At 36.7% G+C, this 57,671-nt stretch carries 58 protein-coding genes, 1 pseudogene and 1 riboswitch (2 of these 60 cut by a window edge); of the genes and pseudogenes, 2 read left to right on the forward strand and 57 right to left on the reverse strand.

Features of this window, described 5'->3' with window-relative positions; genetic code table 11:
• The 25 genes and pseudogenes from OL234_RS06985 to hrcA form a co-directional block, all read right to left on the reverse strand.
• Positions 1-6: the start of a cobyric acid synthase gene (locus OL234_RS06985; RefSeq protein WP_275468530.1), read on the reverse strand. The gene continues 1,491 nt to the left of window position 1, outside the view; the window shows 6 of its 1,497 coding nt (coding positions 1-6); its start codon is at positions 4-6; the stop codon falls past the left edge of the window.
• Between the two features lie 15 nt (positions 7-21).
• Entirely contained in the window at positions 22-825 is an 804-nt protein-coding gene (locus OL234_RS06990; RefSeq protein WP_275468531.1) for an energy-coupling factor ABC transporter ATP-binding protein, read from the reverse strand.
• 6 nt (positions 826-831) lie between these two features.
• A complete protein-coding gene (gene cbiQ / locus OL234_RS06995; RefSeq protein WP_275468532.1) occupies positions 832-1,515 on the reverse strand; it encodes a cobalt ECF transporter T component CbiQ in 684 nt (227 codons plus the stop codon).
• Positions 1,502-1,786, reverse strand: coding sequence for an energy-coupling factor ABC transporter substrate-binding protein (locus OL234_RS07000; RefSeq protein ID WP_275468533.1), 285 nt, complete (start codon positions 1,784-1,786; stop codon positions 1,502-1,504). Before OL234_RS07000 ends, cbiQ begins: the two co-directional genes overlap by 14 nt.
• Positions 1,786-2,532: an energy-coupling factor ABC transporter permease gene (locus tag OL234_RS07005; RefSeq protein ID WP_437184419.1), complete on the reverse strand. Its 747-nt coding sequence runs from the start codon at positions 2,530-2,532 to the stop codon at positions 1,786-1,788. Before OL234_RS07005 ends, OL234_RS07000 begins: the two co-directional genes overlap by 1 nt.
• Before the next feature lie 35 nt (positions 2,533-2,567).
• Positions 2,568-3,272 carry a cobalt-factor II C(20)-methyltransferase gene (locus OL234_RS07010; protein ID WP_275468534.1) on the reverse strand — a complete coding sequence of 235 codons (705 nt, stop codon included), beginning with the start codon at positions 3,270-3,272 and terminating at the stop codon, positions 2,568-2,570.
• A 4-nt stretch (positions 3,273-3,276) separates the two neighbouring features.
• Entirely contained in the window at positions 3,277-4,053 is a 777-nt protein-coding gene (locus OL234_RS07015) for a sirohydrochlorin cobaltochelatase (protein ID WP_275468535.1), read from the reverse strand.
• Positions 4,050-5,447 carry a uroporphyrinogen-III C-methyltransferase gene (gene cobA / locus OL234_RS07020; protein WP_275468536.1) on the reverse strand — a complete coding sequence of 466 codons (1,398 nt, stop codon included), beginning with the start codon at positions 5,445-5,447 and terminating at the stop codon, positions 4,050-4,052. The genes OL234_RS07015 and cobA overlap by 4 nt, the downstream gene beginning before the upstream one ends.
• Entirely contained in the window at positions 5,444-6,199 is a 756-nt protein-coding gene (gene cobK / locus OL234_RS07025; protein ID WP_275468537.1) for a precorrin-6A reductase, read from the reverse strand. Before cobK ends, cobA begins: the two co-directional genes overlap by 4 nt.
• A complete protein-coding gene (cobJ, locus tag OL234_RS07030; RefSeq protein ID WP_275468538.1) occupies positions 6,196-6,921 on the reverse strand; it encodes a precorrin-3B C(17)-methyltransferase in 726 nt (241 codons plus the stop codon). The genes cobK and cobJ overlap by 4 nt, the downstream gene beginning before the upstream one ends.
• Before the next feature lies 1 nt (position 6,922).
• Positions 6,923-8,014 (reverse strand): cobalt-precorrin 5A hydrolase, encoded by a 1,092-nt coding sequence (locus tag OL234_RS07035; protein WP_275468539.1) that lies wholly within the window; start codon positions 8,012-8,014, stop codon positions 6,923-6,925.
• A gap of 4 nt (positions 8,015-8,018) precedes the next feature.
• A complete protein-coding gene (locus OL234_RS07040; protein ID WP_275468540.1) occupies positions 8,019-8,771 on the reverse strand; it encodes a cobalt-precorrin-4 methyltransferase in 753 nt (250 codons plus the stop codon).
• A gap of 10 nt (positions 8,772-8,781) precedes the next feature.
• A complete protein-coding gene (locus OL234_RS07045) occupies positions 8,782-9,333 on the reverse strand; it encodes a decarboxylating cobalt-precorrin-6B (C(15))-methyltransferase (protein ID WP_275468541.1) in 552 nt (183 codons plus the stop codon).
• Positions 9,326-9,931, reverse strand: coding sequence for a cobalt-precorrin-7 (C(5))-methyltransferase (locus tag OL234_RS07050; RefSeq protein ID WP_275468542.1), 606 nt, complete (start codon positions 9,929-9,931; stop codon positions 9,326-9,328). Before OL234_RS07050 ends, OL234_RS07045 begins: the two co-directional genes overlap by 8 nt.
• The gene (gene cbiD / locus OL234_RS07055; protein WP_275470125.1) at positions 9,928-11,052 is read right to left on the reverse strand and encodes a cobalt-precorrin-5B (C(1))-methyltransferase CbiD; all 1,125 of its coding nucleotides are present in this window, start codon (positions 11,050-11,052) and stop codon (positions 9,928-9,930) included. Before cbiD ends, OL234_RS07050 begins: the two co-directional genes overlap by 4 nt.
• A complete protein-coding gene (locus OL234_RS07060; RefSeq protein WP_275468543.1) occupies positions 11,052-11,705 on the reverse strand; it encodes a cobalt-precorrin-8 methylmutase in 654 nt (217 codons plus the stop codon). Before OL234_RS07060 ends, cbiD begins: the two co-directional genes overlap by 1 nt.
• Before the next feature lie 26 nt (positions 11,706-11,731).
• Positions 11,732-12,694, reverse strand: a complete 963-nt coding sequence (gene cbiB / locus OL234_RS07065; protein ID WP_275468544.1) for an adenosylcobinamide-phosphate synthase CbiB — start codon at positions 12,692-12,694, stop codon at positions 11,732-11,734.
• Positions 12,691-14,070, reverse strand: coding sequence for a cobyrinic acid a,c-diamide synthase CobB (locus OL234_RS07070; RefSeq protein ID WP_275468545.1), 1,380 nt, complete (start codon positions 14,068-14,070; stop codon positions 12,691-12,693). Before OL234_RS07070 ends, cbiB begins: the two co-directional genes overlap by 4 nt.
• A gap of 112 nt (positions 14,071-14,182) precedes the next feature.
• Positions 14,183-14,396: riboswitch (cobalamin riboswitch) on the reverse strand.
• A 477-nt stretch (positions 14,397-14,873) separates the two neighbouring features.
• Positions 14,874-15,236 (reverse strand): annotated as a pseudogene (locus OL234_RS11005) (GHMP family kinase ATP-binding protein); the annotation flags it as partial.
• The gene (gene cobD / locus OL234_RS07075) at positions 15,229-16,314 is read right to left on the reverse strand and encodes a threonine-phosphate decarboxylase CobD (RefSeq protein WP_275468546.1); all 1,086 of its coding nucleotides are present in this window, start codon (positions 16,312-16,314) and stop codon (positions 15,229-15,231) included. The pseudogene OL234_RS11005 and the gene cobD, both read right to left, overlap by 8 nt.
• A gap of 24 nt (positions 16,315-16,338) precedes the next feature.
• Complete coding sequence (locus tag OL234_RS07080; protein ID WP_275468547.1) at positions 16,339-16,836, reverse strand: ECF transporter S component; 498 nt, start codon at positions 16,834-16,836, stop codon at positions 16,339-16,341.
• 531 nt (positions 16,837-17,367) lie between these two features.
• Positions 17,368-18,510 carry a molecular chaperone DnaJ gene (dnaJ, locus tag OL234_RS07085; protein WP_275468548.1) on the reverse strand — a complete coding sequence of 381 codons (1,143 nt, stop codon included), beginning with the start codon at positions 18,508-18,510 and terminating at the stop codon, positions 17,368-17,370.
• A 160-nt stretch (positions 18,511-18,670) separates the two neighbouring features.
• Complete coding sequence (gene dnaK, locus OL234_RS07090) at positions 18,671-20,503, reverse strand: molecular chaperone DnaK (RefSeq protein ID WP_275468549.1); 1,833 nt, start codon at positions 20,501-20,503, stop codon at positions 18,671-18,673.
• A gap of 57 nt (positions 20,504-20,560) precedes the next feature.
• The gene (grpE, locus tag OL234_RS07095; protein WP_275468550.1) at positions 20,561-21,142 is read right to left on the reverse strand and encodes a nucleotide exchange factor GrpE; all 582 of its coding nucleotides are present in this window, start codon (positions 21,140-21,142) and stop codon (positions 20,561-20,563) included.
• 22 nt (positions 21,143-21,164) lie between these two features.
• Positions 21,165-22,211: a heat-inducible transcriptional repressor HrcA gene (gene hrcA, locus OL234_RS07100; protein ID WP_275468551.1), complete on the reverse strand. Its 1,047-nt coding sequence runs from the start codon at positions 22,209-22,211 to the stop codon at positions 21,165-21,167.
• Positions 22,212-22,462: 251 nt separating this feature from the next.
• Here hrcA and OL234_RS07105 point away from each other — a divergent pair, with 251 nt between their 5' ends.
• Positions 22,463-23,992: a YfcC family protein gene (locus tag OL234_RS07105; protein WP_275468552.1), complete on the forward strand. Its 1,530-nt coding sequence runs from the start codon at positions 22,463-22,465 to the stop codon at positions 23,990-23,992.
• A 36-nt stretch (positions 23,993-24,028) separates the two neighbouring features.
• Here the strand turns inward: OL234_RS07105 and hemW are convergent, their stop codons facing one another.
• From hemW to rimP, 9 genes are all read right to left on the reverse strand, one after another.
• Positions 24,029-25,192: a radical SAM family heme chaperone HemW gene (hemW, locus tag OL234_RS07110; RefSeq protein ID WP_275468553.1), complete on the reverse strand. Its 1,164-nt coding sequence runs from the start codon at positions 25,190-25,192 to the stop codon at positions 24,029-24,031.
• A gap of 135 nt (positions 25,193-25,327) precedes the next feature.
• Entirely contained in the window at positions 25,328-26,278 is a 951-nt protein-coding gene (ribF, locus tag OL234_RS07115; protein ID WP_275468554.1) for a riboflavin biosynthesis protein RibF, read from the reverse strand.
• Between the two features lie 30 nt (positions 26,279-26,308).
• Positions 26,309-27,223, reverse strand: a complete 915-nt coding sequence (truB, locus tag OL234_RS07120; RefSeq protein WP_275468555.1) for a tRNA pseudouridine(55) synthase TruB — start codon at positions 27,221-27,223, stop codon at positions 26,309-26,311.
• A gap of 152 nt (positions 27,224-27,375) precedes the next feature.
• On the reverse strand, positions 27,376-27,726 hold the full coding sequence (gene rbfA / locus OL234_RS07125; protein WP_275468556.1) for a 30S ribosome-binding factor RbfA: 351 nt from the start codon (positions 27,724-27,726) through the stop codon (positions 27,376-27,378).
• A 27-nt stretch (positions 27,727-27,753) separates the two neighbouring features.
• A complete protein-coding gene (gene infB / locus OL234_RS07130; RefSeq protein WP_275468557.1) occupies positions 27,754-30,321 on the reverse strand; it encodes a translation initiation factor IF-2 in 2,568 nt (855 codons plus the stop codon).
• Between the two features lie 12 nt (positions 30,322-30,333).
• Positions 30,334-30,639 (reverse strand): YlxQ-related RNA-binding protein, encoded by a 306-nt coding sequence (locus OL234_RS07135; RefSeq protein ID WP_275468558.1) that lies wholly within the window; start codon positions 30,637-30,639, stop codon positions 30,334-30,336.
• Positions 30,629-30,928, reverse strand: a complete 300-nt coding sequence (rnpM, locus tag OL234_RS07140) for an RNase P modulator RnpM (protein WP_275468559.1) — start codon at positions 30,926-30,928, stop codon at positions 30,629-30,631. Before rnpM ends, OL234_RS07135 begins: the two co-directional genes overlap by 11 nt.
• Before the next feature lie 19 nt (positions 30,929-30,947).
• Complete coding sequence (gene nusA, locus OL234_RS07145; RefSeq protein WP_275468560.1) at positions 30,948-32,138, reverse strand: transcription termination factor NusA; 1,191 nt, start codon at positions 32,136-32,138, stop codon at positions 30,948-30,950.
• Between the two features lie 26 nt (positions 32,139-32,164).
• The gene (gene rimP, locus OL234_RS07150; RefSeq protein WP_275468561.1) at positions 32,165-32,638 is read right to left on the reverse strand and encodes a ribosome maturation factor RimP; all 474 of its coding nucleotides are present in this window, start codon (positions 32,636-32,638) and stop codon (positions 32,165-32,167) included.
• A gap of 316 nt (positions 32,639-32,954) precedes the next feature.
• Between rimP and OL234_RS07155 the strand changes: the two genes are divergently transcribed.
• Positions 32,955-33,791: a metallophosphoesterase gene (locus tag OL234_RS07155; RefSeq protein WP_275468562.1), complete on the forward strand. Its 837-nt coding sequence runs from the start codon at positions 32,955-32,957 to the stop codon at positions 33,789-33,791.
• A 13-nt stretch (positions 33,792-33,804) separates the two neighbouring features.
• On the opposite strand, the gene OL234_RS07160 is transcribed toward OL234_RS07155, so the two are convergent.
• The 23 genes from OL234_RS07160 to eutA form a co-directional block, all read right to left on the reverse strand.
• Positions 33,805-38,142: a PolC-type DNA polymerase III gene (locus OL234_RS07160; RefSeq protein ID WP_275468563.1), complete on the reverse strand. Its 4,338-nt coding sequence runs from the start codon at positions 38,140-38,142 to the stop codon at positions 33,805-33,807.
• Positions 38,143-38,282: 140 nt separating this feature from the next.
• Entirely contained in the window at positions 38,283-39,998 is a 1,716-nt protein-coding gene (locus OL234_RS07165; protein ID WP_275468564.1) for a proline--tRNA ligase, read from the reverse strand.
• A 41-nt stretch (positions 39,999-40,039) separates the two neighbouring features.
• Positions 40,040-41,326 (reverse strand): RIP metalloprotease RseP, encoded by a 1,287-nt coding sequence (gene rseP / locus OL234_RS07170; protein WP_275468565.1) that lies wholly within the window; start codon positions 41,324-41,326, stop codon positions 40,040-40,042.
• Between the two features lie 279 nt (positions 41,327-41,605).
• The gene (locus tag OL234_RS07175; protein WP_275468566.1) at positions 41,606-42,412 is read right to left on the reverse strand and encodes a phosphatidate cytidylyltransferase; all 807 of its coding nucleotides are present in this window, start codon (positions 42,410-42,412) and stop codon (positions 41,606-41,608) included.
• Between the two features lie 3 nt (positions 42,413-42,415).
• A complete protein-coding gene (uppS, locus tag OL234_RS07180) occupies positions 42,416-43,243 on the reverse strand; it encodes an undecaprenyl pyrophosphate synthase (protein ID WP_275468567.1) in 828 nt (275 codons plus the stop codon).
• A gap of 187 nt (positions 43,244-43,430) precedes the next feature.
• Positions 43,431-43,988 carry a ribosome recycling factor gene (gene frr / locus OL234_RS07185; RefSeq protein WP_275468568.1) on the reverse strand — a complete coding sequence of 186 codons (558 nt, stop codon included), beginning with the start codon at positions 43,986-43,988 and terminating at the stop codon, positions 43,431-43,433.
• 1 nt (position 43,989) lies between these two features.
• Complete coding sequence (gene pyrH / locus OL234_RS07190) at positions 43,990-44,712, reverse strand: UMP kinase (protein WP_275468569.1); 723 nt, start codon at positions 44,710-44,712, stop codon at positions 43,990-43,992.
• Between the two features lie 132 nt (positions 44,713-44,844).
• Positions 44,845-45,723, reverse strand: coding sequence for a translation elongation factor Ts (tsf, locus tag OL234_RS07195; protein WP_275468570.1), 879 nt, complete (start codon positions 45,721-45,723; stop codon positions 44,845-44,847).
• A gap of 148 nt (positions 45,724-45,871) precedes the next feature.
• The gene (gene rpsB, locus OL234_RS07200; protein WP_275468571.1) at positions 45,872-46,654 is read right to left on the reverse strand and encodes a 30S ribosomal protein S2; all 783 of its coding nucleotides are present in this window, start codon (positions 46,652-46,654) and stop codon (positions 45,872-45,874) included.
• 271 nt (positions 46,655-46,925) lie between these two features.
• Positions 46,926-47,771, reverse strand: a complete 846-nt coding sequence (gene eutJ, locus OL234_RS07205) for an ethanolamine utilization protein EutJ (protein ID WP_275468572.1) — start codon at positions 47,769-47,771, stop codon at positions 46,926-46,928.
• A 24-nt stretch (positions 47,772-47,795) separates the two neighbouring features.
• Positions 47,796-48,248: a cupin domain-containing protein gene (locus OL234_RS07210; RefSeq protein ID WP_275468573.1), complete on the reverse strand. Its 453-nt coding sequence runs from the start codon at positions 48,246-48,248 to the stop codon at positions 47,796-47,798.
• A complete protein-coding gene (gene eutH, locus OL234_RS07215; protein WP_275468574.1) occupies positions 48,248-49,348 on the reverse strand; it encodes an ethanolamine utilization protein EutH in 1,101 nt (366 codons plus the stop codon). Before eutH ends, OL234_RS07210 begins: the two co-directional genes overlap by 1 nt.
• A gap of 48 nt (positions 49,349-49,396) precedes the next feature.
• On the reverse strand, positions 49,397-49,666 hold the full coding sequence (locus tag OL234_RS07220) for a EutN/CcmL family microcompartment protein (protein ID WP_275468575.1): 270 nt from the start codon (positions 49,664-49,666) through the stop codon (positions 49,397-49,399).
• A gap of 2 nt (positions 49,667-49,668) precedes the next feature.
• Positions 49,669-50,274, reverse strand: a complete 606-nt coding sequence (locus tag OL234_RS07225) for a hypothetical protein (RefSeq protein ID WP_275468576.1) — start codon at positions 50,272-50,274, stop codon at positions 49,669-49,671.
• Between the two features lie 3 nt (positions 50,275-50,277).
• Positions 50,278-50,916 (reverse strand): ethanolamine utilization phosphate acetyltransferase EutD, encoded by a 639-nt coding sequence (gene eutD, locus OL234_RS07230; RefSeq protein ID WP_275468577.1) that lies wholly within the window; start codon positions 50,914-50,916, stop codon positions 50,278-50,280.
• Between the two features lie 20 nt (positions 50,917-50,936).
• Positions 50,937-51,605, reverse strand: coding sequence for a hypothetical protein (locus OL234_RS07235; protein WP_275468578.1), 669 nt, complete (start codon positions 51,603-51,605; stop codon positions 50,937-50,939).
• A 94-nt stretch (positions 51,606-51,699) separates the two neighbouring features.
• On the reverse strand, positions 51,700-51,981 hold the full coding sequence (locus OL234_RS07240) for a BMC domain-containing protein (protein ID WP_275468579.1): 282 nt from the start codon (positions 51,979-51,981) through the stop codon (positions 51,700-51,702).
• A gap of 59 nt (positions 51,982-52,040) precedes the next feature.
• Complete coding sequence (locus OL234_RS07245; RefSeq protein ID WP_275468580.1) at positions 52,041-53,525, reverse strand: acetaldehyde dehydrogenase (acetylating); 1,485 nt, start codon at positions 53,523-53,525, stop codon at positions 52,041-52,043.
• A 14-nt stretch (positions 53,526-53,539) separates the two neighbouring features.
• Positions 53,540-54,064 carry a BMC domain-containing protein gene (locus tag OL234_RS07250; RefSeq protein WP_275468581.1) on the reverse strand — a complete coding sequence of 175 codons (525 nt, stop codon included), beginning with the start codon at positions 54,062-54,064 and terminating at the stop codon, positions 53,540-53,542.
• 20 nt (positions 54,065-54,084) lie between these two features.
• Positions 54,085-54,741 (reverse strand): ethanolamine utilization microcompartment protein EutL, encoded by a 657-nt coding sequence (gene eutL / locus OL234_RS07255; protein WP_275468582.1) that lies wholly within the window; start codon positions 54,739-54,741, stop codon positions 54,085-54,087.
• A gap of 17 nt (positions 54,742-54,758) precedes the next feature.
• Entirely contained in the window at positions 54,759-55,571 is an 813-nt protein-coding gene (eutC, locus tag OL234_RS07260) for an ethanolamine ammonia-lyase subunit EutC (protein WP_437184439.1), read from the reverse strand.
• 156 nt (positions 55,572-55,727) lie between these two features.
• Complete coding sequence (locus OL234_RS07265; protein ID WP_275468584.1) at positions 55,728-57,092, reverse strand: ethanolamine ammonia-lyase subunit EutB; 1,365 nt, start codon at positions 57,090-57,092, stop codon at positions 55,728-55,730.
• 27 nt (positions 57,093-57,119) lie between these two features.
• Positions 57,120-57,671, reverse strand: partial view of an ethanolamine ammonia-lyase reactivating factor EutA gene (gene eutA, locus OL234_RS07270; protein ID WP_275468585.1) — the 3' portion only. The gene runs 882 nt beyond the window's last position; the window shows 552 of its 1,434 coding nt (coding positions 883-1,434); the start codon falls outside the window, past its right edge; its stop codon occupies positions 57,120-57,122.

Consider the following 57,671-nt stretch of genomic DNA (forward strand, 5'->3'; position numbering starts at 1 on the left):
GTTCATTACTACCTCACCCTCTCATTCTTTTTTGTTTTGTTGTGAAAAAAATGATTGTTCATTTTCAAATAATGGCAAGTTGAACTGCTGATGAATTTTAACAAGCCATGGTTGCTCTAAATTTGCTTGTAGTAATAGTTCACGATCAATAAAGGCTGTCTCCTTAGTTCCTTGAGTTAGTAATTTCCCATCGGCTAATAAATAAAAATAATCACAACAATCATAAACCAGATCCATGTCATGACTAGAAATGATAATGTTTTTTCCTTGCTTAGCCAAGCGATTAATAACTGACATCATCAAACGTCTACCTTCAGGATCTAAACCGGCAGTTGGCTCATCTAATAACAACCATTTGCTCTCCAAAGCTAAGGCGCCTGCAATGGCTACTCTTTTTTTTTGTCCATAACTGAGATATTGAACCGGTTTTTCTTTAAGGTGGCTAATCCCTAATTCTAATAAAACTTTATCAACTCGATGTGTTATCTCCGCTTCTTCATACCCTAAATTTCTTAAAGCAAAAGCCACATCATCTTTGACAATTGAATAAAAAATCTGTTGATCTGGATTTTGAAATACTAGAGAAACTTCTTGTCGATAAATATACAAATCCTTTTTTTTATAAGAGAGAGGTTTACCTTGATAAGCAATCATTCCTTTTTGTGGCTTTAATAATCCCATTAATGATAGAAATAAGGTCGATTTACCTGAACCATTGGCACCTAATAAACCATAAACATGACCTTCCTTAAACTCTAACGTTAAATCTTTTAAAATTGTTTGACCTTCTTGATAAGAATAGGCTACTTTTTTTACCTCTAACATCTCAGCTTACCTCCCTATTGGAAATTCTCCATCATAAAATTTAATTTCTAAGGCAACCGACATTTGCTGAAACTGTTCTAACATTTGAATCACTAACAAACGACCTAATTGTGCCATACTTAAATAACTGGTTTTTAAATTATGGTAACCAAAACGTAGTTGCTGACTTTTATAAATCATATGTGTTACCTCTAAAAAGATAAAAATAAACCGATACATTAACATTGTAATTTCAATAAAAAAATCTGGTAAATGTAGCTTACTCATCACTTGAATAATCTGTTGAAAAGGAACTGTGAAAATAAAAAAATAAGTGCAAACTAAACAACTAAGAGAACGAATACACAGTTGATAAGCCATTGCTAGACTAGCTGGTGTCACACCTATATAATAATGACCTACAAGAATAGCATGACTAAAACTAACCGGATTTTTAGATCCGGTTAGCATGATTGTCACTAAGCTAATTAATAAAAAAGGAAGTGGGACAAGGAACCATTTAAAGTAACGCTTAAAAGATAAACGTGCCACATACATTGTTAAACTACCTACAAATAACATCATTCCCAATTGAATCGCAGGAAAACTGAGTAAACAAATTAACAACAAAATTAAATAAAAAAATGATTTCTTACACGGACTTACTTTTAACAATCTATTTTGATAAGCAATTTGATCAATGATCAACATTTTTTTCTTTCCCTTTACCTTTGTAATACCCAATTGCATAGGCAATAATTCCTACTCCAATGCTACCTTGCAAGGTGAATAATAGACTCTCAATCTCACCACTTTTAGGTTCATAGATTGGCTCAAACCAAGGTTCATAATCAGGACGTAGCTCAGTAATTAATGTTTCAGCCGCATCATCTGATCCACCATACTCTCCAGTTGAATTAAAAACAAAGGCACTAATCATTAAAATAACAACAATTGCAATCAACGTTAAATTCTTTTTCATTAGTTAGTTCCCCCTTTTAATTGAGCATGTGGCATATATTCAGCGATTAAATTATACATAACAACAGTCAATAGGCCTTCTGCTATAGCAATCGGGATTTGAGTCAAACAAAAAATCCCCATAAATTTAACGATCGTTCCAAAAACACCTAAGCCCGCATCTGGAAAAACAACACCTAATTGAATAGAAGTTGTTAGATAGGTAGCTAAATCTGCTAAAGCTGCACATAAAAAGATTGAAACAGATTGACTTAAATTAACTTTACGCGCTAATTTATAAATACCATATCCGACAAAAGGTCCAACAACTGCCATTGAAAATGCATTTGCTCCTAATGTTGATAAACCACCATGTGCTAACAATAAAGCTTGGAATAATAGACAAATAGTACCAAGTACACTAATAACAGATGGACCAAAGAATAAGGTACCAATCCCAACACCCGTTGGGTGAGAAGTTGATCCTGTCACTGATGGTAATTTTAAAGCGGATAAAATAAAAATAAAGGCACCTGATAGAGCTAATAACATTTTACTTTCAGGGTTCTTTTGAACAATTTTACGCATATTAAGTAAACCGTAAATAAAGAAAGGAATAAAGACTGCAAACCAAAAGGCACACCAAGCAGGAGGTAAAAATCCTTCCATAATATGCATAGCATTTGCTTGTTCTGGTTCACCAACTGTTAAGAAATATAAGAGTAAACCTGCGGTTCCTGTTACTTTCAATTTAGTACTTTTCGTCATTTTGAATCACTCCTTATTTAATTTAGTTAACAACTTTAAAACTGGCGATTTTTATAAACAATCATCGTTGAAAAATAAGATAATTTATCAGTCTCTTTAAGATTCTTAATCGTCATTTGACGGACTTCTTTAGCTTGTGAAGCATGACTAATTAGAATAGTCTGCTCTAACAAATTAGCTTCTCTTAAAATAGGTAAGACTTTTGGTAGATGGTTGGCAACTTTCATTAGAACGACTGTATCATTTTGCAAAATGCCATTTTTAATTTCTTCAGCAGATACTGTGGCTGGAATTACCGCAAATTTTTCTTCATCAATACATAATGGTAATTGAACTTGCGAGGCCATACTAATAAAGGAAGCGATGCCTGGAACGGTCTCGGTTTCAATATCATCATCTAAAAGATCTAGTAAGTAACTATAAGTGCTATAAACCATTGGATCCCCTAAGGTAATAAAAGCCACATCTTGCCCACTGCGAACATCAGCTGAAATTTCCTTAGCAATGGTTTGCCAACTGATCATTTTTTCTTCCCAATCATTCGTCATAGGAAAATGACGTTGCTTAATTTCTAACTCTGGATTCAAAAATGGTTCAACAATCGATAAAGCTAAGCTCTTACTAGCTTTTTTTGCTTCGGGTGTATATAAAACAGACATTTTTTTTAGTAAATTTGCCCCCTTGACTGTCATTAAATCACTGTCTCCTGGACCGGTACCAATCCCATAAAATTTTGCCATTTTTTTAGGCCTCTTTCGTCATGATTTCTTGAAGATGAGATAAATAAATATCTTGAATTTTTGGGCTTTCACCTAACCCCACTAAATGTGGTTCTACTACAAATCCTGCTCTAATTAATTGAGATTTCCATGAATCTTCCTCGTCAGATGCCATGTCTTTAGTGGCATGATCACCTGCTACTAACATAAAGGGATACAGATGTAAGTGCGTTTTACCTTGCGCTTTTAATTCAGCAATTGTCCCCTCTAAATGAGGATAACTTTCAACACAACAAATTTGGACAGGTTCTTCTTTCATCATATGATCTAGACAAGCATACGTTGCAAATGATGGGTGTTCTGAACCATGAGCCATTAAAACCATTGCTTCATGTTCTTTTAAAGGGGCTGTCAACTCTTTTAATGCTACGATTACTTTTTCATAATCACGGTGATACGTTAATAATGGACGGCTAATTTCAAATTTTTCAAAATCATTTTTAAAAGCACTAGCCTGTTTTAAAATTTTATGATATTCACTACCAGTAATCACATGTAAAGGTTGAACAATCACTTCTTCATAGCCTTCACTTTTTAGTTTTTTCAAGGCTTGTGTAGTCGTATTAATGCTAAGTCCTTCTTGTTTTTTAATCCGACCAATTACCATGTTAGACGTAAAAGCACGATGCATATCATACTCTGGATAAACCTGCGCAATGCGTGTTTCACATGCCTCAATTGTTTTTTTTCGTGTTTCCGGATAAGTTGTGCCAAAACTGACAACTAAAATTGCTTTCTTCATAATAATACCTCCTGAATTTTATTAATAATAGCATCAAAACTAGGCTCACTAGTTTGATACACCATTAGTCCCTGTTCTTTTAAAACACTAGCTGTTTGTTCGCCCATTGTAATGATAGGTAAGTTTTCTAACTCACTTAATTGATAGTAATGTAGTAAATCTTCCGCCGCTTGAGAATGAGGCAAACAAATAGCTGATACTTCTGTTAGTTCAGCTTTAATTCGCTGATCATATACGCGTATATGCGTTTTTATAAGAGGTATATTAGCCTGTTCACTTATTTTTTCTTCACGATCTGAACCAAAAATAATCATCTCATTAGTTAGCCTTAACTCTGATAAACTCAACCCACTTTGTTTTAATTGAATGCCTGATTGTGCCAAAGCTTGACACGTATGGTGTCCGACACCACTAATCCCTTGAGGTAGATTTCTAATATCATTCCCTTTGTCGTACCACTTTTTAATAAAGGCCGACCAACTTTTAGCATCTGTAAATACTAATTCTTTATCGGAAATCTTTGGTAATTCCCACTGAGTCTCTACTCTTTGAGCACTAGGATAAGTCACAACTGATGCACCCTCATCTGTCAAACGATGGGCCAAACGTTGGTGAGCGGTCATTGGCATCAATAGTTGTTTTCCAAATAAAGAACGGGATTCAAATACATTTAATGTATCACGTAACGTAATGACCTCACCTACAACAATTAAACTAGGAGAAGTAATCTTAGCTTCCGCTACTTTTTGACAAATATTGGTCAAATCGCCTACGACTGTTTGTTGCTTGCTTCTTGTTGCCCAGTGGACTAAAGCAATTGGTGTTGACTCGGCTTTACCATTAGCCTGAAGTTCTTGAGAGATGGTTGCTAGTTCTGAAACTCCCATTAGAAAAACTAAGGTCCCTGAAAGTTTGGCAATGACAGGCCAATCAATATCTAGTCCTTCTTTCCCTCGATGAGCGGTAATAACATGGAATGAACCTGCTACATAACGATGAGTAATCGGGATACCTGCATAGGCAAGTCCACCAATAGCTGAAGTAATACCAGGTACCACTTCAAATGAAATACCTTGCTCTAATAAGGCAGCTCCTTCTTCACCACCACGTCCAAAGACATAGGGGTCACCCCCTTTTAACCGAACAATTTTTTGATTTTTCTGAGCCTTTTCAATTAAAATATCTGCAATTTGATCTTGAGGAACGGGATGATACTGAGGCTCTTTTCCGACATAGATTAATTCACAATTTGGATTAACTAAACTCAACAATTCACGATTAACTAATCTGTCGTATACTACAACATCCGCTTCTTTCAAACGTCTTTGACCTTTTACAGTCAATAACTCACAATCTCCTGGCCCTGCTCCTACTAACGAAATCATTCCTGTCATTTATGCCACTCCTTTACTAACCAATCTGACACGTCTTCTGGGTCGTGAATAACGTGTGGATAATCTACTTTTGGTCGTTGAATCATGATACAAGGAATACCTAGTTGCCTACAGGCTTCACTTTTTTCTAAAATACCACCGGTTGTACCACTTTCTTTTGTTATTAAGACACTTGCTTCTGCATTTTTCAATAAGGCAACATTCAACTCCGTTGAAAACGGACCTCTTAGTGCTTCGATATGATCGGAATTAAGCCCTAAAGCTGACAATTCTTTAATGACACTCACCACAGGTAAGACACGGGTCTTAATTCGCTCCAAAGGCAGTTGAGCAACATACTCTGCCATTGTTTTACTTCCAACCGTAAGATAGATTTTACCCGTTGTCTTTAAAGCCAATTCGCACGCTTCTTGGCTAGTTGCCACATGCGTAACGCCAGACATTTCTTGACATGTATCTCGTTCATATCTCAAATAAGGAATACTTGAGATAGCACTAGCTGCAATAGCATTTTCTGAAACCAAATTGGCAAATGGGTGAGTACCATCAATAATTAACGTTATCTTACGTTCTTTGATAAACTTAATCATCTGTTCTTGATCCATCCGACCTTGATAAACACTATCAGTATATTTTTTTGTCACACTCACACCATAGTCAGTTGCAACAGAAACAATAAATGGTTTTTCTAACTTAGTTAATTGGTGAGCAATTTTTTCAGCATCTGATGTCCCACCTAATAACAAAATCATAAACTATAACCTCGTGGTGTTATCATCTTACCTTTAGCTAAATAGGTTTCTTTATTACCAACAATCACAATCGTTGTCATATCAACTAATTCTTCGTCTAATTCATTAATGGTTGTTACAATAGCTTGTTCTTTCTTACGCCCTACATCTTTAGCAATTCCAACCAAAGTCTCTGTCGATTTATATTCAGAAATAATGCTTAAGGCTTTAGCAAGATTATCGGGTCTTCCTTTACTACGAGGATTATACAAACAAATAACGAAATCAGAACTAGCTGCTGCATGTAGACGTTTTTCAATTACTTCCCAGGGTGTTAACAAATCACTTAGACTAATATGACAGAAGTCGTGCATGATTGGCGCACCTAATAAAGCAGCTCCCCCAATACTAGCCGTCACACCTGGAATCACTTTAACTTCTAAATCTTTTTCATGGTTACCAACTAACTCTAAAATTAAACCAGCCATACCATAAATTCCTGCATCACCACTTGAAATAACGCCTACTGTTTTCCCTGTTAAAGCTATTTCGATCGCTTTTTCACAACGATCAATTTCACGTTTCATTCCAGTTGAGACTACTTCTTGATCTGTTAACATTTCTTTAATAATACGAACATATGTCGTATAACCCACGATAACATCACATTTTTCAATCGCTTCTACTGCCTCGTAAGACATCATCTCTTTAGAACCTGGTCCTAATCCAATTACATATAACATATTAGTCAATTCCTCCATTATTATCTTTTTTAGCTAATACAATCGTGACACCTTGGTAACTATAGCGCTCCGTCAGTACTTGCCCATTACTAGCATAATGAGCACTAGAACTGGCGACATTTCCTATTCCAACTTGTTTTTTTACGAAATCAGAACTTGGATAATACGTGGAGGCTTCTTTTAAAACATCTTTTGAATAAGTTTCAAACGGACAAGCTAATTGGTCTGCTAAAGCAATTAGCCCCTTTTCATTCTTTTTAACGTCAATACTCACAATCTTAGAAATACTTAAAGGAGATAAATCGTATAACTCACAAAAATTAGCAAATGCTTGTGCCACTATTTCTTTAGCAATATCTTTACGACTACCCATTCCTAATAAATAGTGTTTAGGTACAACTTGAACAGTTGGAATAGTCAGTGTTTTAAAACAACTCGGTTCTTTGTTAGTTGAAACAACAATTAAACCATCTAATTTTTCTGGAATCTCTACTAAGCTATCCAAGACAGTCAATCCTCTAAGGTCCTTGATATAGGGATTTTCTTGATAAAAACCTACTGTCCCATGAGCAGCTAATAAAGAATTAAAAATCAGTGTTTTTTCTCTGAAGTTTTCGTAACTAGCTTTACTAGATTTGGCAATCAAATCTAAAGCAGTCACATTTTGAGTATCTGTCGCGGTTGTGATAACTGGGATTGCCCCAAGCGCCTCAGCTAACTCCCGTGTTAAATCATTTCCGCCACCAATATGACCCGACAATAAGCTGATGACACATTGTGCTTTTTCATCTAGAACCAAGACAGCGGGGTCATAACGCTTATCCTCAACAACTGCCGCTAAACTACGAACCACGATGCCTGTTGCCATAATACAGATCAAGTAATCGTAATCAACAAATAGTTGTTGAAGCGATTCTTTGAAACTCGCCTTAGGTAAAAGTTTTTCTGACACACGTTTCTTTCTTTTAGCTGTGACATAGCTGTCAGCTCCTTGAAACAATGTCTCGATACACTCAGCTTGCTGACGCCCAGCTTCTGTCAGTGAAACAATTGCTACTGATTCGTAAACAAGTTGTTTATCCTTTTGAACCATGAGCTTATTTACGGAACTCATGTTTAAATTTTTGATGGTAAAGTTTTGAATAATAAAACTCTTCCCCTAAGAAATCTCCTACCATAATCAAGGCTGTTTTAGTAATCCCTGCTTCAATTACTTTATCTTTAATATCTGCTAAGGTACCATGAACTTTTTTCTCATCATCCCAAGTTGCTTTATAGATAACACAGACCGGTGTTTCTTCAGGATAACCACCTGCAATTAATTCAGAGACCACTTTACCCACCCCTTGGACCGACAAGAAAATCACCATTGACGTTCTATGTTGGGCAAAAGAACGTAATGATTCACGATCTGGTACTGGTGTTCTGCCAGCCATTCTGGTAATAATGACACTTTGAGAAACTTCTGGGACTGTGTATTCAGCCCCAATACTTGATGCAGCACCTAAGAATGAACTAACTCCTGGAATGCAATCGAACTCAATATTTTTTTTCTTCATCTCTTCTGTCTGCTCACGAATTGATCCGTATATTGAGAAATCACCTGTTTGTAAACGAACAACATCCTTACCAGCTTTCACTGACTCGTCCATGACATCAATGATTTGCATCAAATGCATTGAAGCACTGTCATGTAATTCACAGCCTTCTTTACAGTAATTTAATAACTCTTTATTAATTAATGATCCTGCATAGATGACAACATCTGCTTGAGATAACAATTTATACCCTTTTAATGTAATTAAATCTACGGCGCCAGGTCCAGCACCAACAAAATGTACTTTACTCATCATAATCCTCCTATTTTTCACACGAAATAATTAATGTTTGATTTTGTGGTTTAAAATAATGTCCCTTACCTAGTTTCGTCCAATCGCCCACTCCGACTTGAACCATCTCAACTTCTTTAAAATCTGACTCTTCCAATACATTCATTGCTTCTAGTGCATTTTCGAATAAAATAAAATTCAGTACTAAAATACCCTTCTCAGGTAAATGATCATAACTCCATTGAATAATTTCGGCTAAGTTACCACCGCTACCTCCTATAAAAATCCGATCATATTGTTGAGATAACTCAACCGGAGCCTTTCCTAGGGCTACCTCATAGTTAGTCAAACCAAATTGCTCTTTATTTTCATTAATTAATGCGACTGCAATCTCTTTTTGTTCAATACCAAAAACTGTCAAATTAGGATATTCAACAGCGGCTTGTAACCCTACGCTACCCGTTCCGGCTCCTACATCTAACAAACTTGCTGCTGTTCCTAAGTTTAATTTACTTAAGCTAATTGCTCGTACTTCTTCTTTGGTCATTGGGACTTTTCCTCTAATAAATTCTGAATCACGCATCAATTATCACCACCACATTCAATTCATATTTTCTATCTGGGACTTCACTTGCTTCATACCACATTATTCGCTCATTTGGATAACTTAAATTTTCGCCTATTAAAAAACGTTTAGATTTACCACTAACTAATGAAGCTTGAGCCAATTGATAAGGCCCACAACTATCATCTGTTACCATAGCTACTTTAGGTAAACTAAAAATCAACTCTAAATCAGGAACTTTACCGTGACTACTTGTTAAATAACAATCATTTTGTGAGAGTTTCATTTTGGCAAATAAATATTGGATAGCGCTGATTCCTGAAATGATCACTACCTCATCTTCTTCAAATTGAGCACTTAACCAATTACCAATACCATAAAGCATTGGATTTCCTGATGCTAAAACAACACATTTTTTTGTTTTATTTTCTAATAAGATATCTTTTAGTGCTAACAATTTTTTTGGTAATTCACATTTGTTTTCTTCTGATACTTGCGGAAAACTAGCAAGTTGACGAGTACTTCCGATAATTAAATCGGCTGCTTCTATCGCTTGTAAGCCCGCATTTAAAATCAATTCCGGACGCCCCGGACCTATTCCTACAATTGTAATCATCGATACGTCTCCCCTAACTCGTCTAGTGGTTTCGTGCTAGCCAATAGACCACGTTGTGATGAAAACATGATTGCTTCAATCGCCACCGCACGTTTTTTATAACGTAATAGTAGTTCACTACGTTTTTTAATTTTATCAACAATTATTTGATAAACTTCTTCATAACCGTACTCTTCAATAATATCTCCAGCTGCTTCAGTCGTCGTACAGCTATAGACTTTTTTTAACATTGCTGTAGGAGCTCCTAGCAAGGCTAAATTAGCTACTAGGATTTCATTACGAGCATCCGCATCTTTACTATGCGTTGAGAAAATACCAGCTGCAACTTTAATAAACTTGCCAATATGACCCACCATGAGAATCTCATCAAAGCCAATTCTTTGAACTTCATTGAGAACATATCCTACAAAATTACTCATATTAACGACCTTGTCACTTGGAATATTCATGGCATTGTGAACAAATTCTTCACCGTAATTACCTGGAGTTAACACAATCCGGCGTAACCCTTGTTGGTACTTCATTTCTAATTCCAAGGTAATAGAGGCTTTCCACCCCTCTTCTGACATGGGAGTTACAACCCCTGTTGTGCCTAGAATGCTGATACCTCCCATAATACCTAAACGACTATTAAATGTTTGCCGACTTCTTTCCAGCCCTTCTGGGGCATAAATTAAGACATCCGCACCACACTTTTCTGGTAGATAAGGTAGCAAACTTTCTTTAATCATCTTACGAGGAACTGGGTTAATCGCAGCTTGTCCCACTTCAATTGGTAAGCCGGCTTTTGTCACTCTTCCAATTCCTTCTCCCCCATCAATTGTGATACTTCCTGTTTGATTGAGAGAGACTTTAGCATAAATCCACATCCCATGAGTAGCGTCAGCATCATCTCCCCCATCTTTTTCAATTGCTGCAATCCCATAATCTGCATGAATTTCAGCTGAGACTAACGGTAAAGTTAAGGCGACACCCGAAGCTGTTTTGATTGAAATAGCTTCTAATTCTTCACGAGACAGTAACATTTTTAAAGCTGCTAAAGCAGCAGCACTAGCGCAAGTCCCAGTTGTGTAACCTTTTCTTAATTTTTTCCCATTATAGTAGACGTACTCTTCCACGATTAATCACGCTCCGGCATGTTGTACAAAATAGCATTAACAATAGCTGCTGCTAAATTACTTCCACCTTTTCTACCTAATGCAGCAATTGCTGGAATATCACTTGTTGCTAGCTCCGCTTTAGACTCTTCAGCACCTACAAAACCTACTGGAACACCGACAACAGCTGCAACATCTAACTCTCCTGTTTCATGCATCTCTAAGATTTTATAGACAGCTGTTGGCGCATTCCCTAAGACGAAACATTTCAGTCCTGGAACAGTCGCCGCAACTTCAATCGCTGCCATCGAACGAGTGATTCCTTTTTCTTTGGCTACTTCAGCTACTTTAGGTTCACCGACATAACAGAAATAGTCACAACCGTAATCCGTTAATTTTTTCTTATTAATTCCACTAAGTGCCATATTTGTATCAGTAAAAATAGTACCACCGTTTAAAATAACTTCTTGAATACGTTTAATTACATCGTGAGTAAAAGATAAGCTATGCATATAATCAAAATCAGCTGTTGTGTGAATAGCACGTTTTATAATTGCTTCATGAACAGGTGTTTCAAAAGTGTAGTCCGGTTCTAACTCATCAATAATTGATTGAATAATAATAAAACTTTCTTTTTCAATTAAGTGCGGGTTTTGTTGATAGTCTCTTGTTTTCATTATAAGTCTCCTTGTTTGGCTGAGGCTTAATTCCCCATAACCATAAATTTAATCGTACTAAATATTAATAATGCGACGAAACTCGTCTCATATAATAACTGATTTGTTTTTACAATATCTTCGTAATCAACTGCTTTTAAGTTCTCACCAATCGTGGGTTTATAAACTTCTACACCGTGATATAAATGAGTGCCACCTAATTGAATACCTAAGGCTCCTGCAACTACAGCTTCTGGAAAAGCACTGTTAGGACTCTTATGATTATAACGATCACGCCATCCTATTTTGACAGCATTACGCCCGTCAAATGGTAAGATAAAACTCAAAAGCATCATCAACAACCATGTAATACGGGCGGGAATAAAGCTGAAGACGTCATCGAGAATGGCTGAAACTGCCCCTACTTCTAAATGTTTCTTATTTTTATACCCCACCATCGAATCCAACGTATTAACTGCCTTATACATCATACCTAAGACGGGACCACCAATTACTAAGTAAAATAAAGGAGCAATCATACCATCATTAGTATTTTCAGCAATCGTCTCGATTGTGGCTTGGCAAATTTCTTTTTTATTTAACTCAGACGTGTCTCGTCCAACAATCATGCCTACTTGCTTCCGTGCCTCTTCTAAACTACCCTCTTTTAATACCTTAATCATTTTTTTCCCTTCAAAAGCTAAGCTTTTCATAGCTAATGTTGTATAACTCAGGTAGAGACTAACTAGTAAACCGATAACTGGATGGATTGAGGTTGCCACTTTTAATAACGTTATCGTGACAAGTCCCGTCCCTAAAACAATAATTAGCCACAGAAAAAGACCGGCTACATATTTCACCTGTTTATTTTTAATGTTTTTTTGAATAAAATTATCTAAAAAAGCGATACTATTTCCAATTAATTTTACTGGATGTGGCCATGTATAGGGATCTCCTAACAGACTATCCAAAAGAAAGGCACCAACAACCACCAGACTATTCTCTATCATCTTTCAACACGACTCCTTGATAAAAACCAATCTAATAACTCTGGATGTTGAAAGAAATGGACATGTAAGTAACTAGCATACGTATTATTTTTTAAATAACCACCTTGCCAAGTTTTAATCATTTCCCCATCTCGCCATTTCTCTAACGTCATAATAGGAGTTTCAGTCGTCTCGAAAATAGAATGATGAAATTCATGCCCGTAAATTACAGTTTTAGCCGGAGCCAGTGTCGTTGCTGTAGTTGCTTGAGCTTGGCAATAGCCAAAGCGTTTTAAGCCAGAAGTCATGCGACTAATCCCTTTAAAAACACCTACCATTTCATAGCTTTTTTCATTCACCTCAAGGGACTCACCTAAATACATTAACCCACCACATTCAGCATAGATTGGAACACCTGCCTTAGATTTTGCTAATAGGCCTGATTTTATTCCCTGATTGGCTGCCAACTCTTCCGCAAATTCTTCCGGATAGCCACCACCAATATAATAAAGATCCGCCTCTGGTAAAACGTCATCATTCATTGGACTAAAGGGAATTAATGTCACTCCTTTTTCTGCCATTAATTCTAAATTATCCTGATAGTAAAAATGAAAAGCCTCATCAAGAGCATAAGCAACCGTTGTCGATTGCTTGACTGGCTTATAATAAGCTTGCAGTTTAGATCGACGTTGATCCGCACCTTGATAGGTATCATCAGTTGCTAATTCAATTAACTTATCTAGATCAATCGTTTGAGTTAGTGTCTGACCTAAATCCGTAATCATAGCACTTAGATTGTCTATCTCTCCTTCTGGCACCAAACCTAATTGGCGAGAAGGCAAACTTACCATCGCATTTTTTCCTAGATAACCTAAAACTGGGATATCGGTATAACGTTCTATACTAGCTTTAACTAAGCCATAGTGATTGTCACTAGCGATTCGATTTAAAATCACGCCAGCTAAATTTAAATCTGGATCAAATTCAACAAAACCTTTTACAATAGCTGCAACTGATGTCGAAGTAGCTTTACCATCAATCACTAAAATAACAGGAGCATCGATTTTTTTTGCAACCGATGCCGTAGAACAGTTATCTTTGTCAATACCTAAGCCATCATATAGACCCATCACACCTTCAATTATTGAGATATCAGCCTTTTCAGCTTCTTTTTCAAATAAATAGTTTAATACGTCATCGTTCTGAATTAAAAACGAATCTAAGTTACGACTCGCTCTGCCTGTTACTTTTGTTTGGTAAGCCGTGTCTATATAGTCCGGTCCCACTTTAAAAGGCTGCACACTTAAACCTTTTTGCTGTAATGCCGCCATAATCCCTAAGGTGATCGTCGTTTTACCAACACCACTACCAGTTCCGGCTATCACAATTTTTTTCATGACTATCCCCTCCTTAAAATTAATTCCTAAAACAAAAAACACCCTCAAATTTAGTAACTGAGGGTGTTTTTTGGTACAACAAAGACAACTAAGAAATAAGCACCCTCAGAAATTTCTTAGTCACCAAAAGGCAGGTATCCTGACTTAATATCATCCTACTATCAATCCTTCCCGGAACTAACGTCCAGTGGTATCCATTGAGTTCGTCAATCTTACAGTAGCTAGGGGCTGCAAAGGATTTACACCTTTTTCCCTGACTCTTTTGGCTAATCTATTTAATTGTCATTAGTTAGAATCGTAACACCACCTCTTGTGGTCTCCACTTCATAACTATACGAGTAGTCACCTTGAAACTCTCTTTTTTTAAATTCATCATATAATTCTATCGGTATAACTTGATCTAAGGAAAACATCAAGGCGATAGCTGTCCCACTATGGGCAACCATAATACCGAGAGCACTATAACGATTGGCCAAGAGCTCAATCTGTTTAAATAAAGGCTTTGCTAATAATTCTTGATTCAATTGACTACTGGCGGTAGCTATCTTAGCTACCATTGTTTCTGATTTTTTTTCCAAAGCTGTTTGATAATTCTGAAAAATTTGGCGATAAGCTATTTCTTGTGATTTTGCTAATCGTTCATTACGTAACTTATGAAATTTTTCAGTATCTAAGGTGGCGTTACCTTCTAATATAATTAGTCGATAACGGGGAATCCAAGAGGATTGGTGATAAATATGACCATCGCTTGGTGACATAACTGTTAACTCCTGATAAATCAGACTGTCTGTTTTTTCGATATTACAACAGATTTTCATTGCGATAGCTTCTGTTATGTTCTGTTTGAGATAAGCCGCTGTCCCATAAATCATTGACATAATATCAGCCGTACTGCTAGCCATCCCTTTACCAATACTCAGGTCTGATTGCCTTGTGACCTTGACTAACGGATAGTTAGTTGGACCGTATCCAAAATACTGACAAGTTAAATAAAATGCTTGCTTAGCCTTGTCGCCCACAGCCAGAGATAGTTCCTTCGACTCACTGATAGTCATCTGACTATAACGTTTAATTGGTAAGGTTACGAGGTACTCCTTCTCACCTAAGTAACCTTGGAATAACTCGCCACAAGTTCCTGGACAACTCACTTTCACCCATCTAGTCATTAGCCATACATACCTTTAATAACTCTTGGATGAGATAACTGTTTTGCTCATGATTTTTAACAGCAATTCGATAATAAGTCCCATCCAGTCCACGATAATTACTACAAGATCTTATCAACAATCCGGCTTTTAATAGTTGCTCTTTCACCGTTTTAGGCTCTGTAATTTTTAATAAGATATAATTGACTGAGGAGGGAAAGACTGTTACCGCCGCTATTTTTTTTAATTCAGTTTCTAAATATACTTTTTCTTTCTCAACCAAATCCAACGTTGCCTTTTGATAAGCTGGGTCATTAAAAACAACTTGTCCAGCATAATCTGCTAAGGTATTGATACTCCATGGTACTTGATACTCTTTCATACTTTCAATTATGTCTTGGTTATCAGTTACAATGTAACCTAATCGCAAACCTGGTAAGGCATAAAATTTAGTTAAAGAACGTAAGATAAATAAATTTTTACTTTTATTAATAGCCTTTATCAATGTATAATTCTCACTATTTGGAATAAAATCCATAAAAGCTTCGTCTAATATTAATGAAATGTTTTTTTCGTCGCAGTAAGCTAATAGTGTTAATAACCATTCTTTAGTTAATAACTGACCCGTGGGGTTATTAGGTTGACATAAACAGATGCAATCTATTTCAGGGGTTTCTTTGAGTACTTGTCTAAAACGTGAGTCATTTAATTTAAATAATTCTTCTTCTAACAAATCAAAATAAGTAAACTTACTTTTAACTAAACTGAATGCCTCTTCGTACTCAGAAAATGTGGGGGCTAACAATAACACATGCTGTGGCCTCATTGCCTGCGCAAGTAAATAAATAATTTCAGCTTCACCATTACCTGGTAAAATCTGGTTGCTTGCTAGTTGATGATGTATTGATAGGACTTGTTTTAATTTACGATATTCACTATCCGGATAGTGAATTAATTCTGGAATTTTTTCTCTCAATTCTCTTACTAATTGTTTTGATAAACCTAAGGGATTAATATTAGCACTAAAGTCAATGAGACTTTCACTACTAATCCCCATTAATTCTGCTACTTCCTCGCGATTTCCTCCGTGCTTACTCATTACAATCCTCCACTATACTTAATGTTAAACAACTTTACTTTGACCAAAGTTTTTTATTTTACTTGGCAAAACAGCATAGACTAATTCTGATATGAGTAAATTTGCCAACGTTGCAATTGTTAGCGGAACAAATAATACGAAGACAACCTCGTGTAGAACAGGATACAAAATTAATAAATTCAATGGAACACTGACAATATAGGCTATTAACCAACTCACAGCTTTAACCATAATACCATCACCCATTGCTTTTTTTCGAACTAGACCAAAAATAAACATACAAATTCCCATTAAAAAACCAATTATGATATGAATCGGTAACGTTTGTGGAAAGCCAGCTAATAGAGCTGAAACAAAATGGCCAGCAATTCCTAAAAAAGCACCATAAACTGGACCTAAAATCATCGCCCCTAAAAAGGCTGGAAATGAGTCTAACGCAATTGAGCCTAATAATTTAAAATTAGCCCCTAATACACACATTGCTAGTAGCATGCTTACCCAAGTCAATTTCTTAGTTGTCATTGCCTCTCCTCCTTACAAAAATAACTATTAATTTAGCCCTATCAAAAAAGATACGACAAAAAAGACACTCTGATCTCCCACAGAATGTCTTGTAATTAAGCAAACAATCAACAGTGACTTTCACAAATTACAAGACAAAATCCCAATAGCTTTGTCTGTTTGATAATGTCGGCGCAAGTAATCTGGCTTTACGTCACTTTACTCTTTTCACTTCCACTTAAAATGGCCAAGTCAAAATTTCATCAGTATTACAGTAGAAAGGGTCTGCTGAGGCATTTAACCTCATTTCCTTACGTCCATCATTAAACTCGATATTCAAAGTATACAGAAAGCGCTCTTACTAATCAAGACTTTTTAAACATTTTTTCACAATCTTGCTATTATTTATTTATAACTAACTATTAATGACCCGAAATCCCTTATTTTTAAAGGCCTAATTAGTTTGCTTATTGTGATAGTATTCTTTTTACATTATGACAACATGACAAAAAAAAAGAGCTAAGAATCCCTTAAGGTTTCTTAGCTCTTTTTTTAACGTTTAAAAGCGTCTTTCATTTTATCAAAAAAACCTTCTTCTTGCTCTGCAACTTTATCGCCACCAGCTTCAGCAAATGCACGTAAAGCATCTTTTTGAGCTTCGTTTAAGTTTTTAGGTGTTAAGATACGAACAGTCACTTGTTGATCACCTGTTCCAGTACCACGCAGTTTAGGTGCTCCTTTACCACGCAAACGGAATGTTGTTCCTGTTTGCGTCCCTGCAGGTATTTTCAACTTCACTTTACCATGCACAGTTGGTACTTCCAATTCATCACCTAATGCTGCTTGAGAGAAGCTCAACGGTAATTCGTAATAAATTTCTGAACCATCACGATCGAATAAATCACTATCTTCTACGCGGAAAACAACAAATAAATCACCATGAGGACCACCATTGATACCGGCTTCTCCTTGTCCTGATAAGCGCATTTGTTGTCCATCTTCAACTCCAGCAGGGACATTCACTTTAACAGAATGTTTTTTCTTAATACGACCAGTCCCATGACAATCTGTACATGGCGTGTCAATCGTTTGCCCTTGTCCTTGACATTCGTCACAAGTTTGGCGTGTCATTACACGACCTAAAGGTGTTTGACGTTCAACATTAATCGTTCCTTGTCCATGACACTTGCCACATGTCTTAGGGCTTGTGCCGGCTTTAGCACCAGACCCATCACAAGTTGTACAAGTATCTTCACGATTATATTGAATTGTTTTTTCAATCCCAAAAATAGCATCTTCAAATTTCAGATCAAATGAATATTGTAAATCTGATCCTTGACGAGGCGCATTTGGATTAGCAGAACGACCGCCGCCGCCACCAAAAAATGATTCAAAAATATCTTCAAAGCCACCAAAACCAGCAGCACCACCGCCGAAGCCACCAAAGCCACCAGCACCGCCACCATAATTAGGGTCTGTTCCAGCATGCCCATATTGATCGTATGCTGCCTTACGTTGGGGGTCGCTTAAAATCTCATAGGCTTCTGAAATTTCTTTAAATTTATCTTCTGCATCTGCCTCTTTGTTAATATCTGGATGATACTGTTTTGAAAGTTTACGATACGCTTTTTTTATTTCCGCATCAGTTGAACTTTTGGTCACACCCAGAACTTCATAATAGTCTCTTTTGGCCATGGGTTCCCCTCCACATCTCTAATTTCCTTTGTTTTCAAAGCTTAATAATCATACCATAAAATAAAGATTTTCCAAATAGGTTCTAGCATAATTTTATGCTAATAAGTAGGAAAAGCCAAAGACTGATAGCTTTGGCTTTTCCGGATTATGTGTTAGCGACTTATTTATCGTCAACCTCTTCAAAGTCAGCATCTACAACATCATCAGCACTTCCTTGAGGGGCATTAGGATCCATTCCTTCAGCTCCACCTTGAGCGGCTGCTGCTTGTTCGTATAATTTAACTGTTAAAGCTTGCACGATTTCATTTAATTCGTCACGTTTAGCTTTCATTTGTTCTAAATCATTGGCTTCAACAGCTGCTTTTAATTCATCGCGAGCTACTTCTGCTTTTTTAACTTCTTCTTCTTCAACTTTACCTTCTAATTCACTTAAAGTTTTATCAACAGTGAATAATAATGAGTCGACTTCATTGCGTAAATCAACTTCTTCTTTACGCGCTTTATCCGCTTCGGCATTAGCTTCAGCATCTTTCACCATTTTTTCAATTTCTTCATCTGATAAACCTGAAGAAGATTTGATTGTAATAGTTTGTTCTTTTTGTGTTCCTAAGTCTTTGGCAGAAACATTTACGATACCATTTTTATCAATATCAAATGTTACTTCGATTTGTGGGACACCACGCGGTGCAGCTGGGATATCTGTCAATTGGAAACGACCTAATGTTTTGTTATCTGTCGCCATTGGACGTTCACCTTGTAAAACATGAATATCTACTGCTGGCTGATTGTCTGCTGCTGTTGAGAAGACTTGTGATTTACTTGTTGGAATTGTTGTATTACGGTCGATTAATTTAGTGAAAACTGACCCCATTGTTTCAATTCCTAATGATAAAGGTGTAACATCTAATAAGACCACATCTTTAACATCACCAGTAATCACACCACCTTGGATAGCAGCACCCATTGCTACTACTTCATCTGGGTTTACTGATTTATTAGCATCTTTACCAGTTTCACGTTGAACCGCTTCAACAACTGCTGGAATACGTGTTGAACCACCAACTAAAATCACTTCATCAATATCTGATTGTGATAATCCGGCATCTTTAAGTGCTTGACGAACTGGAATTTTAGTTCTTTCGACTAAGTCTGATGTTAATTCATCAAATTTAGCACGAGTTAAGTTTAATTCTAAGTGAAGAGGACCTGCTTCTCCCGCTGTAATAAATGGTAAGCTAATTTGTGTGCTTGAAACACCTGATAAATCTTTTTTAGCTTTTTCAGCAGCATCTTTCAAGCGTTGTACGGCCATTTTATCTTGTGACAAATCAATGCCATTTTCTTTTTTGAACTCAGCAACTAAGTAGTCCATAATTTTATCATCAAAGTCATCTCCACCTAAGTGGTTATCTCCAGCTGTTGATAATACATCAAAGACACCATCGCCTAATTCTAAGATAGATACGTCAAATGTACCGCCACCTAAGTCAAATACTAAGACTTTTTCTTCTTTATCTGTTTTGTCTAAACCATAAGCAAGCGCTGCTGCAGTTGGTTCGTTAACAATACGTTCTACTTCTAAACCAGCAATTTTACCCGCATCTTTTGTTGCTTGACGTTGTGCATCATTAAAGTAAGCCGGAACTGTTACAACTGCTTTTGTAACGGGCTCGCCTAAATAATCTTCTGCAAAACCTTTTAAGTATTGTAAAACCATCGCTGAAATTTCTTGTGGTGTATATGATTTACCTTCAACTTCAACGTTGTAACCAGCTTCACCCATGTAACGTTTGATTGAAGCAATTGTATTAGGGTTTGTTACAGCTTGACGTTTTGCGACTTCCCCTACTTGAATTTCCCCATTTTTAAATGAAACTACTGATGGTGTTGTACGGTTACCTTCTGGGTTTGGGATAATTTTAGCTTCTCCACCTTCTAAAACTGCAACTGCTGAGTTAGTTGTTCCTAAGTCAATTCCGATAATTTTAGTCATAATTAATTTCTCCTTTAGTAATTGATTTTTTTTATTAGTTATATGATACAGCTATTCTTATTGAGCAACAATCACCATGCTCGGTCTTAAAACTCGATCATGTAAGATATAGCCTTTTTGTAAGACATTAATAATCTCATCTGATTTTTGATTTCCTTCGACAGGAGCCGTTTGAACTGCTTGATGTAAATTAGGATCAAAAATCTCACCCATTGCTGAGATTTCTTCAATTCCAGCTGATTTCATGGCATGTAACACACTTTCCATAACCATCTCAATCCCTTTTTTCAAACTTTCTCCTTGCTCATCCGTTACTTCAATTGCAAGAGCTCGTTCTAAGTTATCAATAGCTGGTAATAATTCTTTTCCTAAATCTTGTGAACGGTATTTAGCTGCCGCTTCACGATCTTTAATATTACGATTACGCATATTAGCAATTTCTGCTTGTGCACGTAAAAATTTATCTTCCATTTCTGAAAGTTGTTCTTGTAACAATTCTTCTTTAGTTTTTTCAGGCACTTCTTCTGATGATAAATCTGCCTCTGTTTCACCTAAAATTTCATCAATCTTAGCTTTTGTCTCTTCATCAACCTCTTCAGTTGTCTCTTGCTTGTTTAATTCTTCTTTGTTTTCTGTCACTTTTGATACTTCCTTTCTGATCCTACATTATTGATGATGAATCTAACGAGCGATAGTAATCTGTCAACTCATGGGAGAGCTCATTTCTAAAAGCATCAACTAAACCAAACATCTTAGAATACGACATACTAGTTGGTCCTAATAAAGCAATTGTCCCTTTACCATGCCCCGGTACTTCATAAGAAGCCGTGATTAAACTCATTTTTTCTAATAACTCATTTTCTAATTCATTACCAATTCGAATCGCGATTTGATCTGTCGGTGGAACAATTAGACTCGCTACTTGTTCTTGATTATTCATCAATGAATACATTGATTTAAATTCTGAAACATCTGTTAAAATGTCAAAATCCAATAAATTCATTTTACCGCCTACAAACACTCGCTCTTCAAAAGCTTGTCCCAAAATATTATCAAACAAGGACATCATCCCTGTTGGTGTTTGGAAATATTTTTGTAAAATCATTGGGATTTCTGTTCTTAATTTATGATAGACCGTCAACAGCGGTTCACCAACTAATTTGTCATTGATAATTTTAATCATTTTTTCAATATCTTCACTGGAAACACCTTGAGGAATGGTAAATACCTGGCTTTCAACATTGCCTTTATCGGTGACAATAATTGCCATTAATTGTTGATTGTTCAACGGTACCATGCGAAAACCTGTCAAGCGTCGCTCTTTGACCTCTGGACCTAATGAAAATGCCGTATAACTCGTCAGTTCAGATAAAATCTTAGCTGACTGTTCTATGATGTCATCAATAGCTTGAAACTCTTGGCCAAAGGACTGTTTGATCACTGATAATTCACCCTGACTAACGGTTGACGGCTTTAGTAAATAATCAACATAAAAACGATAGCCTTTGACTGATGGGACACGGCCTGATGATGAATGATTTTTCTCAATTAAGCCAAACTCCTCTAATACACTCATATCATTTCTGATAGTAGCTGAGCTAGCTTTAATACCTTCTTTCATCAGTGTTTTAGAACCGACCGGCACACCAGTTGATGTGTAGGTCTGAATAATCAGATACAAAATATTTAATTGTCTCTCTGTCAGCATCCTACTCACCTCTTTTTTTAGCACTCAATCATTCTAAGTGCTAATCACATTATTAATATACCAAGAGCCATCTTTTTTGTCAATAGATAACCTCTATTTTTTTAGCACTCGGCCATCAAGAGTGCTAAAAGCTTAAAAAAACGCCTTTTTCAATTTTTTATTTATCGTAGTTTCTTAACTGAAGCCATTGTCCTATTACAAAAAACTTACTATAATAAACATGATACAAAAAAACTAAAGGAGTTGTTAACATGGTAAAAGAAAAAAAGAAATTTAGTTTCCCCTCAGCCTATACGGTTATCTTAATCGTCTTACTACTTGTAATGGCCCTGACTTATTTTATCCCTGCCGGTAAGTTTGAAACCATTCAGTATCAGTCTGAGTCAAAAGCATTCATTATTACTGATGTAAACGGTAAAGAACAAGCCCCCATCAAGGCTAACCAATCAATTTTAGATGAGCATGATATTAAAATTGATTTGGCAAAATTTGAAGACGGTTCGATTTCAAAACCCGTCGCTATCCCAGGTAGTTATCAAGAATTAGACGAAAAACGTCCTGGATTATTTGGAGCCATCAAAAATTTTCTACACGCACCGATTCAAGGTTTAGCTGATTCCATTGGCATTGTTACATTTATTTTAATTTTAGGCGGAATCATTGGTGTGATTAATAAGACAGGAGCCTTTACTGCAGGAATGAATGCCCTATCTAAAAAATTAGATGGTAAAGAAAAATGGTTAATTATTATTATCTCTACTTTAATTGCCATTGGTGGTACAACTTTTGGTTTAGCAGAAGAAACCGTCGCTTTCTATCCTATTTTAGTTCCCATTTTTATGGCAGCAGGATATGATGCCTTAGTTGCGATTGCTACAATTTATCTTGGAAGTTCAATTGGTTCAATGGCCTCAACAGTCAATCCTTTTTCAGTAGTTATCGCTTCAAATACTGCTGGAATTAACTTTACAGATGGTATGGGACTTCGCTTGGTCATGCTAGTGGTCGGAACTATTATGTGTATCGTTTACACAATACGTTATGCCGAAAAAGTGAGAAAAGATGCTAGTCAATCACTTATCTTTGATCAAAAATCAGAATTAGAAGCTCAATTCTTAACACAAGATCCTGATGCTGAGGCTCCTACTTTTGATAGTCGTAAAAAAATTCTACTTTCAATTTTTGCTGGTTCATTTATTATCATGGTCTTTGGCGTAAAAGATTATGGTTGGTCATTTGATGAAATTTCTGCCTTATTCTTAGGTGTTACCTTTGTCATGGCCTTCATTAGCGGATTAGGTGAAAAAACGTTCGTATCTGAATTTATTGCCGGAGCAGCTGATTTACTTGGGGTTGCTTTAGTCTGTGCCTTGGCACGTGGCGTAACGATTATCATGGAAGATGCTAAAATTAGCGATACGTTGATGCAATGGTTAAGTACAGGTGTGTCACATATGAGTGGGGTTGTCTTTACAACTGTAATGTTCTTTGTCTTTATCTTACTAGGTTTCTTCATCCCATCATCATCAGGTTTAGCCGTATTATCAATGCCAGTTATGGCACCGCTTGCCGATGTCGTTGGTTTAGATCGCTCATTGATTGTGGATGCTTACAACTGGGGACAAGGTATCATTTCATTTATCACCCCAACTGGTTTAGTTTTAGCTTCACTTGCGATGGTCAATATTTCATTTGATAAGTGGCTAAAATTTGTTACACCATTAATGATTGCCATTGGTCTATTAGCCATTGTTTTACTTGGCGTTGGTGTTTATATTTAACTAAAATAAAAAAGTCTGACAGTTGTCAGACTTTTTTTAATCTATAAATTGTTGAAACACTTCATTTCCTAATATCAAACCACGGTCGGTCAATTTAATATAGCCATCTAACTCTTTAAGCAAGTCTGACTCAACTAGTCTTCCGATAACCTCGCCATAAATATCTTCCAAGTCACAACCATATTTTTCAGTGAATTTCCGATAAGATACTCCCTCAACTTTTCGTAAGCCCAAAAACATCTCTTCTTCCATTTTTTGTTTGAGCGTTAATTCTTCTACTTCAATAACGGGTAATTTATTTTCCTTTAACGGTTGTAAATAATGTTGAATAGGTCCATGATTCCGATACCTTATATTTCCAACGTAACCACTAGCCCCAGCTCCAAATCCATAGTAATGTTTATTATCCCAATAGATTAAATTATGTTGACTTTCGTGACCTGGAAGTGAAAAATTACTAATTTCATATTTCATTCGGCCCGCTCTTTCCATATAGACGGCTGCTAAATCAAACATATCCCCTTCAACATCTTCTGTTGGCAGATTTAATCGACCTTGACGCGCCCAATTATTAAACATTGTTTTATTTTCTAAAATTAACGAGTATAAAGAATAGTGGGGTAAATCTAAAGCCAAAGCTTTTTGTAACGTATCTTCAAAATTTTCAATTGTTTGACCTGGTAGTGCATAAATCAAATCAATACTAACATTATCAAAACCTGCTTGATCAATAACTTTCATAGTGTCAAAAACATCTTGAGCTGAATGTTTTCGACCAATTTTTTTTAATAAACGGTCATCAAAAGATTGAACCCCCATCGATAAACGATTGACCCCGTAATTTTTTAAAACAGCTAATTTTTCAGCCGTTAAATCACCTGGATTAGCTTCTACAGTAAACTCATTACGATCATCGAAAGGCAGCTCTTGTCTAATTCCTGCTAATAGTACATCTAATTGTTTAGCTGATAAGGAAGTCGGTGTCCCTCCTCCAATATAAATTGTTTCAGCTTCATCCGAAGGGTACTTAACTTTTTTCAAACGAATTTCTTTGATTAAGGCTTGAATATATTCATCCACCGGCTGCCCTTCTAAAAAAACTTTATTAAAATCACAATAGTAACAAATATGTTCACAAAATGGGATATGGATATATGCAGATGTTCGTATGATCTCTTGATTTTTCTCGCTTAATGTCATCTTTTTCTGACCTCCATACTTTTCTTAAACTATGCAAAATAGTCTTTCGTTTAATTATTATTCATAAAATAAAACTATCATAAGCTACACAAATTTAGCTAGTGATAGTTTTACTAAGTTTTTTATTTACTAATATCAGTTATTTGACCAATTAGAAAAATAATTTTCAGTCTCAACTTGGTCTTGTTTAAGTTGTGAAATTAACCCTTCAACGCCACTAAATTTCACTTCATCACGTAAATAATGATGCCAAGCAACCCGGACTTGTTCTCCATAAATATCTTGGTTAAAATCTAAAATATTAACTTCAACTGTAATATCACGTCCAGGTTCAAAAGTTATATTACGACCGATTTGCGCCATCCCACAATACCATTTTCCTGCCACTTGAATAGTAACCGCATAAACCCCTTTACGAGGCAAACGCGACATTGAAGATACTTTAATATTAGCTGTAGGAAATCCCAAAGTACGTCCCCTAGCATCACCATGGACAACTGTCCCTTCTATTTCATAAGGATAGCCTAAGAAGCGTGTAACTTGCTCCATATTACCAACTTGCATTTGTTCACGAATAGCAGTCGAACTGATTTTCTGCTCAGAGTCAACTTGTTTCGGAACTGTTACAATCTCCAAACGTCCTTTAACGTAATTAGGTAAATTATTCATTGTAGCGATATCTCTTGGCCCATAAGTATAATCAAAACCTGCTACAACAACACGTGCATGCAACCCTATCATATACTGATTAACAAAAGTTTGAGGCGATAAGCCTGCAAAAGCTGAGGTGAATTCGACCACATATAAATAATCTACACCTAAACGTTTCATATGCTCTGCTTTTTGTTCGATAGTTGTTAAATATTTCATTGTAGCAGGATTTATTTTTTGAAAAACAATTGAAGGGTGTTGATTAAAAGTCATCACTGCTAATTTTAGACCTTTGGCTTTAGCTTCTTCTTGTCCTTGTCTGATTACTTCTTGATGCCCACAATGAACACCATCAAAAAAACCTAAGACAAGTACGACTTCTTCTTCTGGAATTTGTTGTTCATTATACGGATGATGTATCTCAATAACTTCCATTTGCTAACTTCCTTTACTTATCATTTCTGACTAATTATTACGTAAGACTTTAATTGGTTTGAAAAATTCTAGTTTAGTTGGATGTTGTCCGTAGATACTTACTAATAACTGGTTATGATAAACGGCAATTAATTCTGAAGGATTTAATGTGCAGTAATCATTTACCTTTAAAAATCCGCCATCTTTAACTGATTGGTACTCTAAATCTGTTAAATCCAAACGTTGAAATAGCGACATAGCTTGCTCGATTGGCTGCAAGAAATCAAACTCTTCACCTGCCATTTTTTCAGACACTTGGGTTAGAGTTAAACACTGTCCCGCTGAAAATCCACCACTAGAGACACGTGTCAGGTCCGACATATGAGCTGCGTACCCCAATTTAGCACCTGTATCAACAGCTAGTGTTCTAACATAAGTACCTTTACCACATCCAACTTCAAATCGCCATGATAACGTTTGTTTTTCAACATTGTACACTGGCTCTGATGTCCGTTTAAAATAATCAATCACTGCTTTTCTTTCCGGTCTTTCAACTTCCAATCCTTCTCGAGCATACTCGTACAATCGTTTACCATTGACTTTAACCGCTGAATACATTGGAGGAATTTGAGTAATTGTTCCAACCATTTGATTCATGGTTTCATCAATTAACGTTGTTTCTAACATTTCTAAAACTGGCGTCTTCTCAACAATATCACCACTAACATCTTCCGTTGTCGTCGTGTAACCCAATGTAATTTCTCCAACATATATCTTGCCACTATCTTGTAAATATTCGATCACTTTAGTTCCTTTACCGATACAAATCGGTAAAACACCATCTACATCAGGGTCTAAGGTTCCACCATGACCCACTTTTTTTGTTTTTAATATTTTTCTTAGTTTAAAGACACAATCATGACTTGTCATGCCGCGCTCTTTCCATAAAGGTAAAATTCCGTCCATTTTTCGACCTCGCCTTTTTATCTAATAACCTGTTTATTATAGCATATAGCACTCTTTTTTACCGACAATCTGCTATAAATTTTTATAATAATTAATCAAAAAATCACTCCCTTAAAGTTAATTCTAAGGGAGTGATTTTTAGTTAAATGACTTTAGTCATTTTTATTTAAATTTCTAATCAATTCATCAATTCTGCTTCCGTAAGCAACTGATTCATCACGCTCAAACATCAATTCTGGCGTTTTATAAATTCTTAGGCGTTCACCTAATTCTTTACGAATCAATCCTGAGGCTTTTTCTAGCCCAGTTTGTGCTTTTTTCATATCAGATGCTTTATCTGATAAGATACTATAGAAAATCGTAGCTTGCTGTAAATCAGCAGTCACACGAACATCTGTAATAGTTACGCCTTCAACACGAGGGTCACGGACGCGTCTTTGAAGAATATCATTTACTTCACGTTGAACTTCTTGCCCTACTCGGCGATCACGATATTTTACCATGAATATTCCTCATTTCTATTTTAAGATTTATTTTCTTTTGATTTCAACCATTTCAAAGCCTTCAATAACATCATCAACTTTTACATCGTTGTAATCTTCTATCATGGCACCACATTCAAATCCCATTTTCACTTCTTTGGCATCATCTTTAAAGCGTTTTAAGCTTGCTAATTTTCCTTCGAAAATAACAATATTATCACGAATTAAGCGGACACCACTATCGCGTTTAACAGAACCATCAGTGACATAACAACCAGCAATTGTTCCGACTTTAGAAACATTATACGTTTCACGAACTAACATTTGACCTGTAATTTGTTCTTCAAATTCTGGGTCCAACATCCCTTTCATTGCTGTTTCAATCTCATCAATAACGTTATAGATAATACGGTGTAGACGGATATCTACTTCATCAGCATCAGCTTGTTCCTTAGCTTGAATCGTAGGACGAACATTAAATCCGACAACAATCGCGCCACTGGCAGCAGCTAAAGTAACATCACTTTCATTAATAGCACCTACAGCTGAATGAACAATCTTAACACGGACGCCTTCAACCTCAATTTTTTTCAAACTAGCAGCCAAAGCTTCAGCTGTCCCTTGTACATCAGCTTTAATAATAACATTAACGTCTTTGATTTCGCCGTCTTTCAAGCTATCAAATAAATTATCTAACGTAATGGCTGTTGTTGTTGAACGTTGTTGTAATAAAGCACGACTAGCACGCTCTTCACCTGCTGCACGGGCTGTTTTTTCATCTTCAAAGACAACGAAACGATCCCCTGCTTGAGGTACATCATTTAAACCAGTAATTTCTACCGGTGTAGCCGGTCCCGCTTCTTTGTCACGACGACCTAAGTCATTTGTCATAACACGAACACGACCAAAGGTATTTCCTACTACAATCGGATCTCCGACACGTAGCGTTCCTTGTTGCACTAATAACGTTGCAACTGGCCCTTTACCTTTATCAAGACGAGCTTCAATTACACTACCAATAGCACGTTGTGTTGGATCAGCTTGTAATTCTTGAACTTCAGAAACTAAGACAATAGTTTCTAATAATTCATCAATATTATCACCGAATTTGGCAGAGATTGGTACGAAAATCGTATCGCCCCCCCAAGCTTCTGGAATTAATTCATATTCACTTAATTGTTGCATCACGTGGTCTGGGTTAGCACCTGGTTTATCAATCTTATTAACAGCGACAATAATTGGTACTTCTGCCGCTTTGGCATGATTAATCGCTTCAATTGTTTGTGGCATCACACCATCATCAGCTGCTACAACAAGAATTGTAACATCTGTGATACTTGCTCCACGAGCACGCATACTTGTAAAGGCAGCATGTCCTGGTGTATCTAAGAAAGTGATTGTTTTTCCGTCAACGTCAACTTGGTAAGCTCCGATATGCTGTGTAATACCACCAGCCTCACCTAAAGTAACTTTTGTATTTCTTAAAGTATCTAGTAACGTCGTTTTACCATGATCGACGTGTCCCATAATAGTGACAACAGGTGGACGAGTTACTAAGTTTTCTTCAACGATGGCTTCTTCTTCGAAGAATTTATCAATATCAGCTACGTCAACTTGAACTTTTTCTTCTGCCTCGATACCATAATCAGCAGCTAATAACTCAATTGTATCTTTATCTAAAGCTTGATTTTGGTTAACCATTACGCCCATCATGAATAGTTTTTTGATAATTTCAGCTGGCTCACGGTAGATTTTTTTAGAAATGTCCGCAACATTCATACCCTCAGTGTAAACTAAAACTTCAGGTAATTCTTTAAATTTACGAGCTGGTACAGCTGGTTTATTTGATGCAGGATATTGTTTTTTACGTCCTTTTTTAAAGCGATTACGGTTATTATAATTACCGCCTTGACCACCACGGTAGTTACTGTTACCACGATTTTGTCCACCTTGACCACCTTGTTGCGGACGGTTAGTTGTATTTGCTTGTCCTTGTGGACGGTTTTGACCACCTTGTTGTGGGCGGTTAGTTGTATTTGCTTGTCCTTGTGGACGATTTTGACCACCTTGTTGCGGGCGGTTAGTTGTATTTGCTTGTCCTTGTGGACAGTTTTGGCCACCTTGTTGCGAGCGGTTAGTTGTATTTGCTTGTCCTTGTGGACGGTTTTGACCACCTTGTTGCGGGCGGTTAGGTGTATTTGTTTGTCCTTGTGGACGGTTTTGACCACCTTGTTGTGGGCGGTTATTATTTTTATTTGGTTGGTTAGAACCGGTATTTTTATTATTTGTCATAGGCTTATTTTGTTTTTCTCTGGCTCCTGATGCTGCCACAGTACTTCCTTTTCTATGTTCTGTATTTTTTTGTTGGCTAGATTGTGATTTTAGTGCATTATTAGATACTGGTTTACCAGTTTTTTCTGAATTAACAGTTGGGGATGATTCTTTACTTTTAAAGGAAGTTCCTCCAAAAGCACGCTTCAATTTTGTCTCTTGGTCGGAACTAAGGACTTCCATATGATTCGTTAAATTCATACCTAGTGTCTGCGCGCGATCAACCAGCGTTTTACTTGTTTGGTTCATTTCTTTCGCTAATTCATGTACTCTTTTTTTACCCATGCAATCACCTTCCTATTTTGTTAGTAACTCCTGAAACTTTTTAGCAAACCCTTGATCGCAAACTCCTAAAATCATTCGACTGCGACCAACAGCTTGGCTAAGTTCCAATTGAGTGAACTCATTGACACATTTGACATTGTAATAAGCACTCTTATCTTGAATCTTTTTGATTGTATTAGGACTAGCGTCTGTTGCAACAAAGACAATTTTAGCTTTTTGAGAACGAATATCTGCAATAGTCAATTCTTCCCCTGAAACTAATTTGCCTGCTCGAGTTGCCATACCTAATAAATTTAATACCTTTTGGCTATTTGTCATTTCCGAATAATTCCTGTCTTGCTTTTTGGTGACTAACATAATCTAATAATTCTTGGTAAAAATCATCAGTTAAATCAGCTTCCAAATGGCGATTTAAAATTTGCTTATCCCAAGCTTTTTGGACAACTTTTGGCTCAATAGAAATGTAAGCTCCTCGACCTGGCATTTTTCCAGTTGGGTCAATTGCCACATCGCCTTCTTTAGAACGGACAATTCGAATCATTTCTTTTTTAGGTTTCATATCGCCCGAAACGACACATTTTCTTAAAGGAATTTTACGTTGTTTCATCTATCTTCGCCTCCTAGGATTATTCTGCTTCTTGATTTACTACATCACTTTCAGTGACTTCCTCAGTTAAGACAACTGCTTCTTCCGCAACAATTGCTTCCTCTGGTGTTTCTTCTACTATATCTTCCACAGCAATGTCTTCAACTGTAGCTTCTGTTGCTTGCTGGCTACGAATCGCTTCCATATCTGATTCAGATTTAATATCAATTTTAAAGTTTGTTAATTTTGCCGCTAAGCGAGCATTTTGTCCGCGCTTACCGATTGCTAATGATAATTGGTAATCTGGTACCACTACTGTACATGCTTTACCACTCTCATCAAAAGTTACATCTACAACTTGAGCTGGGTTTAAGGCATTAGCAATATAAACAGTTGGGTCTTCGTTCCACTCAACAATATCCATATTTTCGCCTTTTAATTCATTGACAATTGATTGGACACGCTGTCCTCTTTGTCCGACACACGTTCCAACTGGATCTACGTTTTCATCTTGTGAACGAACGGCTACTTTCGCACGATCACCAGCTTCACGAGCGATGCTTACGATTTCGACAACCCCATCGTAAACTTCTGGGATTTCTTGTTCAAACAATCGTTTCAATAAGTCAGGATGACTGCGGCTAACAAAAACTTGTGGGCCTTTAGAGGTATTTTCCACTTTTGAAACATACACTTTGATACGATCATGTGGTTGGTATACTTCATTAGGAATTTGATCTTGACGTGATAAAACCGCTTCAATCTTTCCTAAGTTAACATAGATATATCGATGATCTTGTCTTTCAACAATTCCTTGCATAATATCATTTTCATAAGCACTGAATTCGTTGTAAATAATCGTACGTTCGGCTTCACGAACACGTTGTAAAATCACTTGCTTGGCAGTTTGTGCTGCAATACGACCAAAATCTTTAGGCGTCACTTCAAAGCGAACCGTGTCACCTAATTCATAAGCACCATTTAACATTAAAGCTTCCTTCAAACTCACTTCTAATTGTGAATCCATTACTTCTTCAGTAATTTCTTTTACGGCATATACATGGATGTTGCCTTTTTTAGCATCAAATTCCACTTCCACATTTTGAGCTTGACCGTAGTGACGTTTATAAGCAGAAACCAATGCTGCTTCTAACGCTTCGATCACAATCTCTTTTGAAATGCCTTTTTCAACCTCTAATGCCTCTAAAGCATTTAACATTTCTTTACTCATCTTTACTGCGCCTCCATTATCTTGGTCTAAAACTGAATCGCCAATCGAGCTTTAGCAATGTTACTACGCTCGAAAGTGATATCTTTTATTCTTGTTTTTATTTTTACTGTTAAGGTCAATGTCTCAGGTGTTAGCTCTTTTAAGAAGCCATCAAACTGTTTGTCGCCTTCTACTGTCGTATATAGTGACACATGAATATACTCACCAATTGCATTTTCATAATCGGCTTCTTTTTTCAACGGTCTTTCTGCTCCAGGTGAAGAGACTTCTAAGAAGTACGCTTGGGGAATTGGATCTGGATCCATCTCATCCAATGCGTCACTGAGCTTTTCACTCACTAAGGCACAATCCTCAATATCAATGCCGTTCAGTTTGTCGATAAAGACACGTAAAAACCAGTTTTTACCTTCCTTCACGAATTCTAAATCTACTAACTCAAAGTTTTGCTCTTCTAAGATTGGCGTGACAACCTTTGTAACAGTTTCCACTACACTACTCAATCCATTCGCCTCCTTCACGGGAATCTGTTTATCCATCAAAAAGAGTGAGCGGTGTTTCCTTCGCTCACTCTCCCATCAAGTATCAATCTTTGACTAGTATAACATATTTTTTCTGAAAACTCAACACAGCATGCTTTCATGTCCTTTTATTTTCACGGTACGGTCTTCTTTTGAAGTTTTAAGCTACTTTTTTATTAATAATTACTTAAGAGACTTAATAAAGCATTAAAAAGTACCTAAATGGATAGGGGTTAATCTATTCTCCTTTTATAATACGAGTTAAGGCAACTTATTTTCACACTTAGGAGGTTCTGCTATGTTTATCATACTTAGTTTACTCATCTTACTTCTATCATTTTGTCTATATGGCTATTGGACGAATCGACAATTAGAAATAGAATCACTGCCACTACCTTTAACATCACTTCCAGCTGAATTGGATGGATTAAAAATCACACACTTGTCAGATATTCACTTAAAACGCTTGAGAGTTGACAAAGAGTTTTTATTAAAAGAAATCCGTCTGGTCAAACCTGACTTAATTTTTATTACGGGAGATACAATCGATCGAACTGAAGATTTAGCTACGACAACCATTCAGCAATTCATTAATGATATTGCCGTTATTGCCCCAACATATGTTATTGAAGGCAATCACGAACCGACATGCTCTGATTTTAATTATTGGCGAGAATTACTGTCACAGTCTAGCGCAACCCTTTTGGAAAATGATTACGAAACGATTTATATCAACCAACATAAGATAGGGATCATTGGTTTAAAAAATAATGTGACCTCTCTTAATAAAAAAAGACAAGAATCGCTACCAAACCATACAATCAATCTACTCTTAGCACACCATCCAGAACATTTCCACGAGTACCTTACAAATTTTGATGAAAAAGACAACGTTATAGCAATTTTTTCCGGCCATGCCCATGGTGGACAGATTCGCTTACCCTTAATCGATGGGCTTTTGTCTCCAAATCAAGGTTGGTTCCCCCGTTATACAAATGGCTTATACCAAGAGGTGACTCGCTCGACTACTTACCTGATTGTGAGCCGAGGATTAAGTAACAGTCGTTTTCCCTTTCGGATAAATAATAAACCTCACCTTATAAATGTTATCTTAACTAAAAAAAATAAGCCCTAAGGGCTTATTTTTTTTATAACATATCGAATAAAGATAACTGGTTTTCATCAGGAAGACCATCTAAGACACTGTTTTCTGTCATATATTCAATCAGTGTTTTCGAAACTTTACCACGATTAGCCAAGTCTTCTTTTGATAAAAATTCTTGTTCTTTTCGTGCTGCTATAATTTGTTTGGCCACATTCTGACCTAAACTTGGAACAGCACGAAACGGTGCTATCAAAGTATCACCATCAATAACAAAATTATCCGCATCTGATTTATATAAATCAATCATTTTAAATTTATAACCACGTTCAATCATTTCATTACATAACTCTAGGACTGTAAGCAGATTTTTTTCTTTAGTGGAAGCCTCCATCCCTTTATCCATTATCTCTTTCATGCGAGCTTTTACAGCATCTTTGCCTTTAGACATAGCAACTAAGTCAAAGTCATCAGCACGCACCGAAAAATAGGCTGCATAATAAAGAATTGGATAATAAACTTTAAAATATGCTACACGTAACGCCATCAACACATAGGCTGCCGCATGAGCTTTAGGGAACATGTATTTAATTTTTAAACACGAGTCAATATACCACTCGGCAATACCAACAGCTCTCATTTCTGCCTGCCACTCATCGGGTATACCTTTCCCCTTACGAACACTCTCCATAATTTTAAATGCTAGACCATCTTCTAAACCATTGTGTATCAAGTAAACCATAATATCATCACGACACCCAATTACTTCTGCTAGCGTTGTTTGACCTTTACGAATTAATTCTTCTGCATTGCCTAACCAAACATCGGTACCATGAGACAAACCGGAAATCTGTAATAATTCGGCAAAGGTCGTTGGATGGGTTTGCTCTAACATCCCTCTAACAAACTTTGTTCCAAACTCTGGAATTCCTAAAGAACCTGTCTTAGAGTGAATTTGATCTGGTTCTACGCCTAGTACTTGTGGCCCAGAAAAGATTCGCATTACTTCAGGATCATCTGTCGGAATTGTCTTAGGATCAATCCCAGAAAGATCTTGTAGCATCCTAATAACAGTTGGATCATCATGTCCTAAAATATCTAATTTTAAGACGTTATCATGAATTGAATGGAAATCAAAATGAGTCGTTTTCCATTCTGAATTTTGATCGTCAGCTGGAAATTGTATTGGTGAGAAATCATAAACATCCATATAATCAGGAATAACGATAATTCCCCCCGGATGCTGTCCTGTTGTGCGCTTGACACCTGTTGACCCTTTAGCCAATCGGTCAATCTCAGCACTGCGTAACTCAAGATTATTGTCACGTTCGTAACCCTTAACAAAACCATAAGCCGTCTTGTCCGCTACTGTTCCAATCGTCCCTGCCCGATAAACATACTCTTCACCAAAAAGTACTTTTGTATAATTGTGAGCCTCAGGTTGATAATCACCTGAGAAGTTCAAGTCAATATCTGGCACTTTATCGCCATGGAATCCTAAAAAGGTTTCGAAGGGAATATCGTGACCGTCTTTGAATAGGCGATTCCCACATTCAGGACAAGGTTTTTCTGGCAAGTCAAAACCAGACCCTACTGAACCATCTTCAAAGAATTCCGTATATTGGCATTTTGGACAACGATAATGTGGTGCTAAAGGATTGACCTCGGTAATTCCTGTCATCGTCGCAACAAAACTCGAGCCGACCGATCCACGAGATCCTACTAAATAACCATCTTTCAAACTCTTATGCACTAACTTTTGAGAAATCAAATAAATAACTGAAAAGCCATTACCAATAATACTATCCAGTTCTTTTTTCAGACGCTTTTCTACAATATCTGGCAAAGGATCTCCATATAAACGCTTCGCTTCATTGTAACTCAAATCTGTGATTTCTTGTTCCGACCCTTCAATTTTAGGTGTATAAAGATCTGTCTTAACCGGTGTGACTTCCTCACACCAACTGGCGATTAATTGGCTGTTGGTTACGACCACTCGTTTAGCCGTCTCTTCACCTAAAAATGAAAATTCTGTTAGCATCTCATTTGTTGTTCTAAAGTGAACCTCTGGTAAGGAATGACGATTTAAGGGATTTGCTCCTCCCATCGAATTGACCAAAATTTTACGATAGATAGAATCTGTCTTATTTAAATAATGAACATTCCCCGTGGCAACAGCAGGTTTATCTAATTCATCAGCTATTTTAACTAAATTGCCAATAATTTCTTCTAAATCTGACTCACTTTTGACAAGTTCTTGCTCAATCAAAGGGGCATAGACTGCTTTGGGCATAATTTCAATATAATCATAGAATTTGGCACGTTTTTTAGCTTCTTCGATTCCTTTTTGCATCATCGCCTCAAAAATCTCACCGCCACTACAAGCCGATCCGACAATTAACCCTTCACGTAATTTTGTTAATTGTGACCGTGGTATCCTAGGTACTCGGTAATAATAATCAATATTTGACATAGAGATTAATTTAAAGAGATTTTTTAAACCAGCTTGAGTCGTTGCCATAATAATGGCGTGAAATGGCCGGGCTCGTTTATAAGCATCTCCTTCACCGACATGTTCGTTTAACTCATCATGATACTGAATACCATGCTCTTCTTGAGCTTTTTTTAAGAAAATCCAACACAGCTGTCCAGTCGTTTCTGAATCATAAATAGCTCGATGATGTTGCTCTAAATTGACACCATACTTTTTAGCCAAAGTATTTAAACGATGACTCTTCCACTCTGGATGTAGGAAACGTGATAATTCCAATGTATCAATAACTGGATTAGGCGCTTCGGGAATCTCATATTTTTCATAACTAGTATTCAAAAATCCCATGTCAAAACTAGCATTATGAGCTACTAAAATATCCTGATCACAGAACTCACGAAATAGTCTTAAAACTTCTTCTTCCGACTTAGAACCACGGACCATCTCATCAGTAATCCCTGTTAAACTAATGGTTGTTTCTGACAATGGATGACCTGGATCAATAAATTGTTCAAACGTCTCAATAATATTTCCTTTGTGCATTTTGACTGCTGCTAATTCAATAATCGTATCATAAACCGCTGATAATCCAGTGGTCTCAACGTCAAATACAATGTAAGTCGCATCAGTTAAAGAAAGATGCTCTGGATTATAAGCGATTGGAACACCGTCATCTACTATATTAGCTTCAATCCCATATAATATTTTAACCCCATGTTTTTTCCCTGCTTGATGGGCGTCCGGAAAGCTCTGAGCACCACCGTGATCTGTGATCGCTATGGCCGGCATTCCCCAAGCACCTGCTTGTGCTACTAAGTCGCTAGCTCCGGTAATACCATCCATTGTACTCATGTTTGTATGTAAATGAAGTTCCACACGTTTTTCATCAGCTGGTGCTGTATCTTTTCGTCCAGCTTTTTTCACTTCCATTAAATCTCGCGCATTCATTACTAAGTCTTTCATAAAAGTATCTTCTTGTACACTTCCACGAACACGCAACCACTGCCCTTTTTTGATTGCTTCAAAGACAGCTTCATCATGAGCATTGTTCGAGAATTTTTTCACCGCAAAAGACGACGTATAATCTGTAATTTTAACAATTAATATTTTACGTCCCGAACGTAAATCTCTTACCTCAACATCAAAAACGTACCCTTCAACTGTGACTGTGCGCTCTTCATCAATAATTTGACTCATTGGCAAAATAACTTCATCTGAGTTGATTGTACGTCCTAACTGAATCGGCCCTTCTAAGGTCACTGGCTCATTTTTTTTCTGTTGCTTTATTTGCTCATTTTTTTCTAGAGCGGCTGCAGCTTCTTCCATCATACGAACTTGTTGTTGTTGTTGGCGTTCTGCAAAAGCTTGCTGATTAGCTTGAGCCTTTTCTTGATTTACTTTCGGTATTAAACGAAATTTAGGAAAGCCAAACCGTTGGTAAGCTTGTTCGACTTCTGGTAGATATTGTTTTTTTAAATACTCAATAATCCCTTCATTTTCTACCAAAATAATAAGTTGATCATCTTCAACAAACGGTAATTGCTCTTTTAAAGCCCCATTCACTACGGCTTGATTACATTGTGCTTGTTGTAAACCATATGACCAATAGGACTGTAACATCTCTTGATCATAGTTACTGTCCTGAGTACGCACATGCAATTGGACTTGGGCAATTCCATCAAAAGCATGATGCAATTGTTGGTAGAGACGGGTGTATATCTCTATTGGCAAAATGTTTTTAAATTGTAAATGAAATTCCCAACAACGACTTTTTTTATGAACAACGACTTTGGAAACTTCCCCTTCTGAAAAAGCTGGTAGTCTCTTTTCATCAGATTGAAATCCCATCTGATCGAGTAATTTATCAAATAACTCTCTAGGATTTAAAGACATTATCTTGCCCTCCTTTTTTATTGTTATCTGCTGCTTATATTAAAAAGCAAGAAACGGCCAACAAGAAATTTGCTGACCGACCTTATTTTTCTATTTTATTATACGCCTATTTATCTATTTAGCAATCCGCATCTCTAATCTTAGTTAGACTTCTCAGGATTCAATAAAATATTTAGTGTACTAGTTAATTCATCTTTACGAACTTCTAATGTTTCACCTGTTTGACGAATTTTAACTTCTACAATGCCTTCTGATGCTTTCTTACCAACTGTAATACGGATTGGTAAGCCAATTAAATCCGCGTCTGTAAATTTAACACCGGCGCGTTCTTTACGGTCATCTACCAATACTTCATAGTTAGCTGCAATCATATCCGCTTCAATTTCCTGAGCTAGTGTCACTTGGGCTTCATCTTTTACATTAACTGGTACAATATGTAAATCAAATGGTGCTAAGCCTTTTGGCCAGTTCATACCATTTTCATCAGCATTTTGTTCAACCATAGCTGATACCAAACGACTCACACCAATCCCATAACATCCCATAATAACTGGAATATCACGGCCATTTTCATCTAACACTGTAGCACCCATTGCAGCACTATAACGTGTCCCTAATTTGAAAATGTGACCAATTTCAATTCCTTTAGTAAATTTCAAAATACCTTCGCCATCAGGTGAAATATCACCTTCTTGCACGATACGCAAGTCAACATATTCTAGTGGTGTAAAATCACGACCTGGATTCGCATTTTTAAAATGATAACCTGTTTCATTAGCCCCAACTATAATATTTTCTAAATCTTGGACATATAAATCAGCATAAACTTTAATTTCTTCTGATAAATTAATTGGTCCAAGTGAGCCAAAATCAGCACCCATATATTTAACGGCTTCTTCAGAAGTAGCTGGTTCTAAGAAGTCTACGGCTAAATGATTTTTCAATTTAATATCATTTACTTCATGATCCCCACGAACTAAAACCATAACAGGCTCCTCATCAGCCATAAATAACATTGATTTAACTGTTTGTGTTTTCGATACTTCAAAAAAGTCACTTACCTCTTCAATTGTCTCAATAGTTGGTGTTGCTACTTTTTCCAAATCTAATACCGTCGCATGTGAGTTACTTGGCGTGTATAAGCTTGTAGCCATCTCTAAGTTAGCTGCATAATCACTGGTAGTAGAATAACAAATAGTATCTTCTCCAACTTCTGTAATCGCCATAAATTCTTTAGAATCACTGCCACCCATAGCGCCACCATCACCAATAATAGCACGGAATTCTAAACCACAACGTTCAAAAATACGATAATATGCTTTTTCATAAGCACGGTAACCTTCATCCAAACTCTCTTCTGTCGCATGGAATGAGTAGCCATCCTTCATAATAAATTCACGACCACGTAAAAGACCTGATCTTGGTCGTCTTTCATCACGATATTTAGTTTGAATCTGATAAAGTGATAACGGCAAACGTTTATATGAATTGATTTCATTTTTTACTAAATCAGTAAAGGTCTCTTCGTGTGTTGGTCCTAAAATAAAATCACGACCATGACGATCTTGTAGTTTCATTAGTAACGGACCATAAGTTTCATAACGTCCAGATTCACGCCATAAATCAGCTGGTATCATCGCTGGCATCAACATTTCAGATGCCTCAATGGCTTCAAATTCTTCTTGCATAATTTTTTTTATTTTTTCTAGTACACGATAAGCTAAAGGTAGATACGTATAGACACCTGCTGTAACTTGGCGAATATATCCTGCTCTTAATAGCATTTGATGGCTTAAAATTTCAGCATCATTAGGTACTTCTCTCAACGTTGGAATTAACATCTTTGATTGTTTCATTTTTATCTCTCCCTTTTTTTCCTAACAACTATAACACTTAATTATCTAAAAAAGAAACGCATAATATCGTTCCATGTTACCAACACCATCAATATCATCATAAAAGCAAAACCAATCATCGTGATTTTTCCTTCGCTCTCTTCTGATAAGGGTTTCCTACGAATTGCTTCAACAAAATTTAATAGTAATTTACCACCATCCAATGCAGGAATTGGTAATAAATTCATTATTCCTAAATTAACACTAAGCATGGCCATAAAGTTTAAGATCGTAATAATTCCCTCATTTGCTACTTGTGAGGAAACTTGGAAGATCATCACTGGGCCACCTAATTTATTTAAACTAAACCCTAAAATTAAATCTTTTAATGCAACGAAAATTACTGTTGCATTAACAATTGTTTTGGTTCCTGCTTCTTTTAACTTCTCAATGAAAGAAAGTGATGTAACCTTAGTCCCACCCATAATCCCCATCATAACACGTTTGCTACCATCTTCTTGTTTTTCAGCTCTAGGTGTTAATGTGACAGTCTTCTCTTTACCATCACGTTCTACTTTTACTTTGACAGATTTATCTACATTTTTAGTTAGAATTGGCCCGATTTCTTCAAAAGTAGTAACTCGCTTACCTGCCACCTCAATAATGCGATCATTTGGTTTAATACCTGCATCGGCAGCTACACCATTTTCAACAACAGCACCAACCTTACTAGTTGGATCTGGTTCAACATTACCACCTTGTATGAATAACACAATAGTAAAAATAATAAACGTTAAGATGAAGTTGAATAACGGTCCGGCAAAATTAGTTAAGGCTCTTTTATATAATTTAGCTGACTGGAATTGGACATCTAACGGAGCTATTCTAACTTCTGTTCCATCTGATTCAATAATCATGGCATCATGTTCTACTTCATAGGTAATAACTTCTTTATCATTACCATAAGCATGTCCTTTAATTATTAATTCTTTCTCCAAATCAAATTGCGTCACTTCTAAAGGGATCGCGTTCGATAGCTGTATTTTACTACTTGTGTTAATTCTAACAATTTTTTGTTTATCATTAAGTTCAACGGCAATAGGTTGACCAGGTGTTAACTCAACTTCCTCTTCACCCATACCAGCCATCCGGACATAACCACCTATTGGTAACAACCTAATGGTATAAGTCGTCCCGTCTTTCCCTGTATGAGCAAAGATTTTCGGACCCATGCCGATTGCGAATTCTCTCACTAAAATACCTGAACGCTTAGCAAAAATAAAATGACCTAATTCATGAACGATGACAATCACACAGAACACAAATAAAAAGGTCAGCACTGTTTTCATATTTATTCCCCTCTCCTGATAATACTCACTAATAACTTATTTATACGCCATAGACACATACAAACGACTGCTTTTCTTTTAAACAACTAGCTAATTCTGTCAGTCATTGATTGCTTAAAAAGTAAGTCCCGTTTACTACTTAATTCACTCAAAAAAATAGTAAAGCATCTTATATTTTAACATAATTTGCTCTATACCGCTATCTTCCATTTTTTACTTTTAAATGATATTTAGAATTTCTCTCAATAAAAAAGCAAACGGAAGACTCCGTTTGCTTTTTTAAAATAGTCCTAATAAATGCATCACTGGGAACACGAAAATCATACTATCAAAACGATCCAAAATACCACCATGACCTGGTAAGATATTACCTGAATCTTTAACACCATAATGACGCTTATAAGCAGATTCTACTAAGTCACCCATTTGGCCAACCATTGATAGAAATACTGTAAATAAAAGCATGACTGGTAACCCTTGATTAAATATACCTTCTGTTGCAAAGAAATGTAAATATATTGACGCTACTACTATTGCTGAAAGAATGCCACCAAAGGCACCTTCTAAGGTTTTATTGGGGGAAATTGCTGGAGCTAATTTATTTTTACCAATTTTACGACCAATCATATAAGCCCCAATGTCAGTTGACCACACAACTAGTAGCCCAAATAATAACATTGTTAAATCAGCAGTTGTCCCTCTGGCAAGTAAAAAACACTTGAAGCCCATTCCCACATATAAACTCACTATAACTGGGAAGGCCGCTTGATCTAAGGTATAACTATTTTTTGAAAAAACTGTTTCTGTTAATAAAATCATCACAAAAAAATAAAATAAATTACTACTTGTTAAACTTTCTGGTAAAAAAGGAAAGTAGTTTTCTAGTGGTAATACTAACACCAAAGCTGCTAGAGCCGAAACAACTCCTGCAAAACTTCCGATAGTTAGACCCTTCATTTTAAATAATTCATACACTCCCACCACTGCTAAAACAGCAGCTGTTACCTCAATCGCCCAACCACCAACTATCAAGATTGGAATAAAAATTACTAAGGCTACAATGGCAGTAATCACACGTTGTTTCATAAATTAAATCTCTCCCTCATCAAAGTCATCATAATGATGCTCATCTTTTTTATCAAGACCACCAAAACGGCGATTACGCTGTTGAAAAGCCGCTAAGGCCTCTTCTAAATGCTCCTGATCAAAATCTGGCCATAATGCATCTGTAAAAAACAACTCACTATAAGCAATTTGCCATAATAAGAAATTACTAATTCGCTCTTCTCCGCTAGTTCTTATTAATAAATCCGGATCCTGTAACTCTTTGCCTAAGCTTGCAGTCATTAGATAAGATGAAAATATTTCTTCCGTAATTGTTTCGGTAGCTAGTTTCTCTTCTTTGATATCTGCTAAAATCTGATTCATCGCTGTTAACATTTCAGCACGGCTACCATAGTTAAGAGCAAAGTTTAAAATCATGCCATCATTCTCTTTGGTTTGCGCCATTGCATCGAAAACAGCTTTTTGAGTATGTTCTGGTAAAAAGTCAGTATAACCAATGACATTAACCTTGACATTTTCAGCAATTAATTCTGGAACAAACGTATCAAAAAACTCGACAGGTAACTTCATCAAATAGTCTACCTCAGTTGTTGGCCGCTTCCAGTTTTCTGTTGAAAAAGCGTATAAGGTTAAGGCTTTTATTCCTAAACGACTAGCATGTTTAGTTATTTTTTTCACATTATTCATACCCTCTTTATGACCAGCAACACGTGGCAGGCGGCGATTTTGAGCCCAACGTCCATTCCCGTCCATAATAATTGCAATATGCTTTGGTACAATACCCTCTGAATCAAATGTCAGATTTGTTTTATCTAATGTGTATTTTTGTTTTTGTGGAAAAAAACGAAACATTGTCTGCCTCCTTTAAACTTTATCTATCTCTATCATTGTAGCAAAAACTGTAAAAAAAACCTATCTAAAGCCGACAACTTAATAAAAAGACAGTACTTACACCCAATTTTATACTACCTAGAACAGTTATTGTTTAGACAACTCAAATAAAAAAGGAACCGCCCGGCGGTTCCTTTTTTACAAACCTTTAAACATCTAATAATTCTTGCTCTTTAGCTGTTGTAATTGTATCAATTTCTTTAGTACTCTTATCGGTAATAACTTGCACGTCTTTTTCTAAAGTATGTAACTCATCTTCAGAAATTTCTTTAGCTTTTTCTTTTTTCTTCAACTCATCGATAGTATCACGACGAATGTTACGAACAGCTACTTTAGCATTTTCGGCATATTTACCAACCTCTTTAGCTAAATCTTTACGACGTTCTTCTGTTAATTGTGGAATAACTAAACGAATAACATTCCCATCATTTGCTGGACTAATACCAATCTCACTTGCTAAAATAGCTTTTTCGATATTTTCTAATGCTGATTTGTCAAATGGTGTAATCATTAAGACACGAGCTTCCGGTACATTAATAGAAGCAATTGCGTTTAATGGTGTTGGTGCACCATAATAATCAACTTGAATACGGTCTAAAAGACTAGCATTAGCACGTCCTGCTCTTACTTGACCTAATTCACGACTTAAACTTTCTTCGGCTTTAGCCATTCTTTCTTTAGCTGAATTTAAAATTTCTTTGACCATTTTATTTCCCCCTTACGGTAGTTCCGATGTTTTCACCTAAACATACACGTTTAATATTGCCAACTTCATTTAAGTTAAAGACAACAAGTGGAATATCGTTATCCATACTTAAAGAACTAGCGGTTGAATCCATAACTTGTAATCCTTTTGAGATGACATCTAAGTGTGTTAATTCTTCAAATTTAGTTGCACCTGCATCTAATTTGGGATCAGCTGAATAAACGCCATCCACATTATTTTTAGCCATTAGAATAACATCTGCATCGATTTCAGCAGCTCTTAATGCAGCCGTTGTATCTGTTGAGAAATACGGGTTACCAGTACCGGCTGCAAAAATGACAACACGGCCTTTTTCTAAATGACGAACAGCTCTACGACGAATGTAAGGCTCAGCAATTTGACGCATATCAATTGAAGCTTGCACACGCGTCGGAACACCAATATTTTCTAACGTGTCTTGTAAAGCTAAAGCATTCATAACAGTTGCTAACATGCCCATATAATCTGCCTGTGCACGTTCCATCCCCATTTCGGCACCAATTGTCCCACGCCAAATATTGCCACCGCCAACAACAATGGCAATCTCAACACCTAACTCATGAACTTCTTTAATCTCTTTAACGATTTCTGCAATAACTGGTGGTTTGATTCCAAAGCCTGCATCTCCTGCTAAAGCTTCTCCACTTACTTTTAAAATAACACGTTTATATTTCGGTTCTACCATTTCTGTTCCCTCCATTTTATCCACTTCCTATTTTAACACACTCACCCATACTATTAGACGTTTTTGCCTAAAAAAAGGGAGCGCAAGCTATTACTAGTTGCGTTCCCAACTGTCACAAGTGACAGGTAAAATTTATTTCATTTGGTTAGCTACTTCTTCCGCGAAGTTTTCTTCACGTTTTTCCATACCTTCTCCAACTTCAAAACGTACGAATGATTTTACTGTAGCATTTTTAGTTGCAACAAATTTAGAAACAGTCATGTCTGGATCTTTAACGAATGGTTGGTCTACTAAGCAGATTTCTGCTAAGAATTTTTGCATACGTCCAATAACCATTTTCTCAACGATATTAGCTGGTTTACCTTCATTTAAAGCTTGTTCAGTAAGAACTGATTTTTCATGATCTAATTCTTCTTGAGAAACTTGATCTTTTGAAACGTAACGAGGGTTAATCGCCGCAACGTGCATTGCAACGTCTTTAGCCATAGCTTCATCAGTTGTGCCATCAAGTGTAGCAAGAACGGCAATACGGCCGCCCATGTGTAGGTAAGCACCAAATGCTTGATTATCAGTTTTTTCAACTAATTCAAAACGGCGGAAGCTAATTTTTTCGCCAATAACGGTAGTTGCTTCTAAAACTTCTTTTTCAATAGTTCCATTTTCAGTTACAATAGCCAAAGCTTCTTCCATGTTAGCTGGTTTGTTCTCAACAACAAGTTTAGCAATTTTAGCAACTAATTCAACAAACATATCATTTTTTGATACGAAGTCAGTTTCAGAGTTAACTTCAACGATTGCAGCAACGTTACCGTCAACATGAACGTTAGCTAAACCTTCAGCAGCGATTCTATCGCCTTTGTTAGCAGCTTTTGCTAAACCTTTTTCGCGTAAGAAGTCTACTGCTTTTTCCATAACACCTTCAACTTCAACTAAAGCTTTTTTAGCATCCATCATACCAACGCCTGTAGCGTCACGTAATTCTTTAACCATAGCGGCTGTAATTTTTGACATTATAATTTCCTCCTAATAATAAACATTTCGTTTGACTAATTTACTTTTAAAAAAACTGTCCCAAAGGAAGTCTAGGCTACTTATTTTCGCCAACCGATCAATAGCCTTTGAGACAGTCTCAATTTTAATAGTTATTTAATATAGACTATTAGTTACTACCTTCAACAACTTCAACGATTTCTTCGATTGAATCAGTTTTTTCAGCAACTTTGTCTTCTGATGCAAATGTTTCTTCAACAACTTCATCTTCACCTTGACGGCCTTCGATGAAAGCATCAGCCATTTTTCCAGCGATTAATTTAACTGCACGAATCGCATCATCGTTTGATGGGATAACTACGTCGATCTCATCTGGATCACAGTTAGTATCAACCATAGCAACGATTGGAATGTTTAATTTATGAGCTTCTTGAACAGCGATACGCTCTTTACGAGGGTCAACGATGAACATAACATCTGGGATTCTAGGCATATCAGCGATACCGCCTAAGAATTTTTCAAGACGTTCACGTTGTTTGTTTAAACCAGCAACTTCTTTTTTAGGAAGTACTTCGAACACGCCATCTTCTTCCATTTTGTTAATTTCTTTTAAGCGAGAGATACGTTTTTGAATTGTATCCCAGTTAGTTAAAGTTCCACCTAACCAACGGTGGTTTACATAGTATTGACCAGCGCGGATAGCTTCATCTTTAATAGCATCTTGTGCTTGTTTTTTAGTACCTACGAATAATGCAACGCCGCCATCTTCAGCAACTTTTTTCATGTAGTTGTAAGCATCATCAGCTAAACGTACAGTTTTTTGTAGATCGATGATGTAGATACCGTTTCTTTCTGTAAAGATATATTTCTTCATTTTTGGGTTCCAGCGACGAGTTTGGTGACCGAAATGTACACCAGCTTCAAGTAACTGTTTCATTGAGATTACTGCCATGTTGTGTTTCCTCCATTTGGTTTTTAGATTTCCTCTCTCTTGCTTTAGACTCCTCTGAGGACTCTGATAAATCAAAGCACCTCTCAGAAAATAGGCAAAAGATGTGGTTTTAGTATCAATTGATACCTATAAAATCATACCCTATATTCCCAAAAAAAACAAGTCTTTTTTTTTAATAACAAAAAAGTAGTAAGTATGAGTGAGTTAACCCAGACTTACTACTTTTTATTTTATAACCAAACAAATAATATTTTTTGCTTATTCTTTGTTATTATTCTGCATACTTACTATCGCCACTTGCTTTAGCAATACCTAAAGGTGTCACAAATTGCGGATAGTCTGGTCGCTCTACTACCATTCCTAAATATTTAGAAAATGTTGGGGCAAATTCTTCAAAAAAACTAGCTCCGCCAACTACATATAAAGGTTCAATAGGATGCTGTTCTAGCATTCTCTCAGTAATAGCTGCCATTTTATCAACAACAGGTTTGATAATAATAAAGTTAGTTTTCTCTTGGTCATGATCTCTTTTTAATAACTCTGCCTCAGCAACGCTGATACCATAATAACCAGCTAAAACCAAACTCATATGAGTCCCACCAGTCGGTTCATCAAGTGTCAACACAACTTCATCGTTCTCAATCACACTAATCCCTGTTGTTCCACCACCGACATCAATAACTGCTCCTTGTGTTAAACCTAACAAACAGGCTGCTGCTTCTGGTTCATCCACGACCGTCGTCACCATTAAACCTGCTGACTCTAGTACATTTGAAACAATTTTTTTGTCATTTCCGACCGTTCCCGGTGGAATGGCAGTTGCCGCTGACTCTATTTCAACACCTAAGATTTCCTCTGCTTCACGTACCAGACGTGACACAATTTGAACAGCCTCTACGTAATTAACTACTAAACCATCACGAATAACTTCTGCAAATTCAAAACTACCATAAACAGGTTTGTTATCTTGATCTAGAATCGCCAATACAATTGATGAGGTTCCCAAATCAACTCCTACTTTTAAGGGGTCATTTTTGTCAAAAGGTTGATGCTTTTTAGTGTTAGCAATGGCATTAAATTCTGCTAATAATTCGTTAGCTTGCTCTAAATTAACCATATTATCACCCTAATTTCTTAACTCTTATGAATTCCAATCAGCTGGGTAAGTTACGTAAACAAAACGCGCATCGCCTTCAACTGAAAATTGGATTGGTGAGCCTTTAGGAATCAACATAATTTCACCAGGTCCTGCTGTAATACGGCGACCTTCGATAATTACTGTTAATGTTCCGTCAATAATATAATCAATCTCATCATAATCTAATGTCCAGTCGAAAGTTGTATCACGCATTACCATCAATCCACAACCTAAACGTGGGCTTTCTTCTAATGTCATTAAATCTTTACAATATACTTTATGAGCAGGATTACCAGTATCTAAACGGTCATCTTCATTTACTTCCAACAAAGGTAACTTAACAGACATCACACCGCTAGGGTCAACATGTTTTGTTAAATCTGATAAACCTGACATTTTTTCCAGTAAAATCTCACGAACAACCTTTTCAATAAGTTCTCTGCTTTGATCTGCCATTATTTAGTCCCTACTTTCTCTTCGTTTTTAAGCATACGATTAGCCATAAACATCGCTACAAAAACAGCTGTAATACCCCCAACTAATTTACCTACGATCATTGGGAAAATCATTTCACGAGCCACACCAGCTGTAAAGCCTAAGTGATCTCCTAATACGAATGAAGCTGATACAGCAAATGCCACGTTGATAATTTTACCACGAGCATCCATGTCTTTCATCATTTGGAACATCGGAATACTATTTGCCATAGTCGCTACCATACCAGCAGCTGAAACTTCGTTCATTCCTAACACTTTACCTAAGCCCATCAATGGTTTTTTGAACACTTTAGTAATAACAAATACTAAACAGAACGCACCTGCTAATGTCAAAGCAATACCACCAACTGTGCTAATACCTTCAGCAACTGGTGTGATACCTGGTACTTTAATTCCTACTAATGGATCTAAGGCACCAATTACTAAACCAATAATAGCTACCATAACAACAAATTTACCAAAAACAGTAAATCCTTTAATCATAGCTTCAGGTTTAAACCATAAACCAGCCATAACTAAAGCGGCTACAATTACGATCGGTACTAAATTTTTAAGAATCATTACAACTGGGAAACCAGCAACTAATCCACCAACAAAAGCGCCGACAGGAATTGTAATCATCCCTGATAAAACACCCGTTGCTAAATATTTATGATCAGATTTTTGAATAATTCCTAAAGCAACTGGAATTGTAAAGACGATAGTAGGTCCCATCATAGCACCTAAAATTGTTCCAGCAAAAAGTCCTGCTTCTTTTGTTTCAGCCATTTGAACTGCTAATGGGAAACCACCCATATCATTTGCAAGTAATGTCGTTGCAAACATTGCCGGATCAGCACCTAAAAATTTGTATACAGGTACTACCACTGGTTCTAAAATATTAGCTAAGACCGGGGCTAAAGTAATAATCCCGACCATTGATAAGGCAAGAGACCCCATCGCCATAATACCTTCTTCAAATTGTTCACCTAAGCCGAATTTGTTGTCTAGACATTTATCGATTCCGCCTAAGATCATGAAGAAAGCAATAATATACATAATAATTTCATTAATTCCCATTTTTTATAAAACCTCCTAAGATCTCACTTTTTGTCATCAGTGAACGTCTTAGTTCGCACGCTCAACTGAATCAATAATCCCAACAATAACTGCATCAACTGGGATATCAGGAGCATCTAGAGCCATTCGAGCAGAACTGCCTGTTGTAACGAGTACAGTATCGTCAAACCCAGCTCCAGCGTTATCAGCTGCAACTAATGTCTGGACACGACCTGCTGTTTCATCTTCTTCAATATCCACCAATAAGAATTTTAAACCATTCAATTTTTCATTCTTGCGTGTTGCCCATAGACTTCCTGATACTTTCCCAATTAACATAGTTATTCCTCATTTCTTCGATAGATAAGCTCTATTTGTTGTTCTCTAAGATAGTCTTTAGCAAGAGGTGTCACAAGTGTATCTTCAGATATAATCACTTGCTCTCCGGTCTTAATTCCTGCTTTTTCAATATTAGAAACACTTAGTAGCTTAGTTTTAACACTGGTTTCTTTCGTTTTCATTGTGGCATCAATTTTTATAAAATCAACACCAAAACGAGTCCATTCCTCTTCAAAAGCTAAAATTCTTTTTTTCATCGCATAACTACAAGTTTTTAAGCCTTGCGAATACTCTACTTGATTTTTAACTACTATCACAGGTTTTTTAGCCATTAAAAAATCTAATAACAGCTGCTCTTCTGACGTATCGGGCATCATTAGAGCCACTCTTGAAAGTGTCCCTAGTGATAATTCCGATATACAGATAGCATCTGCTGTTTGACTAGTTGACGTTACTGAATAATCCAACTTCTGAAAGTAACTCAGTAACTCAGACGTTGTATGACCCATAACATAAATACGCTTGGTTGAACTGCTCTCAATAGAATCATCTAATTGGCTCATAATGCGATCAGTCACTAATTGAACTAACGTCTCAAAGTCTCTCATAAGCTAGACCGTCTTTTTAATAATTGTTCCGCGTGTTCCTTTAACAAAACCACAAGCATTTGCTTCATCATAATCGATGTGCATAAATGTTGCGAATTTAGGGTTGACACGAATAACAACATCGTCAAAAATTAATGGACGTTGTCCTTCAACGCGTACTTGAACTATTTCGCCTTGAACTACATTGTTAGCTGCTGCATCTTCTTCTGTCATGTGGACATGACGTTTAGCAACAATTAGACCTTTGTCTAATTGAACAGCTTTTGCTCCATTCATTAATAAAACACCAGGTGTGCCAGTAATATCGCCACTTTCACGAACAGGTGCTTTTGTTCCTAAAACCATAGCATCCGTTGCAGATACTTCAACTTGAGCGGCATTACGTTCTGGTCCTAAGATGATGACATTACGTAATACCCCTTTTGGTCCAACTAGTGAGATACGTTCTTTACAAGCGTATTGTCCTGGTTGTGATAAATCTTTTGCTTTTGTTAATTGATACCCTTCGCCAAACAATGCATCGATTGTTGGACGATCTAAATGGACATGTCGTCCACTGGCTTCAACTTCAAAATCACTTGATTTTGCTCCCAAACGAGAGACTACTTCTTTAACAAGTGCCGTTACATCTAAATCATTCATTCTATATGCCTCCCAAATTATTACTTAACGTCAATCAATTCTCTCAAGTAAGTTGGTAACTTACTTAAAGCATTTAATAAAACTGGTTGACTCGTTTGACCGCTTGCATCACAAAAAGTTTGATAACTCAACACTTTAAGTTCTTCTGCAAGACATGCCAAGCGGTTGAAATAAATTACTATTTTTCCCATATCATAGGTATAGGTTTTCAAGCGATGATCCTCTTCAATCTCTTCAAACAGAACTTCTGACTCAAAGATAGTATGAGTAGCTAATGCTTCCTGAACATCTACTAAAACATGATGAACTGTTTCCAAACCCGAAAGTAACACTTCTTGTTCTTCCTCAGCTAGCATTACCTGCATCACCTGTAATTCACTATGAAATACACCTAATTTACTTTTAAAAACATCTAAAGCCGCTACCTCATAGTAACTTTTTAATGAAGCAGAACGTGTTGGTTTTTCAACAACTTCCTCTGTTACAACTGACGGTGCCATTGTTTGACAAACAGTGGGTTCTTCAATTGTGGTGTCATTAATTTCTGTTACAAAATTGACTGTTATATGTTTTTCTTTTAGAAAACTGCTGGCTGATGGCGTAATGATTGTTCCTTTGATAAGTTCAATCTCACTCAGACTTTGAGCAGTCAACATTTTTCTGACATCATATTCTGTTAAAACTGCCACCTAATCACGACCTTTTCTTGTTAGAAAAGGGTATATTTAAAGTTAAATATACCCTTCTAGCAAAAATCCGTTAAGACTTTTCGTTATTTGATTATTAACCCGCTACGTGTGGTAAAATAGCGTCAACTTCTGAATGAGGACGTGGAATTACGTGTACTGATAATAATTCTCCAACACGTTCAGCAGCTGCTGCTCCAGCGTCTGTTGCAGCTTTAACCGCACCAACATCACCACGAACCATAACTGTTACTAATCCGCCACCTACTTGTTCTTTACCGATTAATGTTACGTTTGCTGCTTTAACCATAGCGTCTGCTGCTTCAATAGCTCCTACTAAACCTTTAGTTTCGATCATTCCTAATGCATTTGCGTTCATAATATGTTTCCTCCTAGTATTGTGTGTTTTATTTATTTAATATAAAAATTAAATCTAGATTAAAGTTTTGCTAAAATCGCATCAACGATTTTATTTACTAACTCATCTTCAGCACCTTTTGGTGTTGTTGAAGACGGTGTCGCTGTTTGCCCAACTAAGTGAGCATCTTCACCACGTAACTCTTCTAATTCGCGTACGCCATAAGCAACACGACGAATATTGAATAAGTTTTCTGGTGAAATATTATCTGAAGTTGAGCTTCCACCAACAGCACCACAACCTAATGTTAAGGCTGGAGCCATGTTTGTAGCTGCACCAATTCCGCCTAAAGCTCCTGGAGCATTGACGATTAAACGAGAAACAGGTTTTCTTAAACCAAATTCACGAACAACATTTTGATCTTCAGTATGTAGACATAATGTATGACCTGCTCCTTCATGATTTAAGATATCAATACTTAATTCACAAGCTTCTTCCCATGACTTAGTTGTGTAGAAAGCCAAGATTGGTGCAAGTTTTTCACGTGAGTAAGGCACTTTAGCGCCTACTTTTGTTTCTTCAGCAATTAACACGCGTGTTCCTTCTGGAACGTTTAAGCCTGTTAATTCAGCAATTGCTGCAACTGATTTCCCAACAATTTGTGGGTTCATTGAGCCATTCGCACGCATGATGAATTTTTCAAGAATCGCTGCTTCTTCTGTTGATAAGAAGTAAGCGCCATTTTTCTTAAATTCAGCAATAACTGCTGCACGACTAACTTCTTCAACAACAACAGATTGTTCTGATGCACAAATTGTTCCGTTATCAAAAGTTTTTGAATCCATGATACGTTTAACAGCTAAAGGAATATTAGCAGAACGTTCGATGAAGGCTGGACCATTACCAGGACCTACTCCAATAGCAGGTGTTCCTGATGAATAGGCAGCTTTAACCATTGCAGAACCACCTGTAGCTAAAATCAAGTTTGTTAAGTTATGTTTCATTAACTCAGCAGTTCCTTGAATTGTAGGTGTCGTCATACAACCGATTGCTCCTGCAGGGCATCCTGCCGCAACAGCCGCTTCTTTAATAATTTTTACAGTTTCCAAAATACTACCTAAAGCATTTGGATGTGGTGAGAAGACAATGCCGTTCCCTGCTTTAATTGAAATTAAAGCTTTGTAGATAACTGTTGAAGTTGGGTTAGTTGATGGAATTAATCCTGCAACTACTCCAACTGGAACTGCAACATCAGTTACTTTATTAACTGTGTCTTCATTAATAATTCCAACTGTTTTTTTATCTTTGATATTTTCCCAAACTGATTTAGAAGCAAAAGAATTTTTAACTACTTTATCTTGCCAAATCCCAAAACCAGTTTCTTCACGTGCCATTTGTGCTAATTTAATTCTTTCTGAATAAGCGGCATCTGCCATTGCTTTACAGATTGAATCGATTTTTTCTTGTGAAAATGTTGCTAACTCTTTTTGAGCAGCGCTTGCATCTTTTAATAGATTTCTAACTTCTTGTACAGAAATTAAATCTTTATCTTGTAATTGTAACAATACTTACTCCCCCTCTATTTTTTCTTTTTTGACTTAGTTGACGTTTTTTTAGCAGGTTTCGCTGCTTTAACATCTTCCTTATCAACTTTATCAACCTTAACTGATTTCTCAGTTTTTACTTTATCATCCGTTGCTTTTTCAGCAACAACTGATGGTTCTGTTGTAGCCTTAGTTTGTTTAACTTCTGGCTCTTGAATTTTAACTTCTTCTTTTTTTACTACAGGTTTTGGCTTTTCAGGTGTAATAGCCGGTGTGGCTGTTTTTATACCTGCAATAACCATATCTGATGTTTCAGAAGCAAGTCTTGGAATAACGTGACTTGATCGTAAACAATTTAAATCACGAGCAACGACTGATCCAGCCTCAACTGCAACTTGAATCGCTGCAACATCACCTGATAAATGAATCGTTGTTAAACCACCATTAACTTTTTCAGCGCTAATTAAATCAACGTCTGCTGTTTTTAATGCGGCATCAGCTGCTGCAATCCCACCAAGTAAACCATTAACTTCAATTAGGCCTAATGCTTGAATTTTCAAGACGATTGCCTCCTTTAATTTTAATACATTGTTGGGTTAGCTGCTACCATTGCCACTGCTTGAGCAAATGCATCACAAGCTGCTTTACATGCTGATTGGCTACCAGTAAGTAAGGCTCCACCAAAGTTTGTTTCTGACGGTGGACCGTAGAAAGCAGCAACTTCAACGTCAGCTGCTTTAACAGCTGCATCTAAAGCATACATTGCTTCTAAAGGAGGGGCAATTAAGTAAGCTAATGCTTCTCCTTCTTTAATGCCTGCTTCTTTAGATAAATGTGTACCTGTTCTTGAAATTAAATGCGCGAAATAAGGAACACTTCCGTCAGCATTAGCACTGATGAAACCAGGACTATTTTCAATTTCAGAGATAACAACATCTAAACCGCTTTTAACTTCTGCAGGTGTTGGACCAGCAATAATTCCAATAACTTCACCAGCAAATTTAGTACTAGCATTGCCTGCACCAGCATACATACTACGTGCATAAACAACTTCTACTGCAGCAGCTTTTGTCGCTTCATCTAAAGCAACATAAGTTACATCATCACAGTCAGATGTTACCATACCAATACTACGGTGTTTTTGAGGGTCTAAATTTAATGCTTTAGCCATTCCTGCATCAACGTTAGCGATAATTTTCGCACTTAAAACGTTAGCACCTAATGAATCGTTTATCATTTATTGTTCCTCCTTAATTATCCTTCTTTTAAATCAATACCTGATTTTTTCTTCTCAAGCATTTCTTTAATAAGTTCCGCAATGTAAGCTCCAGCTTCAACGGCAGGTGTTCCACCTTTTTGAATGTTAGAGATAACTGTACGACGAGCTTCAGGCATACCAACTGTTGGTTTGTATGCTAGGTAAGCACTCATTGATTCAGCTGTTACTAAACCTGGGCGTTCTCCAATTAACATACAAACAACATCAGCATCTGTTAATTCGCCAATTTCATCCATTGTTGCAACACGAGAATATTTAACAAAAACAACTTCGTTAAAGTCTAAGTTGAACATTTTCAAACCTTGTTTAATTGAAGGTAAAATTTCTTTAATGTTAGCGCCGACTGCGGCTGAACTTAAACCGTCTCCAACCATTACTTGAACTTTAGCACCCTTAGTTGTATTAGCTTTAATATACTCACGAGTTTCAGCGTCAAATTGACGACCTAAATCTGGACGGGTTACATATTCATCTTTATCTTTACACATTGTTTGAACAGCTACAAATCCCATTTCTTTAACTAATTCTTCTGGTACATCAGAGAATACAGCATCTTGGGCTGCAGCATGGTCAGCTCTAAAGCGTAGCATAGACTGTGTTTTATAACGAGGACCTGATCTCCATAACCCTAAACGAGCTGGTGTATATTGTTTCATACGTAGATAGCCTTCTTTATCTGCTGCATTGGGAATTAAGAATTGTTCTTTAATATTTACTTCAGTGATATCTGGAATAAAGGCATCTTCAACCGTACCATTATAGTCAGACTCTTGAGCTGAGCTTGTCATTGTTGGCGTTGTCGCCGGTGTTGCCACAGTTGCTTGAGTTTGAGTTTCAGTCGCACCTGCTGTATTTTCTTCTTGACCAGACATTTCTGTCAAGATTGATTCGATCATTGCTTTTAAACTTTTTTCATCTACCATGATTTAGTTAAACCTCCTTTTCTATTTTAAGAAGATAGAGCCATCGCCTGCACGTTCTGTAAGGCGGCCATCTTCCATAAGACCCATTTTTTCCATCCAGCCTTCAAATTCACGAGTTGGACGTTTGTTTAACATATGTCTAATTGTAGCAGTTTCGTGGTAACCAGTTGTTTGGTAATTTAACATGATATCATCTGCATGAGGGATACCCATGATAAAGTTAACGTTAGCTAATGCTAGTAATGAAGCTAAGTTTTCTGCATCATTTTGATCAGCTTTCATGTGGTTTGTATAACATACATCACAACCCATTGAAAGTCCTGAAAGTTTACCCATGAAGTGATCTTCTAAACCAGCACGGATAACTTGTTGTGAGTCATATAAATACTCAGGTCCAATAAATCCTACTACTGTATTAACTAAGTATGGATCAAAACGTTTAGCGAAACCATAACAACGTGCTTCCATTGTTACTTGGTCAGCACCATAGTGAGCATCTGAAGATAATTCAGACCCTTGACCTGTTTCAAAGTACATAACGTTTGGTCCAGCAACGGCACCTGTTTCCATTGCTAATTTTTTAGCTTCAGCAATATCGTTAGCATCAAAACCAAAGGCAGTATTTCCTTTTTCAGAACCAGCGATTGATTGGAAGACCAAACCAGTTGGTGTACCTTTACGCATCGCTTCCATTTGTGTTTTAACATGAGCTAGAACACAGGTTTGAGTTGGAATTTCCCACTCATCTTTAAATTCTTCAAATTTATTAAGAATACGCATTACACTTTCAGTTGAATCATCAACTGGGTTTAAACCGATAACGGCATCCCCAATACCATATGATAAACCTTCCATTAGTGATGCCATGATACCATCGATATCATCTGTTGTATGGTTAGGTTGTAAACGCGCTGAGATACGTCCAGGCTCACCAATTGATGTATTGGCTGTTTTAATTACAACGATTTTTTGTGCTGCATAGATTAAATCCATATTAGACATTAATTTAGTGACCGCTGCGACCATTTCTGATGTTAGTCCACGACCTAATTGTTTAATATCATAATCTGATGTTTTGAAGTCTAAGATATACTCACGTAATTCTTCAACTGTCCAATGTTTGATTTTGTTGTAAGCACGTTTATTAACATCATCAATGATGATACGTGTTACTTCATCCTCTTCATATGGTACCACTGGGTTGTTAAATAAATCTTGTAATTGCAATTGTGCTAAAACAACTTTTGCAGCTACTCTTTCTTCTGCTGAGGTTGCAGCTACTCCGGCAAGTGTGTCACCAGATTTCACTTCGTTGGCCTTAGCCAAAACTTCTTTGACTGTCTTAAATTCGTACATTGTACCAAACAGTTTTGTTTTTAAAATCATTTTAAAATTCCTCCTTATCTTCTTATGCTAGTTAAATACTAACGTTTTAACCACAACAGGTAGAACACTTCCTGCCGCAACTGGTTTACCAATATCAATATAATCACCATTTTCAACACGGACACTATCGATACAAACAAAGGGATAGTCTTTAGGCAATAACCCGAATAGGCATTGTCCCAAAGATTTTGCCATGTCTTGTTGGACAATTATCACTAATGTTTCTTGTCTTTCAATCATGCTAGACAAGCCTTTTACAATACCTTGAGCGTATTCTTGAACGCGCTGGAAAGTAGGATTTTTTTCTCCTTCAATCCCCAAGGCCACTGCTTGAAACTCTTGTTCCAATTGATACCATTGCATTTTGGCAGAGATTGCTTCTGCTAGCGCTAAAGCATCTCCCTCCTCGTCATGATGACTCATGCGCAGAATTGGAATATTTTTAATAGGCAGTACTTCTTCTTTATAGGTAATCGTACTACCACTGATTTCAGCAGTATGTGAGCCTGCACCTACTACAGTTGCTCGGATTGTTTCAATTGATTCTATTACTTCGATATCAGACACAAGCGCTGAATG

It is taken from the genome of Vagococcus intermedius (assembly GCF_029144185.1).
GTDB lineage: Bacteria > Bacillota > Bacilli > Lactobacillales > Vagococcaceae > Vagococcus_D > Vagococcus_D intermedius.

Bases quoted from the DNA above. Each gene is read 5' to 3' on its own strand.
- OL234_RS07060 (WP_275468543.1), bottom strand. From the start codon at position 11,705: ATGAAAACAAGAGACTATCAACAAAACCCGCACTTAATTGAAAAAGAA.
- rnpM (WP_275468559.1), bottom strand. From the start codon at position 30,928: ATGAAACAACGTAAAATTCCTTTAAGAAAATGTGTCGTTTCGGGCGAT.
- OL234_RS07155 (WP_275468562.1), top strand. From the start codon at position 32,955: ATGTTTATCATACTTAGTTTACTCATCTTACTTCTATCATTTTGTCTA.
- infB (WP_275468557.1), bottom strand. From the start codon at position 30,321: ATGGGTAAAAAAAGAGTACATGAATTAGCGAAAGAAATGAACCAAACA.
- cobJ (WP_275468538.1), bottom strand. From the start codon at position 6,921: ATGTTATATGTAATTGGATTAGGACCAGGTTCTAAAGAGATGATGTCT.
- OL234_RS07080 (WP_275468547.1), bottom strand. From the start codon at position 16,836: ATGACAACTAAGAAATTGACTTGGGTAAGCATGCTACTAGCAATGTGT.
- OL234_RS07010 (WP_275468534.1), bottom strand. From the start codon at position 3,272: ATGGCAAAATTTTATGGGATTGGTACCGGTCCAGGAGACAGTGATTTA.
- eutL (WP_275468582.1), bottom strand. From the start codon at position 54,741: ATGATAAACGATTCATTAGGTGCTAACGTTTTAAGTGCGAAAATTATC.
- OL234_RS07000 (WP_275468533.1), bottom strand. From the start codon at position 1,786: ATGAAAAAGAATTTAACGTTGATTGCAATTGTTGTTATTTTAATGATT.
- frr (WP_275468568.1), bottom strand. From the start codon at position 43,988: ATGGTCAAAGAAATTTTAAATTCAGCTAAAGAAAGAATGGCTAAAGCC.
- cobA (WP_275468536.1), bottom strand. From the start codon at position 5,447: ATGACAGGAATGATTTCGTTAGTAGGAGCAGGGCCAGGAGATTGTGAG.
- hrcA (WP_275468551.1), bottom strand. From the start codon at position 22,211: ATGCTGACAGAGAGACAATTAAATATTTTGTATCTGATTATTCAGACC.
- OL234_RS07045 (WP_275468541.1), bottom strand. From the start codon at position 9,333: ATGCGTGATTCAGAATTTATTAGAGGAAAAGTCCCAATGACCAAAGAA.
- OL234_RS07070 (WP_275468545.1), bottom strand. From the start codon at position 14,070: ATGAAAAAAATTGTGATAGCCGGAACTGGTAGTGGTGTTGGTAAAACG.
- OL234_RS07160 (WP_275468563.1), bottom strand. From the start codon at position 38,142: ATGTCTTTAAATCCTAGAGAGTTATTTGATAAATTACTCGATCAGATG.
- ribF (WP_275468554.1), bottom strand. From the start codon at position 26,278: ATGGAAGTTATTGAGATACATCATCCGTATAATGAACAACAAATTCCA.
- OL234_RS07135 (WP_275468558.1), bottom strand. From the start codon at position 30,639: ATGACAAATAGCCAAAAGGTATTAAATTTATTAGGTATGGCAACTCGA.
- rbfA (WP_275468556.1), bottom strand. From the start codon at position 27,726: ATGGTAAAATATCGTGATCGCCGAGTAGGGCAAGAAGTTCAACGTGAA.
- cobD (WP_275468546.1), bottom strand. From the start codon at position 16,314: ATGAGTAAGCACGGAGGAAATCGCGAGGAAGTAGCAGAATTAATGGGG.
- cbiQ (WP_275468532.1), bottom strand. From the start codon at position 1,515: ATGTTGATCATTGATCAAATTGCTTATCAAAATAGATTGTTAAAAGTA.
- truB (WP_275468555.1), bottom strand. From the start codon at position 27,223: ATGGACGGAATTTTACCTTTATGGAAAGAGCGCGGCATGACAAGTCAT.
- OL234_RS07265 (WP_275468584.1), bottom strand. From the start codon at position 57,092: ATGATTTTAAAAACAAAACTGTTTGGTACAATGTACGAATTTAAGACA.
- OL234_RS07220 (WP_275468575.1), bottom strand. From the start codon at position 49,666: ATGTTAATTGGGAAAGTATCAGGAAGTCTATGGGCAACACGCAAGAAT.
- rpsB (WP_275468571.1), bottom strand. From the start codon at position 46,654: ATGGCAGTAATCTCAATGAAACAGTTACTTGAAGCTGGTGTACATTTC.
- OL234_RS07035 (WP_275468539.1), bottom strand. From the start codon at position 8,014: ATGGTTCAAAAGGATAAACAACTTGTTTACGAATCAGTAGCAATTGTT.
- cobK (WP_275468537.1), bottom strand. From the start codon at position 6,199: ATGATTTTGTTATTAGGTGGGACATCAGATGCTGAAAAAATTGCTCAC.
- OL234_RS07105 (WP_275468552.1), top strand. From the start codon at position 22,463: ATGGTAAAAGAAAAAAAGAAATTTAGTTTCCCCTCAGCCTATACGGTT.
- cbiB (WP_275468544.1), bottom strand. From the start codon at position 12,694: ATGATAGAGAATAGTCTGGTGGTTGTTGGTGCCTTTCTTTTGGATAGT.
- eutD (WP_275468577.1), bottom strand. From the start codon at position 50,916: ATGAATGATTTAGATGTAACGGCACTTGTTAAAGAAGTAGTCTCTCGT.
- hemW (WP_275468553.1), bottom strand. From the start codon at position 25,192: ATGACATTAAGCGAGAAAAATCAAGAGATCATACGAACATCTGCATAT.
- OL234_RS07005 (WP_437184419.1), bottom strand. From the start codon at position 2,532: ATGACGAAAAGTACTAAATTGAAAGTAACAGGAACCGCAGGTTTACTC.
- OL234_RS07050 (WP_275468542.1), bottom strand. From the start codon at position 9,931: ATGATTACAATTGTAGGAATAGGTCCGGGGCGTCCGGAATTGATTTTA.
- dnaK (WP_275468549.1), bottom strand. From the start codon at position 20,503: ATGACTAAAATTATCGGAATTGACTTAGGAACAACTAACTCAGCAGTT.
- nusA (WP_275468560.1), bottom strand. From the start codon at position 32,138: ATGAGTAAAGAAATGTTAAATGCTTTAGAGGCATTAGAGGTTGAAAAA.
- tsf (WP_275468570.1), bottom strand. From the start codon at position 45,723: ATGTCAAAAATTACAGCCGCTATGGTTAAAGAATTACGTGACGCTACA.
- OL234_RS07210 (WP_275468573.1), bottom strand. From the start codon at position 48,248: ATGGCAGATCAAAGCAGAGAACTTATTGAAAAGGTTGTTCGTGAGATT.
- rseP (WP_275468565.1), bottom strand. From the start codon at position 41,326: ATGAAAACAGTGCTGACCTTTTTATTTGTGTTCTGTGTGATTGTCATC.
- OL234_RS07015 (WP_275468535.1), bottom strand. From the start codon at position 4,053: ATGAAGAAAGCAATTTTAGTTGTCAGTTTTGGCACAACTTATCCGGAA.
- OL234_RS07165 (WP_275468564.1), bottom strand. From the start codon at position 39,998: ATGAAACAATCAAAGATGTTAATTCCAACGTTGAGAGAAGTACCTAAT.
- OL234_RS06990 (WP_275468531.1), bottom strand. From the start codon at position 825: ATGTTAGAGGTAAAAAAAGTAGCCTATTCTTATCAAGAAGGTCAAACA.
- uppS (WP_275468567.1), bottom strand. From the start codon at position 43,243: ATGTTTCGTTTTTTTCCACAAAAACAAAAATACACATTAGATAAAACA.
- dnaJ (WP_275468548.1), bottom strand. From the start codon at position 18,510: ATGGCCAAAAGAGACTATTATGAAGTTCTGGGTGTGACCAAAAGTTCA.
- eutH (WP_275468574.1), bottom strand. From the start codon at position 49,348: ATGGGAATTAATGAAATTATTATGTATATTATTGCTTTCTTCATGATC.
- OL234_RS07175 (WP_275468566.1), bottom strand. From the start codon at position 42,412: ATGAAACAACGTGTGATTACTGCCATTGTAGCCTTAGTAATTTTTATT.
- OL234_RS07240 (WP_275468579.1), bottom strand. From the start codon at position 51,981: ATGAACGCAAATGCATTAGGAATGATCGAAACTAAAGGTTTAGTAGGA.
- pyrH (WP_275468569.1), bottom strand. From the start codon at position 44,712: ATGGTAGAACCGAAATATAAACGTGTTATTTTAAAAGTAAGTGGAGAA.
- OL234_RS07040 (WP_275468540.1), bottom strand. From the start codon at position 8,771: ATGAGTAAAGTACATTTTGTTGGTGCTGGACCTGGCGCCGTAGATTTA.
- eutC (WP_437184439.1), bottom strand. From the start codon at position 55,571: ATGACAAGCTCAGCTCAAGAGTCTGACTATAATGGTACGGTTGAAGAT.
- OL234_RS07225 (WP_275468576.1), bottom strand. From the start codon at position 50,274: ATGAGAGACTTTGAGACGTTAGTTCAATTAGTGACTGATCGCATTATG.
- eutJ (WP_275468572.1), bottom strand. From the start codon at position 47,771: ATGGTTAATTTAGAGCAAGCTAACGAATTATTAGCAGAATTTAATGCC.